The sequence below is a fragment of the Nocardiopsis sp. LDBS1602 genome, assembly GCF_035818715.1.
Taxonomy (GTDB): Bacteria; Actinomycetota; Actinomycetes; order Streptosporangiales; family Streptosporangiaceae; genus Nocardiopsis; species Nocardiopsis alba.
On the sequence record NZ_JAYLVW010000004.1, the window covers coordinates 114,017 to 171,014 of the forward strand.

The 56,998-nt window shown below is 69.9% G+C and carries 51 protein-coding genes and 1 tRNA gene (2 of these 52 cut by a window edge); 10 read left to right on the forward strand and 42 right to left on the reverse strand.

The features are described 5' to 3' along the window. Positions 1 to 17: the 5' end (the start) of an ABC transporter substrate-binding protein gene (locus U9J66_RS15695; RefSeq protein ID WP_326338031.1), read on the reverse strand. It extends 1,288 nt beyond the left edge of the window; the window shows 17 of its 1,305 coding nt (coding positions 1-17); its start codon is at positions 15 to 17; its stop codon lies beyond the left edge, outside the window. A 223-nt stretch (positions 18 to 240) separates the two neighbouring features. Between U9J66_RS15695 and U9J66_RS15700 the strand changes: the two genes are divergently transcribed. Next, complete coding sequence (locus tag U9J66_RS15700) at positions 241 to 1,260, forward strand: LacI family DNA-binding transcriptional regulator (RefSeq protein WP_026124862.1); 1,020 nt, start codon at positions 241 to 243, stop codon at positions 1,258 to 1,260. Positions 1,261 to 1,300: 40 nt separating this feature from the next. Further along, on the forward strand, positions 1,301 to 2,944 hold the full coding sequence (locus U9J66_RS15705) for a glycoside hydrolase family 13 protein (RefSeq protein WP_161110340.1): 1,644 nt from the start codon (positions 1,301 to 1,303) through the stop codon (positions 2,942 to 2,944). Here U9J66_RS15705 and U9J66_RS15710 read toward each other — a convergent pair. After that, positions 2,930 to 3,898, reverse strand: coding sequence for a dimethylarginine dimethylaminohydrolase family protein (locus U9J66_RS15710; protein WP_326338033.1), 969 nt, complete (start codon positions 3,896 to 3,898; stop codon positions 2,930 to 2,932). The two genes, U9J66_RS15705 and U9J66_RS15710, sit on opposite strands and share 15 nt — an antisense overlap. 143 nt (positions 3,899 to 4,041) lie before the next feature. On the opposite strand from U9J66_RS15710, the gene U9J66_RS15715 reads away from it, so the two are divergent. Next, positions 4,042 to 5,220: an epoxide hydrolase family protein gene (locus U9J66_RS15715; protein WP_326338034.1), complete on the forward strand. Its 1,179-nt coding sequence runs from the start codon at positions 4,042 to 4,044 to the stop codon at positions 5,218 to 5,220. Between the two features lie 24 nt (positions 5,221 to 5,244). On the opposite strand, the gene U9J66_RS15720 is transcribed toward U9J66_RS15715, so the two are convergent. The 3 genes from U9J66_RS15720 to U9J66_RS15730 form a co-directional block, all read right to left on the reverse strand. Beyond that, positions 5,245 to 6,120, reverse strand: a complete 876-nt coding sequence (locus tag U9J66_RS15720) for a LysR family transcriptional regulator (protein ID WP_161110343.1) — start codon at positions 6,118 to 6,120, stop codon at positions 5,245 to 5,247. Between the two features lie 30 nt (positions 6,121 to 6,150). Then, positions 6,151 to 6,621, reverse strand: a complete 471-nt coding sequence (locus U9J66_RS15725) for an anthrone oxygenase family protein (protein WP_326338036.1) — start codon at positions 6,619 to 6,621, stop codon at positions 6,151 to 6,153. Between the two features lie 63 nt (positions 6,622 to 6,684). Beyond that, positions 6,685 to 7,260, reverse strand: coding sequence for a dihydrofolate reductase family protein (locus U9J66_RS15730; protein ID WP_161110345.1), 576 nt, complete (start codon positions 7,258 to 7,260; stop codon positions 6,685 to 6,687). Between the two features lie 222 nt (positions 7,261 to 7,482). Here U9J66_RS15730 and U9J66_RS15735 point away from each other — a divergent pair, with 222 nt between their 5' ends. Continuing rightward, the gene (locus tag U9J66_RS15735) at positions 7,483 to 7,998 is read left to right on the forward strand and encodes a GNAT family N-acetyltransferase (RefSeq protein ID WP_161110346.1); all 516 of its coding nucleotides are present in this window, start codon (positions 7,483 to 7,485) and stop codon (positions 7,996 to 7,998) included. A gap of 67 nt (positions 7,999 to 8,065) precedes the next feature. Here U9J66_RS15735 and U9J66_RS15740 read toward each other — a convergent pair. The 4 genes from U9J66_RS15740 to nadD all read right to left on the reverse strand — a co-directional run bounded on the left by U9J66_RS15740 (position 8,066) and on the right by nadD (position 10,011). Beyond that, a tRNA-Ala gene (locus tag U9J66_RS15740) sits at positions 8,066 to 8,138 on the reverse strand. A 78-nt stretch (positions 8,139 to 8,216) separates the two neighbouring features. After that, a complete protein-coding gene (locus U9J66_RS15745; protein ID WP_014913107.1) occupies positions 8,217 to 8,840 on the reverse strand; it encodes a histidine phosphatase family protein in 624 nt (207 codons plus the stop codon). Between the two features lie 42 nt (positions 8,841 to 8,882). Next, positions 8,883 to 9,281 (reverse strand): ribosome silencing factor, encoded by a 399-nt coding sequence (gene rsfS / locus U9J66_RS15750; RefSeq protein WP_026124861.1) that lies wholly within the window; start codon positions 9,279 to 9,281, stop codon positions 8,883 to 8,885. Between the two features lie 76 nt (positions 9,282 to 9,357). Then, entirely contained in the window at positions 9,358 to 10,011 is a 654-nt protein-coding gene (gene nadD / locus U9J66_RS15755; RefSeq protein WP_326338135.1) for a nicotinate-nucleotide adenylyltransferase, read from the reverse strand. Between the two features lie 232 nt (positions 10,012 to 10,243). On the opposite strand from nadD, the gene U9J66_RS15760 reads away from it, so the two are divergent. Further along, positions 10,244 to 11,305 (forward strand): M48 family metallopeptidase, encoded by a 1,062-nt coding sequence (locus tag U9J66_RS15760; protein ID WP_014908890.1) that lies wholly within the window; start codon positions 10,244 to 10,246, stop codon positions 11,303 to 11,305. A gap of 70 nt (positions 11,306 to 11,375) precedes the next feature. On the opposite strand, the gene U9J66_RS15765 is transcribed toward U9J66_RS15760, so the two are convergent. Genes U9J66_RS15765 through U9J66_RS15780 form a run of 4 tightly spaced genes read right to left on the reverse strand, consistent with a single transcriptional unit; the run spans position 11,376 to position 17,321 of the window. Continuing rightward, positions 11,376 to 12,101, reverse strand: a complete 726-nt coding sequence (locus U9J66_RS15765; RefSeq protein WP_161110347.1) for an alpha/beta hydrolase family protein — start codon at positions 12,099 to 12,101, stop codon at positions 11,376 to 11,378. Then, positions 12,082 to 14,496 carry a bifunctional salicylyl-CoA 5-hydroxylase/oxidoreductase gene (locus U9J66_RS15770; RefSeq protein WP_326338136.1) on the reverse strand — a complete coding sequence of 805 codons (2,415 nt, stop codon included), beginning with the start codon at positions 14,494 to 14,496 and terminating at the stop codon, positions 12,082 to 12,084. The genes U9J66_RS15765 and U9J66_RS15770 overlap by 20 nt, the downstream gene beginning before the upstream one ends. Before the next feature lie 44 nt (positions 14,497 to 14,540). Next, positions 14,541 to 16,157: an AMP-binding protein gene (locus tag U9J66_RS15775; protein ID WP_326338038.1), complete on the reverse strand. Its 1,617-nt coding sequence runs from the start codon at positions 16,155 to 16,157 to the stop codon at positions 14,541 to 14,543. Positions 16,158 to 16,196: 39 nt separating this feature from the next. Beyond that, positions 16,197 to 17,321, reverse strand: a complete 1,125-nt coding sequence (locus U9J66_RS15780; protein WP_042284819.1) for an acyl-CoA dehydrogenase family protein — start codon at positions 17,319 to 17,321, stop codon at positions 16,197 to 16,199. Positions 17,322 to 17,487: 166 nt separating this feature from the next. On the opposite strand from U9J66_RS15780, the gene U9J66_RS15785 reads away from it, so the two are divergent. Next, positions 17,488 to 18,372 (forward strand): PaaX family transcriptional regulator, encoded by an 885-nt coding sequence (locus U9J66_RS15785; protein WP_042284817.1) that lies wholly within the window; start codon positions 17,488 to 17,490, stop codon positions 18,370 to 18,372. Here the strand turns inward: U9J66_RS15785 and U9J66_RS15790 are convergent. The 6 genes from U9J66_RS15790 to U9J66_RS15815 form a co-directional block, all read right to left on the reverse strand. Beyond that, a complete protein-coding gene (locus U9J66_RS15790; protein ID WP_017533787.1) occupies positions 18,362 to 18,787 on the reverse strand; it encodes a RidA family protein in 426 nt (141 codons plus the stop codon). The two genes, U9J66_RS15785 and U9J66_RS15790, sit on opposite strands and share 11 nt — an antisense overlap. Next, entirely contained in the window at positions 18,787 to 19,614 is an 828-nt protein-coding gene (locus U9J66_RS15795) for an enoyl-CoA hydratase family protein (RefSeq protein ID WP_017533786.1), read from the reverse strand. The genes U9J66_RS15790 and U9J66_RS15795 overlap by 1 nt, the downstream gene beginning before the upstream one ends. Further along, the gene (locus U9J66_RS15800; RefSeq protein ID WP_326338040.1) at positions 19,611 to 20,375 is read right to left on the reverse strand and encodes an SDR family NAD(P)-dependent oxidoreductase; all 765 of its coding nucleotides are present in this window, start codon (positions 20,373 to 20,375) and stop codon (positions 19,611 to 19,613) included. The genes U9J66_RS15795 and U9J66_RS15800 overlap by 4 nt, the downstream gene beginning before the upstream one ends. A 198-nt stretch (positions 20,376 to 20,573) precedes the next feature. Continuing rightward, the gene (locus U9J66_RS15805) at positions 20,574 to 21,548 is read right to left on the reverse strand and encodes a hypothetical protein (protein WP_326338041.1); all 975 of its coding nucleotides are present in this window, start codon (positions 21,546 to 21,548) and stop codon (positions 20,574 to 20,576) included. Positions 21,549 to 21,855: 307 nt separating this feature from the next. Further along, positions 21,856 to 23,139 (reverse strand): glutamate-5-semialdehyde dehydrogenase, encoded by a 1,284-nt coding sequence (locus U9J66_RS15810; protein ID WP_326338042.1) that lies wholly within the window; start codon positions 23,137 to 23,139, stop codon positions 21,856 to 21,858. Positions 23,140 to 23,304: 165 nt separating this feature from the next. Beyond that, positions 23,305 to 23,751: a type II toxin-antitoxin system PemK/MazF family toxin gene (locus tag U9J66_RS15815; protein ID WP_014910596.1), complete on the reverse strand. Its 447-nt coding sequence runs from the start codon at positions 23,749 to 23,751 to the stop codon at positions 23,305 to 23,307. 152 nt (positions 23,752 to 23,903) lie between these two features. Here U9J66_RS15815 and U9J66_RS15820 point away from each other — a divergent pair, with 152 nt between their 5' ends. Beyond that, positions 23,904 to 24,653: an SDR family oxidoreductase gene (locus U9J66_RS15820; protein ID WP_161110354.1), complete on the forward strand. Its 750-nt coding sequence runs from the start codon at positions 23,904 to 23,906 to the stop codon at positions 24,651 to 24,653. Between the two features lie 7 nt (positions 24,654 to 24,660). Here the strand turns inward: U9J66_RS15820 and U9J66_RS15825 are convergent, their stop codons facing one another. The 16 genes from U9J66_RS15825 to U9J66_RS15900 form a co-directional block, all read right to left on the reverse strand. Beyond that, the gene (locus U9J66_RS15825) at positions 24,661 to 25,548 is read right to left on the reverse strand and encodes an alpha/beta hydrolase fold domain-containing protein (protein WP_326338044.1); all 888 of its coding nucleotides are present in this window, start codon (positions 25,546 to 25,548) and stop codon (positions 24,661 to 24,663) included. 109 nt (positions 25,549 to 25,657) lie between these two features. Further along, complete coding sequence (proB, locus tag U9J66_RS15830) at positions 25,658 to 26,821, reverse strand: glutamate 5-kinase (RefSeq protein ID WP_042284805.1); 1,164 nt, start codon at positions 26,819 to 26,821, stop codon at positions 25,658 to 25,660. A gap of 96 nt (positions 26,822 to 26,917) precedes the next feature. Continuing rightward, positions 26,918 to 28,282, reverse strand: coding sequence for a GTPase ObgE (obgE, locus tag U9J66_RS15835; protein ID WP_042284803.1), 1,365 nt, complete (start codon positions 28,280 to 28,282; stop codon positions 26,918 to 26,920). Positions 28,283 to 28,414: 132 nt separating this feature from the next. Continuing rightward, a complete protein-coding gene (rpmA, locus tag U9J66_RS15840) occupies positions 28,415 to 28,672 on the reverse strand; it encodes a 50S ribosomal protein L27 (protein ID WP_014909492.1) in 258 nt (85 codons plus the stop codon). A gap of 13 nt (positions 28,673 to 28,685) precedes the next feature. Beyond that, a complete protein-coding gene (rplU, locus tag U9J66_RS15845) occupies positions 28,686 to 28,997 on the reverse strand; it encodes a 50S ribosomal protein L21 (protein ID WP_014909257.1) in 312 nt (103 codons plus the stop codon). 270 nt (positions 28,998 to 29,267) lie between these two features. Next, positions 29,268 to 32,378, reverse strand: a complete 3,111-nt coding sequence (locus tag U9J66_RS15850; protein WP_326338047.1) for an Rne/Rng family ribonuclease — start codon at positions 32,376 to 32,378, stop codon at positions 29,268 to 29,270. A gap of 158 nt (positions 32,379 to 32,536) precedes the next feature. Further along, complete coding sequence (locus tag U9J66_RS15855; protein WP_326338048.1) at positions 32,537 to 33,319, reverse strand: TIGR03936 family radical SAM-associated protein; 783 nt, start codon at positions 33,317 to 33,319, stop codon at positions 32,537 to 32,539. A 660-nt stretch (positions 33,320 to 33,979) separates the two neighbouring features. Continuing rightward, a complete protein-coding gene (locus U9J66_RS15860; RefSeq protein ID WP_014911927.1) occupies positions 33,980 to 35,917 on the reverse strand; it encodes a TIGR03960 family B12-binding radical SAM protein in 1,938 nt (645 codons plus the stop codon). 167 nt (positions 35,918 to 36,084) lie between these two features. Next, positions 36,085 to 37,266, reverse strand: coding sequence for a rod shape-determining protein RodA (gene rodA, locus U9J66_RS15865; protein WP_017533778.1), 1,182 nt, complete (start codon positions 37,264 to 37,266; stop codon positions 36,085 to 36,087). Beyond that, complete coding sequence (gene mrdA / locus U9J66_RS15870; protein WP_014912752.1) at positions 37,266 to 39,371, reverse strand: penicillin-binding protein 2; 2,106 nt, start codon at positions 39,369 to 39,371, stop codon at positions 37,266 to 37,268. Before mrdA ends, rodA begins: the two co-directional genes overlap by 1 nt. 4 nt (positions 39,372 to 39,375) lie before the next feature. Continuing rightward, positions 39,376 to 39,936 carry a rod shape-determining protein MreD gene (gene mreD, locus U9J66_RS15875; RefSeq protein ID WP_161110357.1) on the reverse strand — a complete coding sequence of 187 codons (561 nt, stop codon included), beginning with the start codon at positions 39,934 to 39,936 and terminating at the stop codon, positions 39,376 to 39,378. Next, entirely contained in the window at positions 39,933 to 40,832 is a 900-nt protein-coding gene (mreC, locus tag U9J66_RS15880) for a rod shape-determining protein MreC (protein WP_017533776.1), read from the reverse strand. Before mreC ends, mreD begins: the two co-directional genes overlap by 4 nt. A gap of 1 nt (position 40,833) precedes the next feature. Next, positions 40,834 to 41,868: a rod shape-determining protein gene (locus U9J66_RS15885; protein ID WP_014913012.1), complete on the reverse strand. Its 1,035-nt coding sequence runs from the start codon at positions 41,866 to 41,868 to the stop codon at positions 40,834 to 40,836. A 279-nt stretch (positions 41,869 to 42,147) separates the two neighbouring features. Beyond that, positions 42,148 to 42,552, reverse strand: a complete 405-nt coding sequence (ndk, locus tag U9J66_RS15890; protein WP_014910389.1) for a nucleoside-diphosphate kinase — start codon at positions 42,550 to 42,552, stop codon at positions 42,148 to 42,150. A gap of 166 nt (positions 42,553 to 42,718) precedes the next feature. Next, positions 42,719 to 43,105 carry a DUF4233 domain-containing protein gene (locus U9J66_RS15895; RefSeq protein WP_042284799.1) on the reverse strand — a complete coding sequence of 129 codons (387 nt, stop codon included), beginning with the start codon at positions 43,103 to 43,105 and terminating at the stop codon, positions 42,719 to 42,721. Between the two features lie 36 nt (positions 43,106 to 43,141). Next, a complete protein-coding gene (locus U9J66_RS15900; protein WP_026124858.1) occupies positions 43,142 to 44,491 on the reverse strand; it encodes a bifunctional folylpolyglutamate synthase/dihydrofolate synthase in 1,350 nt (449 codons plus the stop codon). A 111-nt stretch (positions 44,492 to 44,602) separates the two neighbouring features. Here U9J66_RS15900 and U9J66_RS15905 point away from each other — a divergent pair, with 111 nt between their 5' ends. Together U9J66_RS15905 and U9J66_RS15910 are read left to right on the forward strand one after the other, a co-directional pair. Further along, entirely contained in the window at positions 44,603 to 45,859 is a 1,257-nt protein-coding gene (locus U9J66_RS15905) for a hypothetical protein (protein WP_326338052.1), read from the forward strand. 155 nt (positions 45,860 to 46,014) lie between these two features. Continuing rightward, the gene (locus tag U9J66_RS15910; RefSeq protein WP_326338053.1) at positions 46,015 to 46,911 is read left to right on the forward strand and encodes a hypothetical protein; all 897 of its coding nucleotides are present in this window, start codon (positions 46,015 to 46,017) and stop codon (positions 46,909 to 46,911) included. 125 nt (positions 46,912 to 47,036) lie between these two features. Here the strand turns inward: U9J66_RS15910 and U9J66_RS15915 are convergent, their stop codons facing one another. The 3 genes from U9J66_RS15915 to U9J66_RS15925 form a co-directional block, all read right to left on the reverse strand. Continuing rightward, positions 47,037 to 48,386 carry an LVIVD repeat-containing protein gene (locus tag U9J66_RS15915; RefSeq protein ID WP_161110360.1) on the reverse strand — a complete coding sequence of 450 codons (1,350 nt, stop codon included), beginning with the start codon at positions 48,384 to 48,386 and terminating at the stop codon, positions 47,037 to 47,039. Positions 48,387 to 48,558: 172 nt separating this feature from the next. Continuing rightward, on the reverse strand, positions 48,559 to 49,965 hold the full coding sequence (locus U9J66_RS15920; protein ID WP_017533770.1) for an LVIVD repeat-containing protein: 1,407 nt from the start codon (positions 49,963 to 49,965) through the stop codon (positions 48,559 to 48,561). Positions 49,966 to 50,084: 119 nt separating this feature from the next. After that, positions 50,085 to 51,494 (reverse strand): LVIVD repeat-containing protein, encoded by a 1,410-nt coding sequence (locus U9J66_RS15925; protein WP_161110362.1) that lies wholly within the window; start codon positions 51,492 to 51,494, stop codon positions 50,085 to 50,087. A 675-nt stretch (positions 51,495 to 52,169) separates the two neighbouring features. Between U9J66_RS15925 and U9J66_RS15930 the strand changes: the two genes are divergently transcribed. Next, complete coding sequence (locus U9J66_RS15930; RefSeq protein WP_017533768.1) at positions 52,170 to 52,880, forward strand: DUF305 domain-containing protein; 711 nt, start codon at positions 52,170 to 52,172, stop codon at positions 52,878 to 52,880. A 71-nt stretch (positions 52,881 to 52,951) separates the two neighbouring features. Here the strand turns inward: U9J66_RS15930 and clpX are convergent, their stop codons facing one another. From clpX to tig, 4 genes are all read right to left on the reverse strand, one after another. After that, positions 52,952 to 54,229: an ATP-dependent Clp protease ATP-binding subunit ClpX gene (clpX, locus tag U9J66_RS15935; protein WP_014912902.1), complete on the reverse strand. Its 1,278-nt coding sequence runs from the start codon at positions 54,227 to 54,229 to the stop codon at positions 52,952 to 52,954. Between the two features lie 293 nt (positions 54,230 to 54,522). Continuing rightward, a complete protein-coding gene (locus U9J66_RS15940) occupies positions 54,523 to 55,179 on the reverse strand; it encodes an ATP-dependent Clp protease proteolytic subunit (RefSeq protein ID WP_014909756.1) in 657 nt (218 codons plus the stop codon). Positions 55,180 to 55,223: 44 nt separating this feature from the next. Beyond that, positions 55,224 to 55,787, reverse strand: a complete 564-nt coding sequence (locus U9J66_RS15945; protein ID WP_042284963.1) for a ClpP family protease — start codon at positions 55,785 to 55,787, stop codon at positions 55,224 to 55,226. 305 nt (positions 55,788 to 56,092) lie between these two features. Continuing rightward, on the reverse strand, positions 56,093 to 56,998 hold the 3' portion of the coding sequence (gene tig / locus U9J66_RS15950) for a trigger factor (RefSeq protein WP_326338054.1). 534 nt of this gene lie beyond the right edge of the window; only the last 906 of its 1,440 coding nucleotides appear in the window; its start codon lies off the right edge, out of view; the stop codon is at positions 56,093 to 56,095.

Sequence of the window (56,998 nt, forward strand, 5' to 3'; positions counted from 1 at the left end):
TGTGGAAAAACTGACATGGCTCTCCTTTCGCGCCCGTACGGGGGAGAGGGCGCGCGTGAGGTTTCGAGGTGTCGGGACCCGATCCCCTCCAATTGACCGAAAACGATGCCATTATGACTGTGATGTAGTCAACATAAAGGGACATCACCAGTCACCGGGGCACTTGAGCGGGGGTGATAGGCCCGGTCCGAAACCCCGAAAACGTTGCCAACCTCTGGCACTCGCTTCTAACGTGAACCCATGTCTCAGCGCCCGCCGAGCATGCGCGACGTCGCCCGGCGCACCGGAGTGTCCCTGTCCACGGTCTCCCGGGTCCTTCGTGACGCCCCGGGGGTCGCCCCTCACGTGCGCGAACGCGTCAGGGCCGCCGCCGAGGAACTGTCCTACGTGGTCTCCCGCAACGCCTCGGGGCTGGTCACCGGCCGCACCGGACGCGTGGCCGCGGTCCTGCCCCGGTTGGGCCCCTGGTACTTCGGCACGGTCCTGTCCGGTCTGGGCGACGTCCTCTCCGAGGCCGGCCTGGACCTGCTCGTCTACCGACTCGGCTCCCAGGAGGCCCGCGACACCTGGCTGCGCGACCTGCCTCCCCGACGCAACGCGGACGCCGTCATCACCCTGTCCATGGACCTCACCGAGGACGAATACCGCAGGATGGACCGGATCGGGGTCCCCTTGGTCTTCACCGGGCAACGGGTCCCCGGACGCTCCTGCGTCCACGTCGACAACCGCGCCGGGACCCTGGGCGCCACCCGCCACCTGCTCAACCTCGGGCACAGCCGCATCGCCTACATCGGTACGCACGGTGAGCACGGGGGCAAGGAGAGTGTGGTGGAACGGCTGTCCGGATACACCGAGGCGATGATCGAATCCGGACACACCCCCTGGCACGTGGCCAAGTCGGCCGGCCACCGGGGAGGCGAGCACGGGATGGGGGAACTCCTCTCGGCGGCCGACCCGCCCACCGCGGTCCTGGCCGAGACCGACGAGATCGCGCTCGGAGCACTGCGCTCCCTGCGCCGGGCCGGGGTGCCGGTACCGGAGGCGATCTCGCTCGTCGGGTTCGACAACCACGAGGCCGCCGCCGTCCTCGACCTGACCACCGTCGACCAGGAACCCCGACGCATCGGCGCGGAGGCCGGGCGGCTGGCCCTGGAGGCGCTGCGCGAGCCCGCGTCGACCGGCACCCACGTGTGCACGCCCACCCAACTACTCCTGCGTCGGTCGACCGCCGCGCCCAGGAGCACCCGCGGTCTGTCCTGACCGCACGCAGAAACACACGAGACGAACCGAGGAGCCCCCCATGCGACAGTGGTGGCGCGACGCCGTGCTCTACCAGGTCTACCCCCGCAGCCTCGCCGACTCCGACGGGGACGGCGTCGGCGACCTGAGGGGGATCACCGAACGGTTGGACCACATCGCCGCCCTGGGGGCGGACGGGATCTGGCTCTCGCCCTTCTACCCCTCGCCCTGGGCCGACGGCGGCTACGACGTCTCCGACTTCCGCGGGGTCGATCCGTCCCTGGGCACCCTCGCCGACTTCGACGCGCTGGTCGCCTCCGCGCACATGAGGGACCTGCGCGTGATGATCGACATCGTGCCCAACCACACCTCCGAGGAGCACGCCTGGTTCCGGGCCGCCCTGGCCTCCCCCGACGCCCCCGAGCGGGACCTGTACGTCTTCCGGGACGGCCGGGGCCCCGACGGATCGGAACCGCCCACCAACTGGCGCTCCACCTTCGGCGGCCCCGCCTGGACCCGGGTCCCCGACGGGCAGTGGTACCTGCACATGTTCGCCCCGGAACAGCCCGACCTGAACTGGGGCCACGAGCGGGTGCGCGAGGAGTTCCGCGACATCCTGCGCTTCTGGAGCGACCGGGGGGTGGACGGTTTCCGGATCGACGTGGCCTACGCCCTGGTCAAGGACCTCGACCCGCTGCGCGACCTGGTGCTCGTGGAGGGCGGCCGTTTCGAGGACATCGCCGCCAACCCCGACCACCCCTTCCTGGACCGCCCCGAGGTGCACGAGGTCTACCGGGACTGGAACCGGGTGCTGTCCGCCTACGATCCGCCGCGCGCCACCGTCGCCGAGGTGTGGCTTCCGGGCGAGCGCCGGGTGCTCTACACCCGCCCGGACGAACTCGACCAGGCGTTCAACTTCGAGTTCCTCCTGACCCCCTGGGACGCCTCCGCCTACCGGGAGGTCATCGCCTCCTCACTGACCGACGCCGAACGGGTGGGCACCGTCCCGACCTGGGTGACCGAGAACCACGACGTGGTGCGCGTGCCCTCCCGGCTGGGGCTGCCCTCGGGGACCGACCTGCGCCGGTGGCTGCTCTCCGACGGGCGCGACCCCGAACCCGACCAGGACCTGGGGCGGGCCAGGGCGCGCGCCCTGGCCCTGCTCACCCTGGCCCTGCCCGGATCGGCCTACGTCTACCAGGGCCAGGAGCTGGGGCTCCCGGAGGTGGCCGACCTGCCCGTCGAGGCGTTGGAGGACCCCCGGTGGCGGGGCGGCGGACACACCGACAAGGGGCGGGACGGCTGCCGGGTCCCCCTCCCCTGGACGCGAGGGGGCGACTCCTTCGGTTTCGGCCCGGCCGGCTCCTGGCTGCCCCAGCCCTCCTGGTGGGGCGAGTACTCGGTCCTGGCCCAGGACGAGGATCCGGGTTCGACCCTGTGGCTGTACCGGAACGCGCTGCGGCTGCGTCGCGGTTTCTCCTCGGACGAGACGCTGGTCTGGGACGAAGAACTGAACCGGGGCCCGGTACTGGCGTTCCACCGCTCCGACGTGCTGGTCGTGGTGAACACCGGGGACGACCCGATACGGCTGCCCCGGGGCGAGGTGCTGCTGTCCAGCGCCGAGCCGGACGGTGAGCTCCCCGGGAACAGCACGGTGTGGATGCGTCCCACCGATCGCCCGACCTCCGGTTCAGGAACGCCGTAGGAGCGGCTGGGTACTGCACCGGAAGGACCCGCCCAACGACCGGGTGATGGAGAAGTCCACGTACTCGACCTCGACCCCGCGGGCCCGGATCCGCTCCCCGACGTCCTCGAACCGGGGGTCGGTGACGTAGGTCCGCGGGTCGATCGGCAGACCGTTGACCGCCAGGGCTGTGGCGCGGTCCAGGTCGACCGGGATCCGCTCCCATTCCCGCAGGACCCGCGGCACCCCGTCGAGCAGGGCCTCCTCGCACACCACCATCAGGCCGTCGCGGACCAGGCCGAGGGCGCAGTCCAGGTGGAGGATCCGTTCGTGCAGACGGACCGGCTCCACCGTGTACCCCAGTGGTTCGAGGTACTTGGCGAGCCACCGCGCTCCCAGGAGGTTCGAGGCGAGCCCGGAGTACCCCACGAAGACGTGGTCGCCGAGCACGAGCACGTCCCCTCCTTCGAGGAAGGGCCCACGCCCGAGGGAGGGATCGTCGGGCTCCGGAATCTCCGGCGCGGGCACGGCGACGTATCCGCAGTCCGCCGGATAGACGTGCTCCATGAGGAGATCGCGCATGGGGAGCACCTCCGTCCGACGGTGCCGGAACCGCATCGAGGCCTCGATCACCCGGTCGCCCACGACGAAGAACGGATCACGGGCGAAGAAGTTCGCGTAGCCGTCGGAACCCGCCGCCGTCTTCTCCGGGCGGGTGAGCGCCCGCGGTCTCAGCACCCGGACGCCATAACGCTCCAGAACCTCGCGGAACCGTTCCCGCTCCCGTTCCCAGGCGGCCTGGCGTTCCGGTGCCCCGTCCCGCATGTCCCGGCCGACCGGGTTGTCCGCCCAGTCGTCGGCGAGGAAACGGGCGTCGGGCGAGTCGGCCGCGGCCTCGGGGATCATCACCTCGCTCCGGGCGAGGACCACGGTTCTCAGTGGGGCGAACTCGTTCTCCACCCGGATCTCGTCCATGTCGGCCTCCTTCACCGGAAACTACCTCCCTGCCATGGGCGAGGTCTCTCATGACACGGCCCCGTCCGGGGAGGACCCACCTGTTCCAGACCGCGGGCGAGTGGAGGACCGTCCCCGACCTCCACGCCTCCTAGCGTGCTCCCATGAACGACGCACAGTGGGATCCGCGTGGAATCCACCCTTTCCGCATCGACATCCCCCAGGGGGAACTGACCGATCTGAACGCACGTCTGGCCGCCACCCGTTGGCCGGCCGGGGCGCCCGGGGCGGGCTGGGAGCGCGGGGTGCCGGTCTCCTATCTGAAGGAGCTCGTCGAGCACTGGCGCACCGGCTACGACTGGCGCGTCCACGAGACGGAGATCAACGCCCACCCCCAGTTCGTCACCGAGGTGGACGGTCAGACCGTGCACTTCCTCCACGTCCGTTCGCCCGAGCCCGACGCCGTGCCGCTGCTCCTACTGCACGGCTGGCCGGGGACGTTCGCCGACTTCCTGGACGTGATCGGGCCGCTGTCCGACCCGCGCTCGCACGGTGGTGACCCCGGCGACGCGTTCCACCTGGTGATCCCCTCCCTGCCGGGGTTCGGCCTCTCCGTCCCCCTGGCCGGCCCCGGCATGGACGTCGCCCGCATGGCCGGGGTGTTCGTGGAGCTGATGGACCGGCTGGGGTACGACCGCTACGGGGTCCAGGGCTACGACACCGGTTCCCTCGTGGCACCGGAGGTGGGGCGTCGGGCGCCCGATCGGGTGATCGGGGCGCACCTCAACGCCCTGCTCGCCTTCCCTTACGGGGACGAGGACACCGAGGGTCTGGAAGGGGCCGACCTGCGCCGTTGGGAGGCGATGCGCGACTTCAACGACGCCTACCTGAGGTGCAACTCCCTGCGTCCCTGGACGGTGGCGTACGGGCTGACCGATTCGCCCGTGGGACAGCTCGCCTGGATGGTGGAGAAGTTCAAGGAGCTCTCCATGCCCGAGGAGGCCCTTCCGGAGGAGAGCATCGACCGCGACCGGATCCTCACCACCGTCTCCCTGTACTGGCTGACCGCCACCGCCGGTTCGTCGGCGCAGATCTACTACGAGGAGATGAGCGCGAACGACTGGAGCGCCGACGAGGGCTCGGACGACTCGTGGGAGACCCCGGCCGGGGCGCCGACCGGGGTACTGCTCTCGGCCCACGACGTGACGGTGCGCCCCTGGGCCGAACGCGATCACGACATCGTGCGCTGGACCGAGGCGGGCCGGGGCGGCCACTTCCTGTCGTTGGAGGAGCCGGAGGTACTCGTCGACGACGTCCGCGCCTTCTTCCGCGCCCTGCGCTGATCCCCGCGCGCGGTCGGACGGGGCTCAGGGAGCGGTGGCCCGGACCGCCTCGGCGAACGCGCGGATCCGCTCGTTCTCGGTCGCCGTGCGCCACACCAGGGCCCATCGCGCCGGCGGCGCGTCGACGATCGGTCGGTACACCAGCGCGGGCAGCGGGAGGTATTCGGCGGCGTGCGCGTGCATGGGCGAGACCGCCTCGCCCGTGGCCAGGATCGGGATCATCTCCTCCGAGGTCGTGACCGTCGGCCCGAGGGGAACGGGTCTGCCGCTCGGAGTACGGCTCGGGACCAGTCCCTCCCGCCAGTACTCCGGGCGCGCGCCTCCCATCACCGGTACCTCGGCGAGATCCTCCAAGGACACCGTCCGGGCCACCGCGAGGGGGTGGGAGGCGGACATGGCGAGCACCACCGGTTCGACGTCGACCACGGGCCCGACGGTGAGGTCGGGCTCCCGGACGGGCAGCCAGAGGACGGCGACGTCGATCTCCCCGGAGCGCAACGGGCCGAACGGATCCGCGAAGGTGATCGATCGAAGGTTCGCCTCCAACCCCGGCATCCGCTCGGAGAGCCGGTCCAGGGCCGGCCCCAGCATCTCGGTCCGCCAACTGATCATGCCGATCCTGAGCGGTTCCGTCGTCCCTCGGGCCGTCAGCCTCGCGCGGTCCAGAACGTCGTGGATCGCGGCGTAGGTCTCGGAGAGTTCGTCCCGCAGCTGTTCTCCCAGCGGTGTCAGGGAGACGCGGCGACTGGTCCGCTCGAACAGTGTGCCGCCGACCCGGCGTTCGGCCTGTTTGACGATCTGGCTGACCCGCGCCGGTGTGAGGCGCAACCTCTCCGCGGTTCGACCGAAGTGCAGTTCCTCCGCGAGGGTCAGGAACACCTCGATGTCGCGCATCTCCATCGGCGGGGTCCCTTCGGATAGGGGGCGGGGTCAGACGACGATCGCGATCGCCAGGGAGGCGGCGGCGCCCACCGAGGTCAGGGTGCGCACGAGATGGGCCGTGTTCCAACGCCTCTCGAACCCTAGCCGTGCCGCGGCGAGGTCCGCCGCGGTGTCGCTCCGCGCGGCTTCGAGGTCCCGGTTCAGGGGGACGTTGACCGCCGCGGTGATCACGAACGTCGCGACGGAGCAGACCGCGCCGACGATGAGCCACGGGGGCTCCGCGCCCTCGGGCCGGAGTACGACCACGAGAACGGCGAGTACGGGCGCCCCCAGGAACACGCTCATGAACAGGCCGTTGAGGATGGCCCGGTTGATCGCGCGGAACGTGGTCACGTACGTGGCGTCGTCGACCCGTCGCAGCCCGGGGACGACGGAACAGGAGAAGGCGAAGAAGGTGCCCGCCAGTAGACCGTTGCACAGGACCGCCGCGATCAGTGCCGTGATGGATATCGGGTTCATGCGAAGCCCTTCGCTCTCATGGGGTCCCACCGCCGTGCCCCGGACGGGACGGGTCGGTGTTCGTCACGCCGCTTCCTCGGGCGCTCGAACATACTCCTCCACGACGACGCCCGAGCCGAAGACGCGGACCCCGACCGGGTCGAACCGGACCGGCCGGTAGGGGGCGTGCCCGAAGAGCGGGATCCCGTCACCGAACGCCAACGGGTTGCGCTTGAGCACCAGGCGATCGATCTCCTCGATCAGTGTCCCCGCCAGGCCGCCACCTCCGCAGAGGTAGATGCCCGCCCCGTCCTCGGCCTTCAACTCACGTACGCGCGCGACCGGGTCGGAGGTCACCTCGATGCCCTCGTGGACCTCACGTTCCCGCGAGGAGGCGACGATCTGCCGCAGGTGCGGATAGGGGTTCGGGTTCGACGGGTCGAGCGTGTAGGTGTCCCACCCCATGATCACCGTGTCGAATCGGGTGAGCGGGGCGCGCACGCCCATCGCGTCCAGGAGCACACCGGGGATCGCGTCGGTGAACTCCTCGGTGAGCTGCGGCGCGTGGTCGCCCTCCATGAGGAAGCGGTCGAAGGCCCCGTCCGGAGCAGCGATGTGCCCATCGATGGAGACGGCGATGTAGTAGACGAGTTCACGCATGTCGGCCCTTCGGGTCGTGTTCGGATCCGGCTCCGACAGGTTCCCGTCACCTTCCGCCCCGGATCAACGGCCGTTCCGGGCACGATCGTCAAGCCCGACTTAACGATCCTGTCGTCATCGTGGATTGATCACCCCACCCCCTCCGAGCACTCTGGACACACGCCCTCCGAGAGGGCCCGGTCGTGCCCGAGCGCCGACCGACCATCGCCACAGGAAGTCCACATGATCGCTCTGACCACCCCTCCCCGACTCGCCCCGCCGACCACGAGGGTGCGCGTCTCCTATCTCACCGGAGAGCAGGCCGACAGCGTCCACCGCGGCCGGGACACGGACTGGCTCGCCGACGCCGCACGGGACTTCGACGGTTTCGTCGCGGACCGTGTCGGTGTGCGAGAACGCTGGGGCGTCCCGTCCGAGGTCTTCTGGTTCACCTCGGACGAGCACTACATCGGTTCCCTGGTCGTGCGCCATGAACCGCCCGAGGACGACCTGGGCGGTCACATCGGCTACCACGTCGTCCGACCGTGGCACCGGCGGGGCCACGCGACGGAGATGCTCCGTCAGGCGACGGTGATCGCCCGCGGCCTCGGCATCGACCGACTCCTTCTCACCGTCGAGGAGGACAACGGGCCTTCCCTGCGGGTCATCGAGAAGAACGGCGGCGTCCACGACGGGAGGAACCCCGACGGTCAACTGCGTCTGTGGATCGACACCGCCTCGGTCCCGTCGGACGGGTGACCCCGGAGAACGCGAAGAACCCCGCCTCGCGTGAGCGTGAGACGGGGTTCTCGATGCCTTATATAAGTGGAGCTATGGGGATTCGAACCCCAGACCTCCTCCATGCCATGGAGGCGCGCTACCAACTGCGCCATAGCCCCTTGTGGGAGTCTTCCGGGCCCGTGCCCTTCCGACTCCCTGAACCTTAGCGGATATCGGCCCGTTCGTCGAAACGACGATCAGGCGTCGTCGCTGAGGACGACCGGCTCCGGCAGGCTGGCCGCGTTGTGCTCCATGAGTCGCCATTCCGGACCGCGACGCTGTAGGACCGACCAACAGCAGTTGCTGAGCGGGCCGAGGAGCTCACGGCGCTCGTCGGGGATGCCCAGCATGCGGGAGATCCCGACCCTGACCGCGGCGCCGTGGCTCACGATGACCAGCAGACCGCCGGCCGGGGTCTTGGCGATACCGCGTTCGACGGCGGCCGTCATCCGGTCGCCGACCTCGGAGATGTTCTCTCCGTCCGGGATGTCCATACGGGCGTGCTCGACCGGCCAACGCCGGGAGAGCTCGTCGGCGGTGAGCCCCTCCCAGGAGCCGCCGAACCGCTCGCGCAGACCCTTGTCGTACTCCACCGCGAGCCCCGAGGCACGCGAGAGGTACCCGGCGGTGTCGGCGGCGCGCTTGAGATCGGACGCGACGATGACGTCGGGGCCGAGGGTGGCCAACAGCCGACCGGCCCGTTCGGCCTGCGCGTGGCCGACCGGGTCGAGGTCGATGTCGGTCTGTCCCTGGAAGCGTTTCTCGACGTTCCAGGTGGTGCGTCCGTGCCGCCAGAACAGCACACGAGGGGCGTCGCTCACGTGGTGTGTCCTTCTCCTCCGGCGGCCCAGGGCCGCGATCTCCTACTGCTCGTCCAGAGGGGTGCGCTCGGCGCCCCGGGACTTCTCGGGAAGGTCGATCTCGGGGCAGTCCTTCCAGAGGCGCTCGAGGCCGTAGACCCCGCGCTCCTCCTCGTGCTGGACGTGCACGACGATCTCGCTGTAGTCCAGCAGGACCCAGCGCCCGTCGCGCTCTCCCTCGCGGCGGAGCGGCTTGGCGCCCGCCTTGATGCGCAGCTGATCCTCGACCTCGTCGACGATGGCGCGGACCTGGCGGTCGTTGGGCGCCGAGCACAGGACGAAGGCATCGGTGATGACGAGCTGTTCGCTGACGTCGTAGGCGATGACCTCCTGCGCGAGTTTGTCGGCGGCGGCCTCTGCGGCGACCTGGACGAGTTCCACTGCCCTGTCGGTGGCTGTCACGTTGTGCTTGCTGCCTTACTTGATCGGGTGTCGACCGGCGGCGATCCGTGAACCCGTCGGGTCCGCGGTCCGCGGCTCAGGACTCCAGGTAGAGCCCGGTCTTGTTGATGTATCGGACGATGCCGTCGGGTACCAGGTACCAGATGGGTTCGCCCTTGCGAACGCGTTCGCGACACTCTGTGGAGGAGATGGCGAGCGCGGGGACCTCCACCAGGGAGACCTTGCCCTTGGGCAGGCCAGGGTCGCTGAGATGGTGTCCGGGCCGGTTACAGCCTACGAAATGCGCGAGCTCGAAGAGTTCGTCGACGTTGTGCCAACTGAGGATGGCGCCGAGCGCGTCCGCCCCGGTGATGAAGTACAGCTCCACGTCGGGACCGTAGGAGGCCCTCATCTGTCGGAGGGTGTCCAGGGTGTAGGTGGGCCCCGAACGGTCGATCTCGGCCCGGTCGACCCTGAACTGGGGGTTCTCCGCCGTCGCGATGACCGTCATGAGGTAGCGGTCCTCGGAGGGCGTGACCTTGTCCAGGTCCTTCTGCCAGGGCTGGCCCGTGGGCACGAAGACCACCTCGTCGAGCCCGAAGAGGTGGGCGACCTCACTCGCCGCCACGAGGTGCCCGTGGTGGATGGGGTCGAAGGTGCCGCCCATGATGCCGACCTTGGTCGGAGAGGAGCCGCCCCGACGCGCGAGGGAACCCCCCTCGGGGTGGGCACCCGTGGCCTGGTCCGTCACTGTGCGCTCCGTTTCGCCGTGGTCGCTGCCGTGGTTTCCGGTTTCGGCCAACCGAGATTAGCCGACGCGGAACACCCGAGGAGGTGGACTTTTCGCGAAGCCTCCCGCAACCGCTCGAACAAGGAGTCCGCCGGCTTCCTTCCCCGGTCTCCGAGCGGGCACACACGAACGCGTCATATCTCGTTGGGCGTAAACCGTGGCCAAGCCGCATCGTGACGCATAGCATGCCGATATGGCCAACTCACCAGATCGCGTCCGTGTCCGGCTCTCAGAGATCTCGCCGCGTGCCTACGAGCACCCCGCCGACCGTGGCGCGCTGGTCGCTCTGCGGTCCCTCACGGGCTTCGACACCCTCGTCAAGTCCCTTTTCGGTCGGATCAACGAGCGCACCCTACGCCTCATGTTCCTCTCCAGCGCCGTGCGGGTGAGCCCCACCCAGTTCCCGGAGCTGCACGACTACCTCAGGGACGCCGCCTACGTCCTGGACCTCGACGAGGTGCCCGAGCTCTACGTCAAGATGGACCCCCAGCCCAACGCCATGGCGATCGGGCGCAAGAAGCCGTTCATCGTCATGACGACCGGGCTGTTCGACCTCTTCGACGCCGAGGAGAAGCGGTTCGTCATCGGCCACGAGGTCGGCCACGTCCTCAGCGGTCACTCCCTCTACCGCACCCTCCTGCTCCTGCTGGTGTGGCTGTCCACCAAGATCATGTGGATCCCGCTCGGCGCCATCGCCATCCAGGCGATCCTGTCCGGGCTGCGGGAATGGCAGCGCAAGTCCGAGCTCTCCAGCGACCGGGCCGGTCTGCTCACCTGCCAGAACCCGGACGCGGCCAAGCGGGCCCTGATGAAGCTCGCCGGCGGCTCCAACCTGTCCCAGATGAACCCCGACGCGTTCATGGAGCAGGCGCGCGAGTACGAGGGCGGCGGCGACGCCGTCGACAGCGTCCTCAAGCTGATGACCACCCTGCCCGCCAGCCACCCGTTCGCGGTGGTCCGCGTGGCGGAGCTGCACCGCTGGGTCGAGAAGGGCGACTACCAGAGGATCATCGACGGCGACTACCCGCGCCGTTCCTCCGACCGCGACACCAAGGTCACCGAGGAGGCCGGTCACGCGGCCCGTTCCTACCGGGAGGAGTGGAACCGCACCAGCGACCCGCTGGTCACCACCCTGCGCGGGGTGGCCGACGGCGCCGGGCGCGCGGGCGGCCGACTCTTCGACTCGGTGGCCGACCGCTGGCGCAACGGCGGCGGCCAGAACGGCTCGACCCAGGGCGGCGGGGAGAGCAACTGACGGCGACCTCGGGGGCCACCGTGCACCGATCGGGGCGGGACGGTCCGGGGGGATCGCCCGCCCCTTCGCGTCAGCGGCCCCCGACGGGCCCCAGGACCTCGCGTACGGTGCGCCAGGCGACGCTCGTGGGATCGACGACGGCGAAGTGGTCCTCGCCGGGGATCTCCCGATAGTCGACCGGGTCGCCCGCCAGGCGGGCCGCGTCGACGTAGTCGCGGCTGTGCTCGACCGGGACGCGCTGGTCGGCGTCCCCGTGCACGATCAGTTGAGGGATTCCGAGGGGCAGCCGGTGCAGGGGCGAGGACTCGGCGTACTCCTCGGGTGAGGGGTCGGCCCCGAGGAAGGGCTCGACGGCCCCCTCCCCCAGGCCCGCCTCGGCGCAGCGGCGCAGGTCGGTGATGGGGGCCAGCGCCACCACGGAGGCGACCGGCGAGTCCGCCGCGGTCAGCAGGGCCAGATGGCCGCCCGCGGAATGTCCGACGGCCACCACCCGGGAGAGGTCCAGCCCCTCCTCCCGTTCGGCCGTCTCCGCCAGGAGGTCCAGGGCCCGGGCGACGTCGTCGACGCTCTGCGGCCAGCCCCCTCCGTCCGCTCCGGTCCGGCGGTACTCGACGTTCCACACCGCCCACCCGGCGGCGGCCAGGTCCCGGGCCAGGGGGTCCATGAGACGGGCGTCGTGGAGGTCGCGCCACCAGCCCCCGTGGAGCAGGACCGCGACCGGGGCCGGCCCGGAGGAGGCCTCGGGGTCCCGGCGGTGGACGATCTGACTGGAGTGCTCACCGTAGGCGGTCGCCATCGCGTTCTTCCTCGCTCCCTCGGGGTTCCGGGGCGCTTCGCACGGTGTCCGGTCGCCATCGCCGGTGCCGGGCGGCGTCGTCCCTGTCGGAGGAACGTAGCAGTTCCAGCCGGGGGCGGGGGGAGTCGGTGCGGCCGGTGGGGGGTCTGCGGCTCCCCGCCCGGAACGGGGTCGGCCAGGTCGCCCCGGGACCCGAGTAGTCCCGTTCGGCGGCGGCGTGCAGGGTCCAGTGCGGGTCGTACAGATGGGGCCGGCCCAGGGCGCACAGGTCGGCGCGGCCGGCCAGGATCGTGGAGTTGACGTCGTCGTGGGAGGAGATGGCGCCGACCGCGATGACGGGGACCCCGAGTTCCCGGCGGATCCTCTCGGCGAAGGGCACCTGATAGCTGCGCCCGAACGCCGGACTTTCGTCGGGGGTGACCTGTCCTGTGGAGACGTCGATGACGTCGGCCCCCGCCGCGACCAGGGCGCGGGAGATCTCCACGGCGTCCTCGGCGGTGGTGCCGTCCTCGACCCAGTCGGTCGCCGAGATGCGCACGGAGAGGGGCTTGTGCTCGGGCCAGGCCTCCCTGATCGCGGACAGGACCTCCACCGGGTAGCGGAGCCGCCCGGTGAGATCGCCCCCGTAGGCGTCGTCCCGATGGTTGGTGATCGGGGACAGGAAGGAGGAGAGCAGGTAGCCGTGGGCGCAGTGGAGTTCGAGCAGATCGAAACCGGCCCGGTCGGCGGCCCGGGCGGCGGCGACGAAGTCGTCGCGGATCCCGTCCATGGCGGCCCGGTCCAACGCGCGCGGCACCTGGTTGACGCCCTCCCGGTAGGGCAGGGGCGAGGGGGCCACCAGGGGCCAGCCGCCCTCGGGCAGGGGCCGGTCGATGCCCTCCCACATCAGACGCGTCGCTCCCTTGCGTCCGGCGTGGCCGAGCTGGACACCGATCCGGGCCCGGCTGTGGGTGTGCGCGAAGTCGGTGACGCGACGCCAGGCCGCCTCGTGTTCGGGCCGGTACATGCCCGCGCATCCGGGTGTGATGCGGGCCTCCGGGGAGACGCACACCATCTCGGTCATCACCAGCCCGGCCCCGCCGAGCGCCTTCCCGCCCAGGTGGACGAGGTGGAAGTCGCCCGGGGTGCCGTCGATGGACGAGTACATGTCCATGGCCGAGACCACGACCCGGTTGTCCAGCTCCAGCCCGCCCAGGCGGAAGGGGTGGAACATCGGCGGGCGCGGCGTGGGGTCGGCGGGGTTCGCCTCGCGGGCGAAGATCTCGTCGACGCGGGCGACGAACCCCGGATCGCGCATCCGCAGGTTGTCGTAGGTGACCCGGCGGCTGCGGGTGAGCAGGTCGAAGGCGAACGCGTGCGGGTCGGCGTCGACGTGCCGGTGGATGCCCTCGAACCATTCCAGGCTGGCCTGGGCCGCGCGCTGGACGCCGGCCACGACGGGGCGGCGTTCGTCCTCGTAGGCGGCGAGCGCGGTCTCGACGGTGGGGTTCTCGCGTAGGCAGGCGGTGAGGGCGAGGGCGTCCTCCATGGCCAGTTTGGTCCCCGAGCCGATGGAGAAGTGCGCGGTGTGGGCGGCGTCGCCCAGGAGCACGATGTTGCCGTGGCGCCAGGTGCGGTTGCGCACGGTGGTGAAACGCTGCCAGTGGGAGTTGTTGGGCAGCAGTCGGTGCCCGCCCAGGACGTCGGCGAAGAGCTCCTCGCAGCGCGCGATCGAGTCGAGGTCGCTCCGCCCCGGGGCCGTGCGCGGATCGGTGAACCCGGCGGCCTCCCAGACCGACTCCGCCATCTCCACGATGAACGTACTGCGCTCCCGCGAGTAGGGGTAGCCGTGCGCCTGCACGATCCCGTACGGGGTGCGCAGGACGTGGAAGTTGAAGGCGTCCAGGACCAGGTCCGTGCCGAGCCACATGAACCGGTTGTGGCGCTGTTCGAGGGTGGTCCCGAAATGGTCCGCGTAGGTGCTCCGGGTGAGGCTGTTGACCCCGTCGGCGGCCACCACGAGGTCGTACTCGGCCGCCAGTTCCGCCGCGGGCGGGGCCTCGGTTCGGGTGAGGATCCGTACGCCGAGTTCGGCGCAACGGGCGCGCAGGATCCGGAGGAGCCGTTGCCGGCCGATCGCGGCGAAACCGTGTCCCCCCGACGTGGTGACGGTGCCGTCGATGTGGACGTCGATGTCGTCCCAGCGCGCGAACTCCCCGGCCATCTCCCGGTAGATCCGAGGGTCGGCGTGCTCGATCCCGCCGAGGGTCTCGTCGGAGAGCACCACGCCGAACCCGAAGGTGTCGTCGGGGGCGTTGCGTTCGTAGACGGTGATCTCGTGGCCCACGCCGAGCCGCCGGGCCAGGGCCGCGAAGTACAGTCCGGCGGGACCTCCGCCGATACACGCGACGCGCATCGCTCCGCCCTCCCGATCGTCGATGTTCCCTCGGAGGTCCTCGGTCACGGGGTCTCCTCCCGCAGCCGGAAGCGCTGGAGCTTGCCGGTGGCGGTCCTCGGCAGGGCGGGCACGAAGACCACCGAGCGCGGCGCCTTGTAGGGGGAGATCCGGGACCGTACGTGCTCGCGCAGACGTTCGGCCGTCCCGTCGTCGGCCTCGATCCCCGGTTCCAGGACCACGTAGGCGCGCACGATCGGCCCGCGTTCGGGGCCCTCCACCCCGACCACCGCGGCCTCCACCACCTCGGGCGAGGAGAGCAGCGCCTCCTCGACCTCGGCGGGGGCGATGTTGTAGCCGGCCGAGACGATCATGTCGTCACTGCGCGCCCGGTACCAGAAGTAGCCGTCCTCGTCGCGGACGTAGGTGTCCCCCGTGTGGTTCCATCCGTGGCGGACGTACTCGGTCTGCCGGTCGTCGTCCAGGTAGCGGCAGCCGACGGGGCCCCGGACCGCCAGGTGTCCGGGTTCGCCGTCGGGGACCGGCGTCCCCTCGTCGTCCAGGACCGCGGCGGTGTAGCCGGGGACCGGGCGGCCGGTGGAGCCCGGACGCATGTGCGCGTCGTCGGAGGAGAGGAAGATGTGCAGCATCTCGGTGGCGCCGATGCCGTCGAGCAGCCGTACCCCCGTCGCCTCGTACCAGGCGTGCCAGGTGGCGGCCGGCAGGTGTTCGCCCGCCGACACGCAGCGGCGCAGGGAGGAGAGGTCGCGTCCGGCGCGCCCGGCCAGCATGGTCCGGTAGGCCGTGGGGGCGGTGAACAGCACCGTGACGCCGTGGTCGACGACCGCGTCCATCAACGCCTCGGGGCGGGGGCGCTCCAACAGGACGGTGGCGGCCCCGGCGCGTAACGGGAAGATCAGGAGCCCGCCCAGGCCGAAGGTGAAGGCGAAGGGCGGACTCCCGGCGAACAGGTCGTCGGGGGTGGGTCGGAGCACCCGGGCCGAGTAGGTGTCGGCGATGGTGAGCACGTCGCGGTGGAAGTGCACGCAGCCCTTGGGCGTCCCGGTGGTGCCGGAGGTGTAGGCGATCATGCAGGCGTCGTCGGCCGCGGTGGGAACGGCTGCGAACCGTCCCGGACGTCCCGCGACCCTCACGGTCAGGTCCTCGTCGCCCTCACCGCCGTAGACGAGGGTGGCGGGGGCGTCCGCGCCCAGCGAGCGCGCGGCCTCGTCGAGGTCGTCCCGGCAGCCCGCGTCGCACAGGGCGTGGGCGACCCGGGCCGCGCGCAGGATGGTGGTGAGCTCCCCGGCCCTCAGGACCGGCAGGACGGTGACGACCACTCCCCCGGCCTTGAGCACCGCCAGCCAACAGGCGGCGAGCCAGGGCGAGTTGGGGCCGCGGAGCAGCACCCTCTCCCCCGGCCTCACCCCCTGTTCGGCGACCAGTACGTGGGCGATACGGTCCACCCGGTCCCGCAGCCCGCCGTAGGTGAGCTCCTCGTCCGCACCGACCACACAGCGCCGATCCGCGCCGTACCGCCCGATGGTGCCGTCCAGCAGCTCCTCCGCGCAGTTGATCCGCTCCGGGTACTCCAGGGGTTCGATGACCGGCCACCGCTCCGGAGGCGGCAGGTGGTCGCGGGTGAAGGTGTCCTCGTGCGCGGTCACGGGCGGGTTCGACATGGCTGGACCTCCGGGCTCGGGGTGCGACAGCGGGGCGGGCTACATGTGACGGGCGATGATCTGGCGCTGGACCTCCGAGGCGCCCTCGTAGATCCGAGGGGCGCGGACCTCCCGGTAGAGGTGCTCGAGCAGGTGGCCCCGGCGCAGGGCACGGGCCCCGTGGAGTTGGACGGCGGAGTCGACCACGTACTGGGCGGTCTCCGTGGCGAAGAGCTTGGCCATGGCCGCCTTGAGCGTGACCTCCGGACCGTCGGCGTCGTACTCCGCGGCCGCCGCGTAGACCAGTAGGCGGGCGGCCTCGGTGCGGGTGGCCATCTCCGCCAGGGTGTGGGCGACCGTCTGGAGGCCGGAGAGCGGGCCGCCGAAGGCCCGACGGTCCCCCGTGTGCTCCCGGGCCGCTTCCAAGGCGGCCCGGGCCATGCCGACGGCGAAGGCGCCGACACTGGGCCGGAACAGGTCCAGGGTGCGCATGGCCACGGCGAACCCCTGCCCCGGGACACCGATCACGTCCTCGGGGCCGACCTCGACCCCGTCGAAGACCAGATGGCCCAGGGCGTGCGGGGAGAGCATCTCCAACGGGGTGCCGTGGAGGCCGGGACGGTCGGCGGGGACGCAGTAGGCGGTGACGCCCCGCGACCGGGTACCGGGGGTGGTGCGGGCGAAGACGGTGTAGAAGTCGGCGTCGGGGGCATTGGAGATCCACGTCTTCTCGCCGTACAGGCGACGGCCGTCGCCGAACGGTTCGGCCCGCAGCGCCAAGGCGGCCGCGTCGGAGCCCGCGTCGGGTTCGGTCAGGGCGAAGGCGGCCACCGCGCGACCGGCCGCCGCCTCGGGCACCCAACGTCGACGCTGCCGTTCGGTGCCGGATTGGAGGAGCGGATAGGTGCCCAGCCCCTGGAGGGCCAGGGCGGTCTCGGCGTGGGTGTCGACCCGGGCCAGGTGTTCCCGCAGCAGGCACAGCCGGGTGGCCGGGGCCTCACGAAGCGGTCCGCCGTCGGCCGTACCGGGAAAGAGCGCGGGGAGCAGACCGGACGCGCCGAGACGCCGGAGCAGGTCCCGGTCGACGCGGCCGGGTTCTCGTGGGGGGACGGTGTCGAGTCCGGCGGCGCGCTCCGCGACCCACCGTGCGAACTCGTGGTCGTCGTCGTTCGGTGGGAGCCCCATGGGCGACCTCGACTCTCTCGGGTTCCTGTTCCCCCTCCTCGACGATGCATCCTCGACGTGACGATCGTCAAGAGAGCTATATGAAGTTCCCGTCCGGCTTCTCCCTGGAAACGGTCGAAGCCAGGTGGAAAGGGGGCTTCTCCGCACGAGTGGATATCGTGTCCTCATGATCCCCAACAGCGAACGGGAAGAGGCGGTGTCCGGATCCTCCGACACCGACCGGGTCCTACGAGGGCCGCGCTCCCTGATCGTGTCGTTCTTCGGCACTTACGCCCGCGACGTGGGCGGATGGGTGGGGGTGGCCGACCTCATCGCGTTGATGGCCGATCTGGACGTCGACGGACCCTCGGTACGCTCCGCGGTCTCCCGCCTCAAACGGCGTGGCCTGCTGGTGTCCGAACGCCTGGGCGGGGCCGCCGGCTACCGGTTGTCGGAGGAGGGCCGGCGCATCCTCGCCGAGGGCGATCGCCGCATCTTCGGGCATCGGGTCGCCCGGGTCGAGGACGGTTGGGTCCTCGTGGTGTTCTCGGTGCCCGAGTCCGAGCGGAGCCGCCGGCACGCGTTGCGCTCACGGTTGACCCGGTCGGGGTTCGGGACCACGGCCGCCGGGGTGTGGGTGGCCCCGGCGCACGCCACCGACCAGGCCCGGGCCACCCTGCGCGAGCTGGACATGGAGGGGTACGCCGAGCTCTTCCACGCCGACCACCTGGGCTTTCGCGATCTGTCGGAGGCCGTGGCCCGTTGGTGGGACCTGCCCGCGCTCCAGGCCATGCACGAGGGTTTCCTGACCGAGCACGAGCCGGTGTTGACCGCCTGGCGTCGTCGGAGCCTCCGGGGCGAAGAGGGTCCGCGCAGGCGGAGGGCGGCCTTCGCCGATCATCTGCGCGCGGTGGACTCCTGGCGCCGCTCGCCCTTCCTCGATCCGGGTCTGCCCCCCGAACTGCTCCCCGACGATTGGGCCGGGGGCCGCGCCGCCCGGGTCTTCTCCGACCTGCACACCCTGCTCCGCGCCCCCGCCCTGGACCACGTGAGATCCACCCTCACCCCTTGAGCACCCCCACCCCGACCAGTTCTACGAGGGCGCCCGGTTCGAACAGGTCGGCGGCGCCCACGAGCGCCATGGCGGGATAGTGCCGTCCCATGTGGGCGCGGTAGGCGCGACCGATCTCGGTCTTGACCCGCCGGTATTCGGGGACGTCGGTGGTGTAGATGGTGAGGGAGACCAGGTGTTCGGGCGCTCCCCCGCAGGCTCGGAGGGCGGTGAGGAGGTTGGCCAGGGCCAGGTCGAACTGGTCGGCGAGGGATTCGGCGGCCAGACGCCCGTCGGGTCCGGAGGCGATCTGACCGGCCAGGTGGACGGTGCTCCCCGGCGCGGCCACCACGGCCTGGGCGAACCCCGGGTTGGGGCCGAGTTCGGGTGGTGAGACGAGGGTGTGCGGTGTGGACGATGGTCGAACGGATCCCATCAGCGTCCCTTCCATCGGGGTTCGCGCCGACCGGTGAAGGCGGCGTGGAACTCGGCGTAGTCCTCGCTTCGCATGAGGAGCGCCTGGGTCATGGCCTCCAGTTCGATCGCCCCGGACAGGCTCATGTCCAGCTCCCTGGAGAGCAGCGCCTTGGTCTGGGCGTAGGCGAAGGCGGGGCCCTCCGCCAGACGTCGGGCCAGACGGTCCACGGCCGCGTCGAGTTCGTCGTCCTCGACCGGAGGGTCGATCAGTCCGACCCGTTCGGCCTCGGCGGAGTCGACGGTGTCGCCGAGCATGAGGATCCGGGTGGCGTGGCCCAGACCCACCACGCGGGGCAGCAGGTAGGCGGCGCCCATGTCCGCTCCGGCCAGGCCCACCTTGGTGAACAGGAAGGCGAACCGGGCCGAGCGCGAGGCCACCCGGAAGTCGGCGGCCAGGGCGAGGACGGCCCCGGCGCCCGCGGCGGTCCCTTGGATCCCGGCGATGATCGGGACGGGGCACTCTCGCATCGCCCGGATGACCTCGCCGGTCATGCGGGTGAAGGCGAGGAGCTCGTCGGGGGCCATCTCCAGGGTGCGGCCGATGATCTCGTCGACGTCCCCGCCCGAGCAGAACCCCCGGCCTCTACCGCGCAGGACCAGCGCGCGGGTGTCGTCGCGGTGGGGCAGTTCGAGGAGCAGGTCCCGCAGGTCCGCGTAGGCCTCGAAGGTGAGGGCGTTGAGCCGTTCGGGGCGGTTCAGGGTGACGGTGGCGACGCCGCCCTCCCGTTCCAGGTCGAAGTGGTCCCACTGTTCGGTGAAGGGCGCGGAGGCCCGGTGTCCGCTCATCGTTGTGTGTCTCCTCCGTCGATGGTGAGGGTCTGGCCGTTGACGGCCCCGGCCAGAGGGCTCGCCAGGTAGGCGACGGCGGCCGCGACCTCCTCCGGTTCGATGAGACGCCCCAGGGGTGTGGAGGCGGCCAGGGCGCGTTCGGCCCGTTCGAGGTCGCGGCCGGTGCGTTCGGCGATACGGGAGATCGAGCGTTCGGTCAGGGGCGTACGGACGAAGGAGGGGCACACGGTGTTGGCGGTGACCCCGCCGCCGGCGACCTCGGCCGCGACGGATCGGGCCAGCCCCAGGACGGCGTGTTTGGCGGCGGTGTAGGCGGCGGTGTAGCGGGAGCCGGTGTGCGCGGCGGTGGAGGCCACGAAGACGATCCGCCCCCGGTCGCGGCGGAGCATGCCGGGCAACAGCGCCCGGGTGAGTAGGAAGGCGGAGGTGGCGTTGGCGTCGAGGTGATGCCGCCACAGGTCGAGGTCGGTGTCGGCCAGAGAGGCGCTGTGGGCGTCTCCGGCGTTGTTGACCAGGACGGAGACGGGGCCGAGGGTCTCGGCCAGGGATTCGACGGTCGCCGGATCGGTGAGGTCGCCGACGCGGGTGGCGACGTGGAAGCCCCGCTCGCGGGCGGTATCGGCCAGGTCCGCGAGCCGTTCGGGGGATCGCCCCAGGGCGACCACCTCGTCCCCCGCCTCGGCGAGGGAGAGCACGACGGCCCTCCCGATACCTCCGGAGCCGCCCGAGACCACGGCGAGACGTCGCGTGTCAGCCATGCGGCGAACCTATCACTCGAACATGACCGTCGTCACGGGTTCGATATACGTCCGGAGCCCCTGAGGGAGGGGGGACGGATGAGGCGTCCGGGACGCCCAGGCCCGGCCCGGAGACGACGAAAGCGCCGACGTCCCAGGGGGCGTCGGCGCTTCGGTGAGAGGCGGGGTCGACGGTCGACCCCGGAGCCTCCGTCGTGACTAGAAGGCGGGGCCAGCCTCCATGGCCTCCTCGATGGTCTTGGCGCGGGCCTCCTCGACCTGGTCCTCCAGCTCGGCCTCGTGGGCCTCGAAGTCGGCGGTCACCTCGGCGGCGAGGGCGCGCATGGCGACCTCCTGGGTGATGACGGAACCGCGAACGCGGTTGTTGTCGCCGATCTGGGCGGTCGGGGTGTTGTTCTCGGCCACCAGGTCGCCACCGACGATGTTGTCGTCGATGTAGGCGCCGCCGGAGATACCGGTGACGGACAGATCGCCGTCGATGTAGTTGAGGGAGGCGCAGTAGGTGTCGTTGTCACCGGCGCCGACCGCGACCGGACCGGAGGCGTCGCGGTAGGTGGCGTCGCCCAGGACCTCGCTGTCGCACAGGATGCCGCCCTGCTCGGTGCCGGCGACGGTCAGGGCGCCGCGGACGACGCTGTCGTAGATGTCGGCGTAGACGGCGCCGTCGGCGTTGACCGGACCGGCGACGCGGGAGCCGTTGATGTAGAGCTCACCGGCGGTGGCGTCCACGGAGGCGGCGGAGGAGTCGACCACGAAGGTGAAGCCGTCGTTCGCGGCCCCCTCGGCGGCCTGAGCGCGCAGCGCCGAGACCGAGGTGCCGTCCTCCAGGTAGGTTCCGTAGGCTCCGTCGCTGACCACGTCGCCGTCGACGACGCTGTCGGAGGCGTCGAAGTAGGCGTCGTCGGCGACGGACACCTCACCTTCGATGGAGCCGCCGATGATGTGGAGGTTGGCTCCTCCCTCCACGGTGACGTCGCCCTTGATCGAGGTGCCGTCCAGGAAGCAGCTCGCTCCGGCCGGGACCTTCAGGTCCGTGGGCAGGGTGACCGCGCCGCCGTGTCCGGAGCACAGGGTGACCAGGCCGGCCTGGGCCGGGGTCGCCATCAGGGTGAGGCCTCCGAGGGCCAGGGCCGCCGTGGCGGTGGACGCCGCGATCTTATTCCCGAGCTTCATTCGGGGGATTTCCTTTCGTCGTGACCGGGGGAGGGCGCTCCTGAATCGAGTGCGGGAAGAGCACCGTTTGACACCACAGTGAAAGTACCGAGCTATGCCCGCTTTGGGAATACTTGGTCAGAGAAGATTCGCTGCTGTCCAGGTTTCCACCAGGAGAACGATTGTCGTGACACGCGTGACCTGCGTTACCTCTGTTGTGTAAGAGATCCTCGAAGGAGGCCCGTCTCGACGGGGAAAGGCGGAGGGGCCGCCCGATTCATCGGACGACCCCTCGTTATCGGAACCGTCACGGCCCCGATTCCCTTGTTCACCTCACGTGACCGTCCCCGGTGACCACGTACTTGGTCGACGTCATTTCGGTGAGACCCATCGGGCCCCTGGCGTGCAGTTTCTGGGTGGAGATACCGATTTCCGCCCCGAATCCGAACTCGCCTCCGTCGGTGAAGCGGGTGGAGGCGTTCACCATCACCGCCGCCGAATCCACGCGGGCCACGAAGTAGCGCGACGTGCTCAGTGAATCGGTGACGATCGCCTCGGTGTGCCGGGTGGAGTAGGTCCGGATGTGGGCCAGTGCCTCGTCGACGTCGGACACCACCCGCACGGCCAGATCCATGGACAGGTACTCGGTGGCCCAGTCCTCCTCGTCGGCCTCGACCACCGTCGCCCCCGTCGGGTGCGTCTCGGCGATCTCCAGGACCCGCCGGTCACCGTGGACGGTGACCTCGGCCTCGGCCAGCGCGGCCAGGACCTTCGGCAGGAAGGCCTCGGCGATCGCGTCGTGCACCAGGAGCGTCTCGGCGGAGTTGCACACCGAGCAGCGCTGCGCCTTGGCGTTGACCGCGATGGCCACCGCCTTGTCCAGGTCGGCGTCGACGTCCACGTACACGTGGCACAACCCCTCGCCGGTCTCGATGACCGGGACCGTGGAGTCGCGGACCACCGCCTGGATGAGGGAGCGACCCCCGCGCGGGATGAGGACGTCCACCAGCCCCCGCGCCCGCATCAGCGCGGTCGAGGACTCCCGGGTACGTCCCGGGACCATCTGGATCGCGTCGACCGGGACCCCGGTCCCCTCCAGCGCGTCCCGCAGCACCCCCACGATGGCGGTGTTGGAGGCATAGGCGGAGGAGGAACCGCGCAACAGGGCCGCGTTCCCGCTCTTGAGACACAGGGCGGCCGCGTCCACGGTGACGTTGGGGCGTCCCTCGTAGATGATCCCGATGACCCCCAGCGGGACGCGGATCTGCCGCAGGTCCAGACCGTTGGGGAGCACACCGCCGCGGACCGACTCGCCCACCGGGTCGGGCAGCTCGACGATCTCCCGGACCGCGTCGGCGATGGCCTCGATCCGCGCCGGGGTGAGGGTGAGACGGTCGATCATGGCCGGGCTCGTGCCGTCCCGCCGTGCGCGCTCGACGTCCTCGGCGTTGGCCGCCGTGATCTCGTCGGCCCGCTTGACCAGGGCGTCGGCGATCGCCGCCAGGGCGGTGTCCTTCACCGAACGGCTGAGCGTGGCGAGGTCGACCGCCGCGTTCCCGGCGCGCTCGGCCACCGCGTGGACCTCGCGCTCGATGTCGCTGTTGACTGTCATCTACCCGTTTTCCTAGTTCAGGTCCGCTGTGAACGGCGTCGCCCGCCACGTCGAAGGGACACCGGATCGAGGATCATCCCAGCGTATAGCGGACTCCCGGAGAACACACGGGATCGTCCACGGAGTGGGACGGCTCTCCCCCGTCGGGAAGGGCCGCCCCCACGGTCAGCGCCAGCCGTAGCGGTCGCGCAGGACGGCGGCGATCCGCCAGAACAGCTCCTCGTCCATCACGGCGGCCTCCCGACGGATGGCGGCCTCGTCGAACTCGAAGAGGCGGTCCATACGGACGTAGGAGTCGCGTCCCTCCCGGTCCCAGGGGCCGGAGCCGATCGGCAGCCAGTCCTGGCGCTCGTGGTCGTCCGGGCGCTGGGTGGAGAACATGAGGCCGTGCAGGCGCCGGCCCTTGCGGCCGATCACGAGCAGAGGACGGTCCTTGCCCTGACCGGCGTCCTCCTCGTAGGGCACCCAGGTCCACACGATCTCGCCCGCGTCGGCGAGTCCGTCCTTCTCCGGCGCGTAGACGAGCTTGGTGGCGTTGCGTCCGGTGGGCACCTCACGGACGTCGCCCTCGTTCGGATGGGGGTCGCTTTGCTGTGTCGTCTGTTGGCTCACGGTCGCATCCTAGGTCGTTTCCGGGGGCGGTCGGGGCGTTCCCGTCTCCCACGTCGTCCGAGGCCGGGAGGGGTCGGGGCGCGCGCCTCGGGGACCGCCCCGTACGATGCGCCGAACGACGCTCTACCGGACCGACCGCTCGGAGGACGCCCATGGGCAGGGGAACGATCATCATCACCGGAGCCTCCTCGGGCCTGGGCGCGGAGATGGCCCGTGGTTTCGCCGCGCTCGGATACGACCTGGGGTTGTGCGCGCGCCGCGTGGAACGTCTGGAAGGGCTGCGGTCGGAGATCTCCTCGGCCCACCCCGAGCGGCGGGTGGTGATCGAGGCGCTGGACGTCGACGACCACGAGGCGGTCTTCCGGGTCTTCGGAACGCTCGCCGAGGAGCTCGGGGGCGTGGACCGGGTGATCGTCAACGCCGGGCTCGGCAAGGGGGCGGCGCTCGGGACGGGGCGTTTCGACGCCAACCTGCGGACCGCCACGACCAACTTCGTGGGCGCGCTCGCCCAGACCGAGGCGGCCCTGGAGATCTTCCGCGCTCAAGGGCGGGGCCACCTGGTGATGATCTCCTCGATGTCGGCGTTGCGCGGCATGCGCAAGGCCATGACGGTCTACTCGGCGACCAAGGCCGGGGTGTCGTCCCTGGCCGAGGGGGTCCGCTCGGAGCGGATCCCCGGGGTCGACGTGTCCGTGATCCACCCCGGCTACATCCGCTCGGAGATGAACGAGCACGTGCGGCAGCGGACCCGTTTCATGGTGGACACCGAGGTGGGCGTGCGTTCGATGATCTCCGCCATCGAGAGGCGCCGGGCCAAGGCCTACGTTCCGGCCTGGCCGTGGGTGCCGATCGGGTTCGCGATGCGGGTCCTGCCCCTGTCGGTGGTCCGCAGACTCACCTGAGCGCCGGTCACAGCCCCCGCAGCCGCCTCAGGATCCGGTCGCGCGCCCGCCGTCCCTCCGGACACGGGACCAGCGGATAGACGTGGAAGAGCCCCTCGGCCTCCTCCAGATCCACCCGGACCCCGGCCCGACGCATCCGTTCGCAGGCCAGTCGCACGTCCGGAAGGAACAGGTCGTGCGTGCCCACGTAGACGTCGGTGGGCGGCAGCCCCTCCATCGAACCGTGGAGGGGGCTGAGCTCGGGCACGGACGGGTCGTCCCCTCCCGCCCAGGCCTCGGCGCTGATCCGTAGCCCGATCGAGGCCAACCAGGGGTCCCGCGGCTCGATCTCGGCGATCTCCGGGTTGGTCATGGTGGCGTCCACCCACGGGGAGACGAGGATCGACCGTCCCGGAGTGGGGAGCCCCGCACCGATCGCCCGCTGCGCCAGGGCGAGGGCCAGACCGCCACCGGCCGAGTCCCCGGCGAGGGCGACCCTCCGCGCGGGCACCGCGTCGATCAGTTCCCGGTACACCCTCTCCAGGAACGGGAGGGCCTCCCGGTGGGTGTGCTCGGGGGCCAGACCGTACAGGGCGACCTCGACCCGCGTCCCCTGGTCGGCCATCCGTCCCGCCAGCCACCAGTGCCACGGGGTGATCGGGCCGACGTAGGCGCCTCCGTGCAGGTAGAGCACGGCCCGTTCCGGAACCCCGCCCCTCTTCGGCAGGACCGTGTAGACCGACCGCCCGGCCACCTCGCGCCGTCGCACGACGTGTCCCGGAAGGAGGAGTCCCGGCGGGATCGCGACCCCCTCGGACCCGGCCAGGCGCGCGCGGGCGGCGCGTTCGGTGGCCATCCTCGGCTTGCGGGTGGCGCGCAGGAGCAGGTTCAGGGCTCGGACGGACGGGCTCGGCACGGGGGATCGTTCTCCTTCGGGCGGTGCTGACGACAGCCTCACACGGCCCGGGACGACCCGCCCCGCGGCCCCTCCCCCGTCCCGGGGAGGGGCGGCGGCGATGTTCGGTTCAGAGGACGACGAGGTCGTCGCGGTGGACGAGCTCACGCTCGTAGGACGGACCCATCTCCCGGGCCAGCCAACGCGTGGAGCGTCCCATCAGGTCGGGGACCTCGGCCGCGTCGTAGTTGACCAGCCCTCGGGCGACCACCGCACCCGACTCGTCGCGCAGGTCGACGGGGTCTCCGGCGCTGAACTCGCCCCACACCTTCACCACTCCGGCGGGCAGCAGCGACGCCTTCTCCCGGACCACGGCCTCGACCGCGCCCGGGTCCAGGACGAGACTGCCCCGACCCGCCGTGGCGTGGGCCAGCCACAACTGCCGGGCGGAGGGGCGACGGCCGTCGGCCGGGGCGAAGAAGGTGCCCACCCGCTCTCCGGCCAGCGCGGCGCGGGCGTTGGCCGCGGAGGTCAGCACGGTGGGCACCCCCGCCTCGGTGGCGATGCGCGCGGAGTCGACCTTGGTGACCATCCCACCGGTCCCCACCCCGCGCTTGCCGCTGCCGCCGATGTCGATGCCGTCGAGGTCGGAGCGGTCGCGCACCAGACGCACCACCGAGGTGCCCTCTTCGGAAGGGTTCCCGTCGTAGAGGGCGTCCACGTCCGAGAGCAGCACCAGGGCGTCGGCCCGCATCAGGTGCGCCACCAGGGCCGCCAGACGGTCGTTGTCGCCGAAGCGGATCTCGTGGGTGGCCACGGTGTCGTTCTCGTTGACGATCGGCAGGGCACCGATGTCGAGCAGCCGCCGCAGCGTCCGCTGGGCGTTACGGTGCTGGACCCGTCGCATCATGTCCTCGACGGTGAGCAGGACCTGGGCCGCGGTGAGACCGTGCGCCGCCAGCTCGGCGGTGTAGGCCGCCACCAGCAGCCCCTGGCCGACGCTGGCCGCGGCCTGCTGCGCGGCCAGGTCCCGGGGGCGGCGGGCCATCCCCAACGGGCTCATCCCGGCCGCGACCGCGCCGGAGGAGACCAGGATCACCTCCTGTCCCAGTTCGCGCCGGGCCGCCAGGTCCGCGACCAGGTCGCGGATCCGTCCGGCGTCGATCAGACCGTCCGGGGTGGTCAGTGAGGACGATCCCACCTTGACCACGACCCTCCGGGCCTCGGCCACGGCCCGGCGACCGTCCGCTTCCAGAGGATCGACGTACTGCTGTCGGGTGTCTGCGCTGTGCACCGCGAGGAGCTTTCCATCCGTGGCACGCGCCCGGCCCGGGCGCGTGCGCTACCTGTGTGGATCCGGCTGGTGTGGAGCGGTCGGTCCCCGCGCGGGTCAGCCCAGCCGGGCGTCGGTTCCGCGCGGGCCGGACGGGACGGCCTCGGCGTCGAGCGAGTTGTCCCAGTCGAAGACCACCGAGTCCTCCTCGGTGCCGATGTGCACCTCGGCGCCCTGGGTGGCGCCGGCCTTGGCCAGGGCCTCCTCGATACCGAGACGGTTGAGACGCTCGGCGAGGTAGCCCACGGCCTCGTCGTTGGAGAAGTCGGTCTGACGCACCCAACGGGTGGGCTTGTCGCCGCGCACCTGGAAGGCGTTGCCGCCCAGGGCGACCACCTCGAAGGGGGTGTCGCCGATCATCTTGGGTCGCAGCACGATCCGGGTGGGCTCGGCCACGGGGGCGGCGCCGCGCGCTGCGGCCACCTGCTCGCCCAGGGCGAAGGAGAGTTCGCGCAGACCCTCACGGGAGGCCGCGGAGACCTCCATGACCTTGTAGCCGCGCTCCTCCAGCATGGGACGGACCAGCTCGGCGAGGTCGCGGGCCTCGGGGACGTCCACCTTGTTCAGCGCGACGACGCGCGGGCGGTCGGACAGGTCCACACCGGTCCGCTCACCGTAGGCGACCAGTTCGGCCTCCAGGGCCTCCAGGTCGCTGACCGGGTCACGGCCTCCCTCATAGGTGGCGCAGTCCAGGACGTGCAGCAGGGTCGAGCAGCGTTCGATGTGCCGCAGGAACTCCAGACCCAGGCCCTTGCCGTCGCTGGCGCCGGGGATCAGACCGGGCACGTCGGCGATCACGTACTGGGTGGTCCCGGCCTCCACCACGCCCAGGTTCGGGACGAGGGTGGTGAACGGGTAGTCGGCGATCTTGGGGCGCGCGGCCGACATCGAGGCGATCAGGGAGGACTTGCCGGCGCTGGGGAAGCCCACCAGGCCCACGTCGGCGATGGTCTTCATCTCCAGGCGCACGTCGACGGCCTCGCCCTCCTCGCCCTTGAGGGCGAAGCCGGGGGCCTTGCGCTTCTTGGAGGACAGCGCCGCGTTGCCCAGGCCGCCGTGGCCGCCCTGGGCCAGGACCAGACGGGTGCCGTGACCCACCAGGTCGGCGACGAACTCACCGGCCTGCGTGGTGACCACGGTGCCGTCGGGCACGGTCAGGATCAGGTCCTCGCCGTTGGCCCCGGCGCGGTTGCCGCCCTGACCGGGGGTGCCGTTCTGGGCCGTGCGGTGGGGCCTGCGCTGGTAGTCGAGGAGGGTCGCGGCCTGCGCGTCCACCTCCAGGACGATGTCGCCGCCACGGCCGCCGTTGCCGCCGTCCGGACCGCCCAGCGGCTTGAACTTCTCACGATGCACGGAGGCGCAGCCATGCCCGCCGTTCCCGGCCTTGACGTGCAAGACCGCCTCGTCGACGAAGTCAGGCATTGTTCTCCCCGTTGATCGTCGGCCACCGTCTCCTGACGGGGCCGGTACAGCACACGTGTCACCTGGTGACAACAACGAGGGCGGGCCAGTGTTCCCTGGCCCGCCCCCGAAGAAATCGCCGTCCGGCGCGACCTAGACCGCGGCCGGGACGATGTTGACGGCCTTGCGGCCGCGGAAGTTACCGAACTTGACCTCGCCGTCGACCAGGGCGAACAGCGTGTCGTCGCCACCGCGGCCCACGTTCGCACCGGGGTGGAACTTGGTTCCACGCTGACGGATGAGGATCTCGCCGGCCGAGACGGTCTGACCGCCGAAGCGCTTCACGCCGAGGCGCTTGGCGTTCGAGTCACGACCGTTCTTGGTGGAAGAAGCGCCCTTCTTGCTTGCCATGTGTCCAGGCCTCCTACTTCGCCGCGATGCCGGTGACGCGCACCTGGGTGTGCTTCTGGCGGTGCCCCTGGCGCTTCTTGTAACCGGTCTTGTTCTTGTACTTCATGATGTTGATCTTGGGGCCCTTGGTCTCGCCGAGGACCTCGGCGGTGACCGTGTAACCGCTCAGCTTGTCCGCCTCGCTGATGACGTTGTCACCATCGACCACCAGGATCGGCTGCCACGTGATGGTGGCACCGGTCTCGTCGGAGACCTTGTCGATGTTCAGGACGTCATCGACAGACACCTTTTCCTGTCGGCCGCCCGCTCGCACGATCGCGTACACCGGTGAACTCTCTTCCTGCTCGCTCAACGAATAATGCGCTCACTCAGGACCGTGATGCCACGATCCACAAATCGCCTGTAGCGGGGCGCGGGGATCTGAGGGAAACAAACCCACCTTGATGGAGAGCACTGCGGTCTCGGGGCGCGCGAACATTCGAGGCGCGCCGACGCACCGTCCATCAGATTACCATCGCCCCGACACAGGCCCGCACAGATGCTCTGGTCCGGACCGGTTCGTCACCGATCCGGACCAGATGTCGTCCCGCCCGTATCAGCCCGCGTCGACCGTGGTCTCGCCCGAGGGCGAGGACACCGCGGTCCTGGTCCGCCGCGTACGGCGGCGCTTGGGCCGTTCGGTGGCGCTCTCGGCGTCACCGTCGGCGGTCGTCCGTGTGGTGGAGGCGTCCGAGTCGTCCTCCACCGTCGCCCGCTCACCCTCACCGGCGTCGACCTTGGCGGTCTTGCGGGTGGTGGTGCGCCGGCGGGTCCTCTTGACCGGGGCCTCCTCCTCGGAGGGGGCCTCGGCGGCCTCCTTCTCCTCGGTGGGCTCCGTCACGGCCTCGGTGGGCTCGTGGGAGGTCGCCTCGGTCTTCTTCGCCCTGGAGGCGCGCTTACGGGTCTTCTTGGCGGGGGCCTCCGCCGCGACCTCGGTGTCGTCCGTTCCCTCGGGAGCGGCCGTCTCCGCGGTCTCCTCGACCCGCTCGGCGTCCTTGTCGGACTTGTCGGCCTTCTCGGCGGCCTTACGGCTCCGGGTGCGCTTGGCGGGCTTGTCGGCCTTCTCCGAGCGTCCCTCGTCCGCGGCGGGCGCCTCGTCGGTCTCCACGGCGACGGCCATGTCCTCGACGGGCTCCTCGACCTTCTCGGTCCTGTCCGTCTTCTCGGCCTTGTCGGAGGCCTGGTCGGCCTCGCCCTTGCCCTTCTTCTTCTTGCGACCGCCGTTGCCGCCGCCCTTGTTCTCCACCGGTTCGGTGGAGAGCAGCAGGCCTCGACCGTTGCAGTGGTCACAGGTGTGCGAGAAGGCCTCCAGCAGCCCCTGTCCGACCCGCTTACGGGTCATCTGGACCAGGCCCAACGAGGTGACCTCGGCCACCTGGTGCTTGGTCCGGTCCCGGGACAGGCACTCCAACATCCGGCGCAGCACCAGGTCGCGGTTGGACTCCAGCACCATGTCGATGAAGTCGATGACGATGATGCCGCCGATGTCGCGCAACCGGAGCTGACGGACGATCTCCTCGGCCGCCTCCAGGTTGTTCTTGGTGACCGTCTCCTCCAGGTTGCCGCCCTGGCCGGTGAACTTACCGGTGTTGACGTCGACCACGGTCATGGCCTCGGTGCGGTCGATGATCAGCGAACCACCGCTGGGCAGCCACACCTTGCGCTCGAGCGCCTTGTTGATCTGCTCGTCGATCCGGTAGGCCGCGAAGACGTCACGGTCCTCGGTCCAGTGCGACAGCCGCTCGGAGAGGTTGGGCGCCACGTAGTCGACGTACTCGTGGACGGTGGTCCAGGCCTCGTCACCGGAGACGACCAGGCTGGAGAAGTCCTCGTTGAAGACGTCGCGGACGACACGGACGGTCAGGTCGGGCTCGCTGTTGAGCAGGGACGGGGCGCCGGCCGACTTGGACTTGCGCTTGATGGAGTCCCACTGCTTGGCCAGACGCGTGATGTCGCGCTCCAGCTCCTCCTCGCTGGCGCCCTCGGCCGCGGTCCGCACGATCACGCCGGCGCCGGAGGGCATCACCTTCTTGAGGATCTGCTTGAGGCGGGCGCGCTCCTTGTCGGGGAGCTTACGGCTGATCCCGGTCATCGAACCGCCGGGCACGTACACCAGGTAGCGGCCGGGCAGGCTGATCTGGCTGGTCAGACGGGCGCCCTTGTGGCCGATCGGGTCCTTGGTGACCTGCACCAGGACGGACTGACCGGACTTGAGCACCGACTCGATGCGCTTGGGCTGGCCCTCCAGACCGAAGGAGTCCCAGTTGACCTCGCCGGCGTACAGCACGGCGTTACGGCCCTTGCCGATGTCGACGAAGGCGGCCTCCATCGACGGCAGCACGTTCTGCACGCGACCCAGGTACACGTTGCCCACGTAGGAACGGTGGGTGGCCCGGTCGACGTAGTGCTCGACGAGGACGTCGTCCTCCAGGACCGCGATCTGGGTACGGTCGCCGGTCCGACGGACCACCAGGTCGCGCTTGACCGCCTCGCGGCGGGCCAGGAACTCCGACTCGGTCACGATCGGGGCGCGACGGCGTCCCTGCTCACGCCCCTCGCGGCGGCGCTGCTTCTTGGCCTCCAGACGGGTGGAGCCGCGGACCGCCTGGACCTCGTCCTCGATGGGACGCTCCTGGCGCGGCTCGCGCACCTTGACCACGGTGTTGGGCGGGTCGTCCACGGCGGTCTCGCCACCGGAGCCGGAACGTCGCCGCCGACGACGGCGGCGACGGCTGCTACCGCGCTCCGAACCGTCCTCGGAGGTGTCCTCGGAGTCCTCGGAACCCTCGTCGTCGGCCGTGTCGGTCTCGGAGGCGGACCGGTCGTCCTTGTCACGGCCTTTGGCCGTGTCGGTCTCGCCGGAGGCGTCGCCGCGCTCCTCGTCCTCGGTGCTCTCCTCGGCGCCGCGCGAACGGCCGCGTCCACGACCGCCCCGACGGCGCCGACGACGCCCGGGACGCTCCTCGGCGCCGGTCTCCTCGGCGGCGGAGGCCCGCTCGGTCTCCTCGGGCTCCTCCACCTGCTCGGGTTCGGGCTCGACCTCCTTGCGGGGTCGGGTCGGAGCGCTCTCCTGCGCCACGGGGGGCTGGAAGAGCATGCCTCCGGGAGGGGTGAAGAGCGCGCCCGCCGCCTCGGCGGTGGGGGTGGTCTCGTCCTCCTCGGCCTCGACCGGCTCGGGCGCGGGGGTCTCCACGCTCTTGGTCGCACGGGTGCGCGTCCTGGAACGAGAGCGGCTCCGGCCGCTGTTCTCCTTCTCCTCGGTCGCCTCGACCCGGGTCTTGCGCGACCCTTCGTCGGGCTCGGCGGCGCGCGAGTCGACGCGTCCCTTCTCCCGGGACGCGCGGCCTCCCGCCGCCGCCTCGGAGATCTCCTCGGGGCGACCCGCGGCGCGCACGGTGCGCTTACGCGAGGTGGAGGTCCGGACCGAGGTCTTGACCGTACCCACCTCACCGGAGCCGGCGAGGGTGGTCACCGGGGCGGCCGGCGGGGTGAAGACCTCGTCCGGTTCCGGGGGCGGTCCCGCCGCGCGGCGAGCGCCCTTGGCGGGCGCGGGTGTGGTGACCCGGACCCCGCCGTCCCCCTTGGAGGGCGTCGCCGCCTTCTTCTCGGTTGTTTCAGTTGTACCCACGGCGCCTTCGGCACCGTTGTTGGGCTCGTTGTCGAGCATCCGGGCGGTCTCCCGTCAGAGCCCTCGGGCACACCGCGACCTTACGGCCCGCGGCGCGGCTCACGAGAGCTGTCGTCGCTGTGTCAGCGCCGACGGCACCTGGGTGCCGCCGGGGCAGAGTCCTGTGGTTCCGCCCATGTCCCCCGCCGTAAGACCACTCATCGGCGTGGGCCCGTCATGGGCGGTGACGGCCGTGGTGCGCGGGTGCGTCGATCGTTCGTCTCATCGTTCGCGGACCCGGTGCTCTCGTTGGTGGGAGCCTCGGTCCGGTCCGCGTCGAACGGGTCGGCGATCGCACCTGTCACCTCGTCCAGTGGCCCCTGCGCCAGCCGGGTCATCATGGGAGATGACGGCGGCGCGAGGTCGGCCAGTCGACGAAGGCCGGTCAGCACGTCGTCCGGTCGCACAGCAGGTGTCGTGTGCCGTACGACCATTCGAAGTATGGCATATGTCGCGTGTCGCTCCCCTGGGACGCGCCCAGAGGTCCCACCGCTCACGTCGATGTCGAGAACGGCCGGGCGGGTGTCGAACCGGCGTCGACCCTTCTTCGTCACCCGTTCCACTTCGACACTGTCGGTGGCCAGGTAGGCGTCCACCGCTCGGGTGGCCTCGTCGGGGTCGACACCGTCCATCCTCACCTGCCACAGGGAGGCCTGGAGGCGATCGGCCAGACCCGGGATACGGGCCTCGACGACCTCGACGACGTCGATGCCCTCGGGCATGGCCGCGTCGATCGCGTCCCTGACCTGTTCGGGTCGGCGGCCCTCGGCGAGGGTGAGCTCAAGATACTCCGCCTCGCTGGCGACCCCTGTGGGGGCCGCACCGGTGTAGGAGATCTTGGGGTGCGGTGAGAAGCCGGCGGAGAACGCCACGGGTACGGAGGCCCTGCGCAGGGCTCTCTCCAGTGCCCGGGCGATGTCACGATGGCTCGCGAAACGCATGCGTCCGCGTTTGGCGTAGCGGACGCGAAGCCGTTGGCCGGGTTTGGTGTTGGAGGGTGAGGTGGTGCCCTCGTTTACGGGGGGCAGCTCAACTCCTTTCCTCGTGTCCCCCTGCGTATGGGCCGGTGGTCGGCGACCCGAAGGGGCTGTTCCTCGTCCTGTTCAGCGTACGGTGCGCCGTGGTGCACCCGCGCCGGCAGGACCGCGCTTACCGATATCTCCCCCGCCGACCCCCGATCGAAAAGTCCCGACCGGGTCCAAGAGGGGCTCGGAGCGGTGTTCACCACCAGAACACGGGGGTCGCGGAAAAAAATCCAAAGAAAATCCGCAACCCATGGCAACCGCCCACCGCACCCGCGAGTCTTACTTCACGTACGGCCCGGCGCGAGCGGGGCGCCGGGCCGTACACCTTCTCCCCGGGCGGCTCCCCCATGAGAGCGAAGAGCACCCGGCGCGCGCATTTTACTCCTTTTTCTCCCAGGGCACCCGAGGCCCGGATCTCGTCATGTCCGGCCCCTCGTCCCACACCCCCACTCGGACCCTCCCCATCGAGGAACGCCCGAGCGTCGCCCCGTACCCCTCCGCCTCTCCCCCACGCCCCTCGGACACACCACGGGCGCGCGGAGAGGCTCTCCACGCGCCCGTGGGCGATCGAACGGGTCAGATCACGGACAGGGGGAGCATCGGCCGTCCCCCGGCGTCGTCGTTGATCTGGATCTCTGTCCCCATGGTGGGGCAGACACCGCAGTCATAGCAGGGGTTCCAGCGGCAGTCGTCGATCTCCAACGACTCCTCGCCGTGCAGAGAGTCCTGCCAGTCCTGCCACAGCCAGGAGCGGTCGAGACCGGCGTCCAGGTGGTCCCAGGGCAGGACCTCCTCCTCGGAACGCTCGCGGGTGGTGTACCAGTCCACGTCCACTCCGGTTCCCGCCAGCCCCTCCTCGGCCGCCTTCATCCAGCGGTCGTAGGAGAAGTGCTCGCTCCAGCCGTCGAAGCGACCGCCCGCGTTCCAGGCCTCCTCCACGACCCGGGAGACCCGACGGTCCCCTCGGGACAGCAGTCCCTCGATGATGGAGGGGCGCCCCTCGTGGTAGCGCAGACCGATGGACTTCCCGTACTTGCGGTCCCCGCGCAGACGGTCCCGGAGCTTGCGCAGCCGGGCGTCGACGTCCTCGTGCGAGGTCTGTCCGGCCCACTGGAACGGGGTCTGCGGCTTGGGGACGAACCCGCCGATCGAGACGGTGCAGCGGATGTCCTTGCGACCGGTCACCTCACGGCCGGTGCGGATGACCTCGGTGGCCAGGTCGGCGATGGCCAGGACGTCCTCGTCCTCCTCCGTGGGCAGGCCGCACATGAAGTACAGCTTCACCTGCCGCCACCCCGCCGCGTAGGCGGCGGTGACGGTACGGATGAGGTCCTCCTCGGTGACCATCTTGTTGATCACCCGACGCATCCGCTCGCTGCCGCCCTCGGGCGCGAAGGTCAGACCGGAGCGGCGACCGTTACGGGTCAGCTCGTTGGCGAGGTCGATGTTGAAGGCGTCGACCCGGGTCGAGGGCAGCGACAGACCGGTGTTGGTCCCCTCGTAGGTGTCGGCGAGGTTCTTGGCGATATCGCCGATCTCGCTGTGGTCCGCGCTGGAGAGCGAGAGCAGCCCGACCTCCTGGAAGCCGGAGTTGCGCACGCCCTCCTCCACCATCTTCTGCACGGTCTCCTGGTTGCGCTCGCGGACCGGGCGGGTGATCATCCCGGCCTGGCAGAAGCGGCAGCCGCGGGTGCAGCCGCGGAAGATCTCCACGCTGTAGCGTTCGTGCACGGACTCGGCCGTCGGGACGATCGGGCTCTTGGGGTAGGGCCACTGATCCAGGTCCATGACGGTGTGCTTCTGGACCGTGTTCGGCACCCCGTCGCGGTTGGGGACGTAGGCGGCGATCCGCCCGTCCTCGTGGTAGGAGACGTCGTAGAAACGGGGGATGTACACCCCGCCGGTGGCGGCCAGGCGCAGGAGCAGCCCGTCACGGCCCCCGGGCTCGCCCTCCTCCTTGAACTCGCGGATGATCTCGGTGATGGCGATGGAGATCTCCTCGCCGTCCCCCAGGACGACGGCGTCCAGGAAGTCGGCGATGGGCTCGGGGTTGAAGGCCGAGTGGCCGCCCGCGAGCACGATCGGATCCTCCTCGGTCCGGTCGGCCGAGCGACGAGGGATGCCCGCCAGGTCCAGCGCGGTGAGCATGTTGGTGTAGCCCATCTCGCTGGCGAAGCTCAGACCCAGCACGTCGAAGGCGCGGATCGGCCGGTGGGCGTCCACCGTGAAGTGCGGGACGCCGTGCTCGCGCATCAACCGCTCCAGGTCCGGCCAGACGGCGTAGGTCCGCTCGGCCAGAACGCCCTCGCGTTCGTTGAGGACCTCGTAGAGGATCTGCACCCCCTGGTTGGGCACGCCCACCTCGTAGGCGTCGGGGTACATGAGCGCCCAGCGCACCGTCGCCTCGTCCCAGTCCTTGACCACGGAGTTGAGCTCACCGCCCACGTACTGGATCGGCTTTCCCACCTGGGTCAACAGGGGTTCGAGGCGCGGGAAGAGACTTTCGACGGACATGGTGTGGGCCTTCGATCGGCGGACAACGTGTCTGGCCGGGGCTGACGCCCGAGCGGTGCGTTCCGGGCCGGGTGCACGGGCGCACGATGTCACCAGGCTAACCGCTCTCGAAGGACCACTCCCCTGGACCGCGTGCTCCGGGGCTCGTTCGGGCCCCGGAGCCGACCTCACTCGAAGCCGCGGTCCCGGGAGTCGACCCCCAGCACCAGCCCCAGGGCGAGCATGTTGGCGAGGATGGCGGTACCGCCGTAGGAGACGAACGGCAGCGGCAGACCGGTCACCGGGAGGATCCCCAGGCCCATCCCGATGTTGATGAAGGCCTGGAAGCCGAACCAGGTGGCCACCCCCACGCACAGCAGGCGCGGATAGGGCGTGTCGCACTCCCGGGCCACCCGCAGGATCCGCCAGATCACCACGGCGAAGAGGACGATGATCGCCCCGGCCCCGACGAAGCCGAGTTCCTCTCCGGCCACCGTGAAGATGAAGTCGGTGTGCTGCTCGGGCACGAACCGGCCGTGGGTCTGCTCCCCCTGGAACAGCCCGGTGCCGTCGAAGCCGCCCGACCCCACCGCGATGAGCGCCTGGGCCGAGTTGTACCCCGCGCCCTGCGGGTCGGCCGCGGGGTCCATCAGGGTGGCGATGCGGTCCACCTGGTAGGGCTCCAACAGGTCGAGCCACCACACCATGAACGCCCCGAAGGCCCCGGTGGCCAGCATGCCGGCCACCCACACCACCGGGGCGCCGGACAGGGTGAGCATGCCCAGGAAGATCGCGCACAGCACCAGGGTGGTGCCCAGGTCGGGCTGGAGCATGACGAGCCCGAGCGGGACCGCCACGGCCAGCAGGCACAGGAGCACGTCGCGGGTCATCGGCCGCGTCTCGCCGTCTCGGGGTTCCCCCAGCAGTGTGGCCAGGAGCAGGATCAAGCCCACCTTGGCCAGCTCACTGGGCTGGAACTGGAAGCCGGCGATCACGATCCATCCGCGCGATCCGTTGATGACCGCGCCCAAGGGCGTGAGCACCAGGATCAGGCAGACGACCGTCACCCCGTAGACGATCGGGGCGTAGGCGCGGACCGTCCGATAGTCGAGGCTCGCCACCACCAGGCACACCACCGAGGCCACGCCCAGGTGCGCCAGGTGGCGGATGAGCGCGTCGATCGTGTCCCTGGGGTCGCCGCCGTCCCCCGGCAGGGTCGCCGACCAGACCAGGAGCGCCCCGATACAGCCCAGGACGAGCACCGAGACGATCAGGATCCAATCCAGGCGCCGGACGCTGCCCGCCGCGGTGGCCGCGGTGCGCCCGAACCCGGAGCCCTGGTTCCGGGGCATGCCCATGTGGATGTTCATCATCGCTCCAGGGGATCGATGGAACCGTCCGTGCGGACGGTGGGCAGGTCGGAGTACGGCTTACCGCCGGGCAGCAGCTCCTTACCGCCCCCGAGCCCATAGATGGCCTTGTAGATGTTGCTGGCGATGGGCGCGGCCGTCTCACCACCGGTACCACCCTGCGAGACCAGCACGACGACCGCGTACCGCGGATCGTCGGCGGGCGCGTAGGAGGCGAACCAGGACGAGACCTGTCGCTGCTCGGCGTCGGCGCTACCGGTCTTGCCGGCGACGGCCACCTGGTCCTGCGGGAAGTCGCCGAAGGCGCCGCCACCGGTACCGGAGCGGGTCACCTCGGTCAGGGCCTCCTGGAGGTAACGGATGGTCTCGTCGCTGACCGGGACCTCCTGCTTGACGGTCGGCTCGATGGGTTCGACCCGCGAACCGTCCGCGGAGACCAGGGCCTTGGCCACGCGGGGCTCGTACAGGGTGCCGCCGTTGGCGATGGCCGCGTAGGCGGAGGCCAACTGCAACGGACTGACCAGCACGTCGCCCTGGCCGATCGCGAAGTTGACGGCCTCGTTCGCCCGCCACTCGAAGCCCTCCACACAGTGCTCGTGCGCGAGCTGTTTGAGGTAGGCCGCGTGGGACGGGTTGCTCTCGGCGATGTCCGGATAGCCGTCCTCGGCGCGGGCGCAGTTGGCCTCCCGGGTCTCCTCCCAGAAGGTGCGCTTCCACTCACGGTCGGGGATGCGCCCCCCGGTCTCGTAGGGCAGGTCCACGCCGGTCGGCGAACCGAAGCCGTAACCGCGGGCCATCTCGGCCATGGCCTCGTCCGGGTCTCCGTCGGGGTGCAGGCCGCCGTCCTTGAGCCACATCTGGTAACCGAAGTTGTAGAAGACGGTGTTACAGGAGGCGACGATGGCCTGCTTGAGGGTGATGCTGCCCTGCCCCGCGCCCGCGTAGTTCTCGTAGCTCTGGCCGGCCAGGGTGACCGACCCGGGACAGGCGTAGGTGCTGCGCAGGGAGTACCCGTTCTCGACCGCGGCCGACAGCGACGACACCTTGAAGGTGGAGCCGGGCGGGTAGGTGCCCTGGACCGCTCGAGAGAGCAGGGGCTCGCCGGCCTCCTCGCTGAGCATCTCGTCGAAGGTCTTCTGGTCGATGCCGCCCTGCCAGATGCTCGGATCGTAGGTGGGCATGCTCGCCATGGCGACCACGCCGCCGTTGGTGACGTCCAGGACGACGGCCGCGCCCGAGTCCGCCTTGTACTTGGGGCGGGCTCCGGCCATACCCTCGGCGAGCGCCTTCTCCGCGGCCTTCTGCACCTCGATGTCCATGTGGGTGATGAGGTGGCGACCGGCCACGGGGAGCTCCTCGGAGATCACGTCCATGACCTCGCCGTGGTTGTTCACCCCCAGCGTGCGCAGACCCGGGGTACCGCGCAGCTCCTTGTCGTAGACGGCCTCCAGACCGTCACGACCCACCTGGTCGACCCCGGTGAAGCCGGTGCGCAGCTCCTCCCTGGCGTCCAGCTCCTCCTGGGTCACCGGTTGGAGGTAGCCGAGCATCTGGCCCGCGTGCTCGCCCTGGGGGTACTCGCGCACGGCGTGCGCCTGCGCGGTGATCCCCGGGAAGTCGTCGGACTTCTCCATGATCTGGAGCGCGAGGGGCCCCTCGACGTCCTCGGCGAGGGTGACGGGCTGATAGGGCGATCCGGGCCAGCAGGGACGCTCCACCTCGGGGCCGCACAGCCGCATACGCTGCTGGAGTTTCTCCAGGGGGATGTCGAGCACCTCGGAGAGGTCGCTCAGGACCTTCTCCCCGCCGTCGTCCATCCTCTGCAACTCGTGGTAGTCGGCCGAGACGATGAGCTCGGTGCGGTTGTTGACCAGGGGGCGTCCGGCCGCGTCCAGGATCTGGCCGCGGGTGGCGGGGACGACCAACTCCTGGTGATGGTTGGCCACGGCCAGCTCACGGTAGTGGTCGGCCATGGGCACCTGGAGATACCACAGCCGACCGATCAGGACCGCGAACAGGGACAGGACCAGGAACTGGGCGAGGATCAGACCGAGCCGACCGAGCCTGCGGCGCGGTACGGCGGGGTCGACCGGCAGTCTTCGCATGAGGTCACCACCCGCCCACGGAGGTCGGACCCTGGATCGTGGCGTACTCGTCCTCCGCCAGGAGCGTGCGCGCCCACAGGATCGGCAACAGGACCAGCGGCCCGAACAGGGTGGTCAGCAGCGTGCCGATACCGACGTTGGAGGCCACCGCGGACACCGTGATGTGCGCGTCCCCCATGATCATCCCGACGAGGGCGTACCCCAGGCCCACGCCCACGGAGGCGACGGCGGTGACGCCGACGGCCGCCCAGCGCGAGACCCGGGCCCCGCTCCCCCCGCCCAGACCGGCGTTGGAGTGCAGCAGCGAGATCAGGTAGGCCGCCACGCAGAGCACCAGGGTGTAACGCCCCATGGGGTGCTCGGCCGGCGGCAGGACGTCCATGGCCAGACCCGCCGCGAAACCGCACGCGGCGGCCGCGGCGGGCCCGGTGGTCAGGGCGACCGCGACCACGGCCGCCAGGACCAGGTCGGGGCCGGGCCCCCACTCGAAGGGGAGCCGATTGACGACCGTGGCCTGGACGAGCACCGTGACGGTCACCAGGAACAGCGTTACCAGAGCCCTCACTGGTCCCCCTTCGGGTCGGGCTTGGGCGGCAGGACGGAGTCGCGCGGGTCCTCCGCCGGTCCCTTGACGACCACGCCCACCATGTCCAGCGCGGCGAAGTCCACCGCGGGGGTGATCCGGGCGATCCGGCTGAGCGCTCCGGGCGCCACCTGGACGTCGTCCACGGTCCCGATCGGGACCCCGGGAACGAAGGGCGCCCCCTCGTGCGAGCCGAGGGTGACCACCCGGTCCCCCTTCTCGATCGGGGCCTCCATGTCGAAGAGCTCCAGGGTCATGTCGGCCTCCGGACCGCCGAGGACGCTGCCGCCGGTGATCGAGCCGATCTTGCGGGTCCCCTCCAGCCGGGCTCCGACCGAGGAGTTCACGTCGGTGGCGAGCTTGACGGTGGAGGTGCGCGGCCCCGCCTCGACGATCCGACCGACCAGACCGGAGCCGTTGAGCACGGTCATGTCCTTGCGGATACCGGATTCGGTTCCGGCGTCCAGGGTCGCGGTGTGGGCGTAGCCGTGGGCGGTGGTGCGGGTGACGGACTGGGCCGGAACGATCTCGTAGCCCCCGAGGCCCGACAGGTGCAGCAGCTCGTCGAGCTGCTCGGAGCGGTGTTCGTCGATCCGGGTGGAGTCGAGCTCGGCCCGCAGTTCGGCGTTGGCCGTCTCCAGCTCGGCGATGCGCGCGGCGCTCTCGTGGCTCTTGCGCAGCCCGTCGTAGAAACGGCCGGCGGGCTCGGCGAACACGCCCACCCCGGCCGAGGCCGGCACGAAGGCGATTTCTCCGCCGGCCCTGGCCAGCGAGGTCACCGCGTCGTTCCCCGGTCGGGAGTCCAGGACCATGAGGACCAGGGCCGCCGCGACCAGCACGGCGAACAGCACGCGGGACCGTGAGGAGTCGCGGAGCATGTCAACGCCGCCGTTCCGGAACGAGGACCTGGTGGAGACGCTCGTAGTTCTCCACGCACGTCCCGGAGCCGACGGCGACCGAGTCGAGCGCGTTCTCGGCGACGTGGATGGGCATCCCGGTCTCGTGCAGGAGACGCTCGTCGAGTCCGCGCAGCAGGGCCCCGCCGCCGGTGACGGCGACCCCCCGGTCCATGATGTCCCCGGACAGTTCGGGCGGGCACTTGTCGAGGCTGGTGCGGACCGCGTCGATGATCGCGGTGACCGGCTCCTCGATGGCCTGGCGCACGTCCGATTCGGACATGACGATGGTCTTGGGCAGACCGCTGATGAGGTCGCGGCCGCGCACCTCGGCGTGGAGCTCCTCCGCCCCCGTGGGGTAGGCGGATCCGATGGCCACCTTGATCTCCTCGGCGGTGCGCTCCCCGATCATCAGGGAGTACTCCTTCTTGATGAAGGTCATGATCGCCTGGTCGAGTTCGTCCCCGCCCACCCGGATGGACTGCGAGGTGACGATGCCGCCCATGGAGATGACGGCCACCTCGGTGGTGCCGCCGCCGATGTCGACGACCATGTTGCCGGTGGGTTCGTGGACGGGCAGCCCGGCGCCGATCGCGGCGGCCATGGGCTCCTCGATGATGTAGACCCGGCGGGCCCCGGCCTGGTAGCCGGCCTCCTTGACGGCGCGGTGCTCGACGGAGGTGATGCCGCTGGGCACCGCGACGATGATCCGGGGTTTGGCGAAGTGCCGACGCCGGTGGATCTTCTGGATGAAGTAGCGGAGCATCCGCTCGGTGACCTCGAAGTCGGCGATGACGCCGTCCTTCAGTGGGCGGATCGCGGTGATGTTGGTGGGTGTGCGCCCGATCATCTGCTTGGCATCGATACCCACCGCCACGATCTTGCCGGTCGAGGTGTTGAGCGCGACCACTGACGGCTCGTTCAGGACGATCCCGCGGCCGCGCACGTACACCAGTGTGTTGGCGGTACCAAGGTCGACGGCCATGTCCCGGCCGAGAAATGCAAGGTTGTTCGGCATGTCACGTCCTCAGAGGCGCCGTGGCGGGCGTGTGCGCGCGGAGCGACCTCGGGTAGCCGTTCCGACACGGTATGTATCCAGTCCTCCGTATCGTAACGGTCCGCACTTAGTCCGCTACGCAAACACACCGAATCGTTGCCTCACCACCGGACGGACACCGTGGAGAAGGTCGCGGAAACGACGAACGCGCCCCCGAAGGGACGCGTCGTACGGGATCGGAGCCGATGTTCGACACGGGCGCGGGCGCCCCGATCACCGGCTCCGGCGATCTTCCACGGTCTACAGGTCCGGGAAGAACAGCTTGATCTCACGCTCGGCCGAGTAGGTGGAGTCCGAACCGTGCACGATGTTCTGCTGGACCTCCAGGGCGAAGTCGCCGCGGATGGTGCCCGGGGCCGCGGTCACCGGGTCGGTGGCGCCGGCCAGGGCGCGGAAGGCCTCGATGGAGCGGTCGCCCTCGACCACCATGGCCACCAGCGGACCACCGGTGATGAACTCCACCAGCGAGTCGAAGAACGGACGCGAGGCGTGCTCCTCGTAGTGCGTCTTCGCGGTGTCGGTGTCGAGCGTGCGCAGCTCCATCGCGACCAGCTTCAGGCCCTTGCGCTCGATGCGCGAGATGACCTCGCCGATGATGTTGCGGCGGACACCGTCCGGCTTGATGAGAACGAGAGTGCGCTCCACGTGCGTTTCAACTCCTCACTGCCCCCGCACGGCGCACGGGGGCACGAGGCCCGCGGCGTGGCCGCACGCGGTGGAATGTACGGGTGTGCGTCCGGGACCAGGGGGTGGGAGGGAGACGATCCGCCTGTCGCGGACCCGAGGCCCGCCCGCCCGGACGTGCGTCACACTATCGCGTTTGGGAACCGGGCGCGGTGACCGCGCCCTCCTCGTCCTCGGCCGCCTCGGCGTGCGCGGCGTGGACCGCCCGGATCTCGTCGACCCGACGCCCCATGATCACGCCGATGACCCACAGCGACCCGAAGATGATCGCGACCAGCAGCGCCCCGCTGATCATGAAGGACGTGAAGAGGAAGGCCGCCTGAAGCGCCCAGGCCGCGTAGTGCGCCCAGGTCCGCTTCTGGAGTCCGGCCAGGAGCAGGGCGGCCACGGCCATACCGCCCCAGACGCCGCCGGCCACGGCCGGGTCGACGCCCTCAAGCTGGATGGCGATGGGGATCGCCAGGCCGATCACGATGGCCTCGAACACGAGGACTACGGCACAGACTGTGCGCACGTCGGTCTTCCCTTCGTAGGTGGGTCTCCCCGCCCTCTACTCTCCCGAGCCGCGCATCAGGTGCACGGCGTCGCCGGAGGTCACCACGGAACCGGTGACCAGCACGCCGACCCCGCCGAACTCTCCGCCCTCCTCGGCCAGGCCCACGGCCCGGTCGATGGCGTCGTCGAGTCGGGGGGCCACATGCACGCGATCCTCACCGAAGATCCCCTCCGCGAGCGCGGCGAGGTTCTCCGGGTCGAGGGAGCGGGGAGAGGAGTTACGGGTGACGACGATCTCGTCGAGCAGCGGTTCGAGGGGGTCCAGGATCCCCTCGACGTCCTTGTCGGCCATGACGGCCACCACACCGATCAGGCGGGAGAAGGTGAAGGCCTCCTCTACCGCGGCGGCCGTGGCGATCATCCCGGCCGGGTTGTGCGCCGCGTCGGCGATGACGGTCGGGCTGGTGCGCACGACCTCCATACGCCCCGGCGACTCCAGACCGGCCAACGCCTCGGCGACGATCACCGGATCGAGACCGATGGCGTCCTCGGAGGCGGAGAAGGCCTCCACCGCGGCGATGGCCACGGCGGCGTTGGATGCCTGGTGTTCTCCGAACAGCGGGAGAAAGAGGTTCTCGTAGTTCCCGGTGAGGCCCTTGACGGCGATCTGCTGACCGCCGACGGCCACCTCACGGGAGACCACCCCGAACTCCAGCCCCTCGCGGGCCACCGTCGATCCGACCTCGGCGGCGCGCCGGACCAGGACCTCGGCGGCGGGGACGGGCTGTTGCGCCAGCACGGTGACCGAGTCCGGCTTGATGATGCCCGACTTCTCCTCCGCGATGCCGTCCAGGGTGTCGGGCAGGTACTCGGTGTGGTCGATACCGATCGGTGTGACCACCGCGACGTCCCCGTCCACCACGTTGGTGGCGTCCCACGTCCCGCCCATGCCGACCTCCACCACAGCGACGTCCACGGGGGCGTCGGCGAAGACGGCGTAGGCCATGACGGTGAGGATCTCGAAGAACGACAGCGGGGCGTCGTTCATCGAGTCGGCCATCTCGATGTAGGGACGGATGTCGTCGTAGGCCTCGACGAACCGCTCCTGGGAGATGGGCTCACCGTCGACGACGATGCGTTCGCGCACCGTCCTCAGGTGCGGGCTGGTGTAGCGGCCCACGCGCAGACCGCGACCGCGCACCAGGGCGTCGATCATCCGCGCCGTGGACGTCTTGCCGTTGGTCCCGGTGATGTGGACGACCCGGAAGTTGCGCTGAGGGTCGCCCAACAGGTCCAGAAGCGTACGGACGCGGTCCAGGCGGGGATCGATGTCGGTCTCGGGCGCGCGGGAGAGGATCTGCGCGGTGACCTCGGCGTAGCGCTCATGGGCGCCCGCGCCGCTCACGGCGTCTCGATGGTCGGGGTGTACACCCGCGCCAGTGTACGCGGCCTCGCCCGGCGTCCGGATCCGGACCGGCCGTGCGAGGCCGGATGTCATGGAGACCATACTTGGGATATGCCGAACCCTGACTCCTTCTTCTTCTCCGAATGGGCCCAGCGCCGCCCCGGACGCACCCGGAGCCTGGACCGGGCCGCCGCCCTCCTCAGGGAGCTGGACCTGGACACCGAACGGACACCGGTGCTGGGGGTCGTGGGTTCCAAGGGCAAGGGGAGCACGGCCACCGTGGCCGCGGCGTCGTCGGCCGCCGCGGGCCTGCGGACCGTTCTGGTGACCGGGCCGAGCTTCCGCGGCTACCGGGAGCGGGTCAGGGTGGACGGTGTCTCCGTGACCGACGCCGAACTGGAGGCCCTCGGGGCGGAGATGGACGTGGCCCGCCGCCGTCTGCCCACGGTGGAGGAGAGCGGCGGCCACCTCGCCCCGAGCGGTCTGTTCCTGATGGCCGGTCTGCTCAAGGCCCGCGAGATCAGCGCCGACGTGTGCGTCCTGGAGGCGGGCATCGGCGGCCACCGTGACGAGCTGCGTCTGATCGGCCCCGAGGTGGTGGCCCTCGGGAAGGTCTTCGCCGAGCACGTGGGGCTCCTCGGCGACACCGTCCCCGAGATCGCGCGGGAGAAGACCCGGGTGGCCGGCGAACGCACCCGCGCCCTGGTGAGTCTTCCCCAGAGCGCCGAGGTGACCCCGGTCGTCGAGCGGGCCCTGGCCGAGGCGACCGAAGGACGGGTCCTCCCCCACGTCGTGGATCCCGAGGCTCCCGGTATCGAACCCCCGCTCGAACTGCGCCCGCCGGGCCTGTCCGCCGCCTCGGGCGTCCTCGGCGTGGCCGCCGCCGAGCACATGCTGGAGGTCCTGGACCGCGGTCCCCTGCCCACCGAGCGGCTGCACCGTGTCCTGGAGACCCTCCACCTGCCCACCCGACTCTCCGAACACCCGGTGCCCGGAAGCGCGACCGCACGCGTGCTGGTGGACTCGGCTATCGAGCGGGTCGGGGCCGGGATCGCCCTCGACCGCGCCCGCTCCCTGTGGGGCGGGGTCGACCACGTGCTCCTGTGCCTGCCCGACCACAAGGACGTGCCCGGCGCGGTGGACCTGTTGAGGGATCTTCCGGTGACCGCGGTCCGCCTCCCCGAGGCCCACCTGCGCTTCGAATACGAGCTGCCCGAACACTGGGGTCGTATCGACGCCGAGGACCTCTCCCCCGAGCTCATCGCCTCGCTCGGCGATCGGATCCTGGCCATGGGCACCGTCTACTTCACCGGCCGTATGGCCGAGGCGCTGGACGTGCCCACCGACCGCCTCTTCACCCCGCTCTGACCTCGAGCGACGTTCCGGCCGGGTCACATACCCCCCGGATCTCGAAAAGCACCACCACCCGGACGAAGAGCCCGGCATGCTCGTTTCCACCCGTTCCCGTCGGTCGGCACCCCTTAGAGGGCGTTCTCGACCGTCATCGGACCCCAGGAAGCCGTATGCCCACACGAGAGCACGAGATCCCCCTCCGGTTGGTGCAGAACCGACCCGACATGGCCCCGGCCCTGCTGGAATCCCTCGGCATCGAGGTTCCACGCCACACCGAGGCGCTCAACACCAGTTCGGTCCTGACCAACTGCGACCCCAAGGAGTTCAACAGCGACGGAGCCGTGGTGCTCCGCGAGGGCACCGAGAACGTCATGGCCGTGGTGATCGAACGCCAACACGGCCACGACCAGGGAAAACGGCGCAGCTGGCCCGCCTACCTGGTCACCCTCCACGTCCGGCTGAGGTGCCCGACGGTGCTTCTGGTCCTGTGTCCGACCGACGCCGTCGCGGCGTGGTGCGCCCGACCGATCCGGACCGGCCACCCGGGCTTCGACCTGGCGCCCCTGACCATCGGCCCGGGCAGGACCCCCAAGGTCACGGGGGTCGAGAGGGCACGAGCCCTCCCGGAACTGGCCGTATTGTCCGCCCGTGCTCACGGCGACGACGATCCGGAGGCGCTGAAGGCGATGGTGGAGGCGCTGAATTCCACGGCCGAAGAGAATCGGACGTTCTATTATGACTACGTTCTGGCAGGTCTCAACGAGGCCGCCCGGAAGGAACTGGAGGGCTTGATGAGCGTGGGCACCTACGAGTGGCAGAGCGACTTCGCCCGCAAATACGTCGGCATCGGACGCGAAGAAGGGCGAGAGGAAGGCCGGGAAGAGGGCCGCGAAGAGGGGCGAGCCTACGAAGCGGCCCGAAGCGTCATCACCATCCTCGAATCCCGAGGACTCACCCTCACCCCCCACACCCGCCGACGCATCGAAACCTGCACCGACCTCCACACCCTCGAACAATGGATCCCCAAGGCCATCGAGGCCGACACACCCGAAGACCTCTTCACCTGACCACCCACGACCGGCCCATCTCTCATGGTCCGACGTGAGGGCGACGGCCCGGACGGTTCGAGGCCGTCCGGGCCGTCGTCGTTCGTCACCGCGGCTCGGGAGGTTCCGAGGGGCGGTGGGTCCGGTCAGCGACCGGGCCGGTAGACCGGTTGGGTCTGCGGGTTGAACTCGTCGTAGGTGACGCGCTCGGCCGGACGCAGACGCGGGTCGGTCAGCTTCAGGACGTCGAGGCCCCGGTCGATGTCGGAGGAGTAGACGTAGCCGTTGTAGTAGTACGCCGACCAGGTGTCGTTGTCCTGGACCTCGCCGTCGACACGGGAGTCGGCGTCGAAGTAGCCGATCTCGCGGGGGTTCTTCGGGTCGTTGAAGTCGATGACCGACACGCCACCCTGGTACCAGGACTGCACGAAGAAGTTCTGGCCCGGGACCGGGATCAGGGAACCGTTGTGCGCCACGCACACCTGGTCGCCCTGGTGGCGGTCGATCTTGAAGTAGCTCTGGAAGGTCAGGGAACCGTCGCGCTCCAGCTTGTAGATGGCGTTGGCTCCGCGCTCCGGACCGATCTCCTCGGTGCAGGTCGGGGCCCCGCCACCACCGAGCTCGTCGGTGAAGATCACCGTGCTCGCGTCATTGGTGAAGGTGGCCGAGTGCCAGAAGGCGAAGTTGGTGTCCTGGACGACCTCGGTGACCACGGGAGCCGCCGGGTCGGAGATGTCCATCAGGATGCCGTCGCCCATGCAGGCGCCCGCGGCCAGGTCCTTGGCCGGGTAGACGGTGATGTCGTGGCAGCCGGTGGTGGTGCGGTGCCCGCCGTCCGGGAAGAGCACCGGGGCGTCGACGACCTCGGCGGACGCGGGGTCCTCGAGGGGGACCTCGATGATGGAGATCTTGTCGTGCGGCGGCTGACAGTTCGGGAAGGACGCCGACGGCGAGTACGAGGAGACGTACACGTACTCGCGCTCGTCGTCACCGGGGACCAGGGTCAGGGTGTGGGAGCCGCAGTCGGTGGCCACGGCCGACACGTACTCCGGGGCGCTCTTGTCGGAGATGTCGAAGATCCGGACGCCTTCGAAGCCGTTCGGGTCGGTGGTGGGCACGGCCGGAGCGCCGCAATCCTCTCCGGCGCGCGGGTAGTCGACCGCGAAGTAGAGCAGGTCGCCGCTGACCGACACGTCTCCCTGTCCGCCGGGGCAGACCACTTCGGAGACGATCCGCGGGTCCTCGGGTTCGGAGATGTCGTAGATGACGAAACCGTCGTAGTTGCCGCCGATGGCGTAGTCACCGGTGAAGGCCAGGTCCGAGTTGGTGTTGCTCACCGCCTCGGGCTTGGGGACGTTGGCGACGAGTTCGACGTTGTCGCTGGAGACCTCGTCGACGGGAGGGGTGTCGGCGTAGGCCGACGTGGGGCTCGTCAGGCCCACCAGCAGGGCCAGGGCCGCGAACGGCACGGCCGCGCGGCGCGCGAGGGTGCGCATGGATCTCTCTTCCTGTGCGGGGATGCTCCGCGGCCCGGTCCGGGACGGGGGTGGGGGCGGAGACGAGAGGTGGGTGGAGGGTGTGGAGGCGCGTCGGGGTGCCGCGCACGATGGGCGCGACACCCCTGGGCGTCACCGTTCGTGGTGGTCGCCTACCGGTTCGGTACGGCGATCACCGGCCGGGCCGGTAGACCGGTTGGGTCTGCGGGTTGAACTCGTCGTAGGTGACGCGCTCGGCCGGACGCAGACGCGGGTCGGTCAGCTTCAGGACGTCCAGTCCTCGACGCATGTCGGAGGAGTAGACGTGGCCGTTGTAGTAGTACGCCGACCAGGTGCTGCCGTTCTGGATGTCCGGGTCGATCCGGTCATCGGGGTCGAAATAGCCGATCTCGCGGGGGTTCGTCGGGTCGTTGAAGTCGATGACCGACACCCCGCCCTGGTACCAGGACTGCACGAAGAAGTTCTGACCCGGGACCGGGATCAGGGAACCGTTGTGCGCGACGCAGGCCTGCTGGTCGCCCTGGTGGCGGTCGATCTTGTAGTAGGAGGCGAACTCCAGGGTGGAGTCGGCACCCTCACCGTCGAGCGTGTAGATGGCGTTGGCGCCGCGCTCCGGACCGATCTCCTCGGTGCAGGTCGGGGCCCCACCGCCGCCGAGCTCATCGGTGAAGATCACCGCGCTCGCGTCATTGGTGAAGGTGGCCGAGTGCCAGAACGCGAAGTTGGTGTCCTGGACGACCTCGGTCACGATCGGCTCGACGGGGTCGGAGATGTCCATCAGGATTCCGTCGCCCATGCAGGCGCCCGCGGCCAGGTCCTTGGACGGGTAGACGGTGATGTCGTGGCACCCCTCGGTGGGACGCAGCAGACCGTCCTGGTCGTGGTTGCCGCCGTCCGGGAAGAGGACCGGCTCGTTGACGATGGCGGCCGACGCGGGGTCGTCCAGCGGCACGTCGATGATCGCGATCTTGTCGTGCGGCGGCTGGCAGTTCGGGAACTCCTCGGCGGGCGCGTAGGAGGAGACGTACACGTACTCGCGCTCGTCGTCGCCCGGAACGAGGGTCAGGGTGTGCGAACCGCAGTCGGTGCGGACCGCGGCCACGTACTCGGGGGAGGTCTTGTCGGAGATATCGAAGATCCGGACGCCTTCGAAGCCGTCCGGGTCGGTCACCGGGGTCTCGGGGGCGCCGCACTCCTCGCCGGCGCGCGGATAGTCGACCGCGAAGTAGAGCAGGTCGCCACTGACCGACACGTCGCCCTGACCACCGGGGCACAGGACCTCGGAGACGATCCGCGGGTCCTCCGGCTCGGAGACGTCGTAGATGACGAAACCGTCGTAGTTGCCACCGATCACGTAGTCGCCGGTGAAGGCCAGGTCCGAGTTGGTGCTGTTGACCGCCTCGGGCTTGGGGACGTTCGCGATGTGCTCGACGTTATCGCTGGTCACGCTGTCGGAGGGAGGGGTGTCTGCGTAGGCCGACGCCGGCCCGAGGAGGCCGGTGAACAGGGCCGCCGCCGCGGTGAGCGCGAACGCGGCCGAGCGTCGGAGGCCTCTCCCTGCCGGGGGAGCTGCGGACATTCTGTTCTCCTGTAGGTCGCATAGAGAGCGGGACGGTATGCGCGGGGGCCGCGGTCGAGGCCGCGGCCCCGCTCCTCCCGTCCTCGGAGGGGACGACGGGAGGAGGTCGTGGGGGCGGCTCAGCGACCCGGTCGGTAGGACGGCTGGGACTGCGGGTTGAACTCGTCGTAGGTGACGCGCTCGGCCGAGCGCAGGCGCGGGTCGGTGAGCTTCAGGACGTCGAGGCCTCGGGTGATGTCGGAGGAGTAGACGTGACCGTTGTAGTAGTACGCCGACCAGGAGCCGCCGAGGACGAGCCGGTCGTCGTCGATCGGTTCACGGTCGAAGTAGCCGATCTCGCGGGGGTTCTTCGGGTCGTTGAAGTCGATGACCGATACGCCGCCCTGGTACCAGGACTGCACGAAGAAGTCCTGCCCCGGCACGGGGATCAGGGAACCGTTGTGCGCGACGCAGTTCTCGGTACCGGTCTGCGTGCGCGGGATCTTGTAGTAGCTCTCGAAGACCAGTTCGGGGTCGTCGTCGGTGCCGTCGATCGTGTAGATGGCGTTGGCTCCGCGCTCGGGGCCGTAGTCCTCCGTGCAGATGGCTCCGCCGCCACCGCCGAGTTCGTCGGTGAAGATCACCGTGCTCGCGTCGTTGGTGAAGGTGGCCGAGTGCCAGAACGCGAAGTTGGTGTCCTGGACGACGTCGGTGACGACGGGGGCGGCCGGGTCGGAGATGTCCATCAGGATGCCGTCGCCCATGCAGGCCCCGGCGGCCAGGTCGATCTCGGGGTAGGCGGTGATGTCGTGGCAGCCGGTGGTGCTGCGGTTGCCGCCGTCCGGGAAGAGCACCGGCTCGTCGACGATGGCGGCCGAGGCCGGGTCGTCGATCGGGATCTCGATGATGGAGATCTTGTCGTGCGGCGGCTGACAGTTCGGGAAGGACGCCGACGGCGAGTACGAGGAGACGTACACGTAGTCGTTCTCCCCGTCCTTGCCCGGCACCAGGGTGTTGGTGTGGGAACCGCAGTCGGTGGCCACGGCGGCGACGTACTCCGGGGCGCTCTTGTCGGAGATGTCGAAGATCCGGATGCCCTCGAAGCCGTTCGGGTCGGTGGTGGGCACGGCCGGAGCGCCGCACTCCTCACCGGCGCGCGGGTAGTCGACGGAGAAGTACAGCAGGTCGCCGCTGACCGACACGTCTCCCTGTCCGCCGGGGCACAGGACCTCGGAGACGACCCGCGGGTCCTCGGGCTCGGAGATGTCGTAGACGACGAAGCCGTTGTAGTTGCCGCCGATGGCGTAGTCGCCGGTGAAGGCCAGGTCCGTGTTGTAGTCGTCCATGACGTCCGGCTTCGGGACGTTGGTCACATGGGTGACGTTGGCGCTGGTCTCGGCGTCGCTTTCGAAGGGCGTCTCGTCCGCGACCGCGGTCGTGGGGGCGAGGAGGGCCGCGATCAGGGCGGTCGCGCTCGCGAGGATCGTCGTGGATCGGGCTCCGCGGAACGGCGTGCGCCGGGAACGGGGGCGGACGGGGGATGACGCCATACGTACTCCTGATTCCGAATGGAGCGAAACAGGGAGAACGTACACAGTTCAACATCTACATGTACAGAGGGCAATAAAAGAAATATGGTTGTTAACACGCTCCGGAGTCGTCCGAGAACAGCCGAACATGGCGCCTGAAAAGGCGCTCACCTGCGCTTCGACCACTCACCTCTTTCCGAGGCGCACCCCCGCCCGGCGCCCCGAAGGTACGGGCGGGCGGGAACCCCTCCCCTCTTCCGGCGGGCGTCCGACCTCCCCGAAGACGGCTCCTCGCCCCGCCCCTCTCGAGGTTCCGGAACCCCCGGGCGACCGTTGAGACCTCGAGCCGGCCATGCCGAGAACCTCACGGCGGGCTCGTCCCGGAGTCCTCTCCGACTCCACGACTCCCCCTTCCGGTCCCCCGGAAGGCTCATTTCAGACATTGCGCTAATGAGAGGGCCCACGCCCCCCGAAAAGGGCCCTCTCGAATCGCCACGTCGCCCCCGTGTTCGGGCCCTACCTCCCCCGAATCACCCGCCGTCCACGCGAGAGAACGGACATCCCGGGACGATGATCCGCACTCCGTACTGGACAGGACCCCCACCGAGTGAGTAGAAAACCCGCAGGATGTCGCTTTCCCCTTTCGACACCCGGCGGTCCGTCCGGCCCGCCCACCCCACCCCTGGAGGAGACCTCGTGCGCCGCCTGGCACTCGCCGCCGGAACCGCCCTCGTACTGCTCGGAGTCTCCGCCTGTGGCGACTCCGACGACGGACGGGAGTCCGCCAACGTCATCGCCCCGGGCGCCCCGGGCGAGTCCTCCAGCCCGGCCACCGCCGATCAGATCGCCGCACTGGCCGAGGAGCAAGGCCACAACGAGGCCGACGTCACCTACCTGGTGATGATGATCGAACACCACTCCCAGGCGCTGGAGATGACCGACCTGGTCGAGGAACGCTACGAACGCGACGGCATCGAACGCATAGCCGACCGCATCGCCGCCGCCCAGGGCCCGGAGATCACCGCCATGGAGAGCTGGCTGGAGGAGAACGTCTTCGGCCCCGCCCGGGAGAACCCGGCCCACCAGAACTTCTGCGGCCTGGAGGGGGACGGGAGCCACCACTCGGGTGACGACGACATCCCCGAGTGCGATCTGGAGGTCGACCACGACGAGATGCAGGGCATGGTCTCCGACGAGGACATGGAGCGCCTGGCCGACGCCGAGGGAGACGACTTCGACCAGCTCTTCGTGGAGCTCATGACCGCCCACCACGAGGGCGCCGTCTCCATGGCCGTGGACGTGCTGTCCGAGGGCAAGGACCAGACCGTCATGCGGATGGCCAACGACCTCATCGCCGAGCAGAACACCGAGATCGCCCGGATGGAGGCGGTCCTGGAGGACTCCTGACCCCCTGAGCGGACGCGAGAGGGGCGCCTCGCCGGTCGGCGGGGCGCCCCTCGGGTTCTCTTACCGGCGGGTCAGGCGGATTTCTCCTGGCGGCCGTCCTCGTCCAGCTGGGCGCGCGGCACGATCGTCGGGTTGACGTGCTGCTCGACCGACTCCCGGGTGATGATCACCTGGGCGACGTCCTCCCGGCTGGGCACCTCGTACATCACCGAGAGCAGGACCTCCTCGATGATGGCGCGCAGGCCGCGCGCTCCGGTCCCGCGGATGATGCCCTGCTCGGCGATGGCCTCCAACGCGTCCTGGGTGAACTCCAGCTCCACGTTGTCCAGCTCGAACAGGCGCTGGTACTGCTTGACCAGGGCGTTGCGCGGCTCGGTGAGGATCTGGATCAGCGCGGCCTTGTCCAGGTTGTGCACGCTGGTGATCACCGGCAGTCGACCGATGAACTCCGGGATCATCCCGAACTTGAGCAGGTCCTCGGGCATGACCTCGCCGAACAGCGCGGTCCCGGACGTCTCGCTCTTGGGACGCAGGACGGCGTTGAAGCCCATGCCCTGCTGCCCCGTGCGGGACTCGATGATCTGCTCCAGCCCCGCGAAAGCGCCACCACAGATGAACAGCACGTTGGTGGTGTCGATCTGGATGAACTCCTGATGCGGGTGCTTACGGCCGCCCTGCGGCGGCACGCTCGCCGTGGTGCCCTCCAGGATCTTCAGCAGGGCCTGCTGTACGCCCTCGCCGGACACGTCCCGGGTGATCGACGGGTTCTCGCTCTTGCGGGCGACCTTGTCGACCTCATCGATGTAGATGATCCCGGTCTCGGCCTTCTTGACGTCGTAGTCGGCGGCCTGGATCAGCTTCAGAAGGATGTTCTCGACGTCCTCGCCCACGTACCCCGCCTCGGTCAGCGCCGTGGCGTCGGCGATCGCGAAGGGGACGTTCAGGATCCTGGCGAGGGTCTGCGCGAGCAGGGTCTTGCCCGACCCGGTCGGCCCCAGCAGGAGGATGTTGGACTTGGCGATCTCGACGTCCTCGTCACCGGGACGATCGCTCTCCGAACGGACCCTCTTGTAGTGGTTGTACACCGCCACCGAAAGGGCCTTCTTCGCCTGTTCCTGACCGATCACGTACGAGTCGAGGAAGTCGAAGATCTCGCGAGGCTTGGGAAGCGAATCCCACGTGAGTTCCGTGGCGTCGGCGAGTTCCTCTTCGATGATCTCGTTGCACAGATCGATGCACTCATCGCAGATGTACACGCCGGGGCCGGCGATGAGCTTCTTCACCTGCTTTTGGCTCTTGTTGCAGAATGAGCACTTCAGCAGGTCCCCGCCGTCGCCGATGCGTGCCACCCAGCCACTCCTCAAAACTAAGGCCGCCCCGTTCACGACACTCCTGTGGTGCCGAACGGACGGAAGCTCGACTTCCGTGCACCCGCTCACGACCGACCGGTCACGAACGGGGCGATCTGTGTGTCGCTCTCCGCCAGACTAAGCGAAAAACCGGACCGGCTTCACCACCGGGTCGTACCTGGCGGGTCACGAACCGGTCCGGCGCGTACTTCCGAGGCCGGAATTCCCCTTCCGTGAACCGTTGCACACGTATGTGAACTTTCCCGGGAAGAGGACTTCCGGCCGGGGCCCTACTACTTCAACGAGGCCTTGCGGTAAGGCAGCACGAAGTCGATCAGGCCGTACTCGACGGCCTCCTCCGCGGTCAGGATCTTGTCCCGCTCGATGTCCTTGGACACCTGCTCGGGGCTGCGACCCGTGTGCCGGGAGAGGGTGGTCTCCAGCTGCTGACGGATCCGGGTGATCTCGTTGGCCTGGATCTCGATGTCGCTCGCCTGACCGTGCATGCCCTCGGTGGCCGGCTGGTGGATCATCATGCGGGCGTTGGGAAGCGCGCCGCGCTTGCCCTTGGTGCCGCCCGCCAGCAGGATCGCCGCGGCCGACGCGGCCTGTCCGATGCACACCGTCTGGATGTCCGGGCGCACGAACTGCATCGTGTCGTAGATCGCCATGAGGGAGGTGAAGGACCCGCCCGGCGAGTTGATGTACATCTGGATGTCCCGCTCGGAGTCGAGCTGCTCAAGGGTGATGAGCTGGGCCATCAGGTCGTTGGCCGAAGTGTCGTCGATCTGGACGCCGACGAAGATGATCCGCTCTTCGAAGAGCTTGTTGTACGGATTCATCTCCTTGACGCCGTACGACGTACGCTCCACGTAGGACGGCAGGACGTAGCGGCTCTGGGGAGCCATCGAGGCCGCGCCGCCGATGAGACTGGGGTTGAACTCGGTCATTTCACGCCTTCCACGCACTGCGCCGATCCATGGACTGGGCCAGGTCAGCTCTGGTTACGGTCACTGGTCACGTCGAGGGTGCCCTCGAGCACCTCGTCGATGAAGCCGTACTCCAGCGACTCCTGGGCCGTGAACCAACGGTCACGGTCGGCGTCCTTCTCGATCTGCTCGACCGTCTGCCCGGTGTGCTCGGAGATCTTCTCGATGAACATCTTCTTCACGTAGAGCAGCTGGTCGGCCAGGATCCGGATGTCGGAGGCGGTGCCTCCGATGCCACCGGAGGGCTGGTGCATCATGACGCGGGTGTGCGGCAGCGCGTAACGCTTACCGGGCGCACCGGCGCACAGGAGCATCTGCCCCATGGACGCGGCCATACCGATACCCACGGTGCGCACATCGTTGGGGATGTACTGCATGACGTCATAGATCGCCATGCCCGCGGTAACGGAACCACCCGGCGAGTTGATGTACATGGTGATGTCCCGCTGCCGGTCCTCGGCGGACAGCAGCAGAAGTTCACCGACAAGGCGGTTGGCGATGTCGTCGTCGACCTGCTGGCCGAGGAACACGATTCGCTGGCGCAACAGGCGCTGAGGCGTCTGCTCAATAAAAGGGGAAAGCTGCGGGTCCGACGTACGAGCGTCGAATCGCGGGGACTCATCAAAGGTCGGCGGCACTCTCGTCACCTGCTCCGGAATCGAAACGGTTGCGATACAGCGACACTAACGCCGACGAGCGCCGGGCTCGTCCGGATAACGTCCCTGTTCGCTTTGAGCGCAGGGTGGGACCCCCTGCGAGACACACATATTCCTCTGCGGGCGAACAAAGGAGAACACCACGGGCCCCATCGATCGCGGTGGATCGATGGGGCCCGTGAGAGGGCTCGACGGCGACCCGACGCCGCCGAACGCGACTACTTGGAGTCGTCGGCCTTGGCGGCGTCCTCGTCCTTGTCGTCCTTCGCCTCGTCCTCGGAGACCTCGGCGGCGGCAGCAGCGGCGGCGGCCTTGGCGGCCTCCTCCACGGCGTCCTCGTCAGAGGCCTCGACGACCTCCTGCTCGATGACGTTGCCGTCCTCGTCGGTCACCTTGGCGCCGGCCAGGACCACGTCCATGGCCTTGCCGCGGACGACCTCGGTGAAGGCCACACGGATCTGGTTCGACTCGACCAGGTGCTGGGCGAGCTGGTCCGGGCTGACACCCATGCGCTGGGCCTGCTCGAACACGTACTGGCTGAGCTCGCCCTGGTCGGCGCTCAGGTCCTCCTGGAGGGCCAGCTGGTCGAGGATGAACCCGGCCTTGACCGCCGAGTTGGCGCCGGTCTTCAGCTCCTCCTCGAACTCCTCCTCGGTCTTCTCCTGCGACTCGAGGTAGGCCTCCTTGGTCAGACCGCTCTGCGCGAGCTGCTGCTCCAGGCTCTGGCGACGACGGTCGATCTCCTCGTCGACGACCGCGTCGGGCAGCGGGATGTCGACCGACTCGATCAGCTTCTCCAGCGCCTTGTCACGGGCGGCGGAGAGCTGCTGCATACGACGCACGTCGGCCATGCGCTTGCGCACGTCCTCACGCAGCTCGTCGATGGTGTCGAACTCCGAGGCCAGCTGGGCGAACTCGTCGTCCAGCTCGGGCAGCTCCTTCACCTTGACCGACTGCACGGTCACGGTGACGTCCGCCTCCTTGCCACCGTGCTCGCCACCGACCAGGGTGGTCTTGAAGGTGGCCTCGCCACCGGCCTCCATGCCGCGCAGGGTCTCGTCGAGGCCCTCCAGCATGGTGTTGGTGCCCACCTCGTAGGAGTAGCCGCTCACGGCCACGTCCTC

Coding starts and splice junctions, on each gene's coding strand:
- U9J66_RS15730 (WP_161110345.1), bottom strand. CDS start 7,260: ATGCGTGAACTCGTCTACTACATCGCCGTCTCCATCGATGGGCACATC.
- U9J66_RS15940 (WP_014909756.1), bottom strand. CDS start 55,179: ATGACCGAGTTCAACCCCAGTCTCATCGGCGGCGCGGCCTCGATGGCT.
- U9J66_RS15720 (WP_161110343.1), bottom strand. CDS start 6,120: ATGGAGATGCGCGACATCGAGGTGTTCCTGACCCTCGCGGAGGAACTG.
- U9J66_RS15710 (WP_326338033.1), bottom strand. CDS start 3,898: ATGGACGAGATCCGGGTGGAGAACGAGTTCGCCCCACTGAGAACCGTG.
- mreC (WP_017533776.1), bottom strand. CDS start 40,832: ATGCTCCGCGACTCCTCACGGTCCCGCGTGCTGTTCGCCGTGCTGGTC.
- rpmA (WP_014909492.1), bottom strand. CDS start 28,672: ATGGCAAGCAAGAAGGGCGCTTCTTCCACCAAGAACGGTCGTGACTCG.
- U9J66_RS15770 (WP_326338136.1), bottom strand. CDS start 14,496: ATGCGCGTCGCGTGTATCGGCGGAGGTCCCGCCGGACTGTACTTCGCG.
- U9J66_RS15790 (WP_017533787.1), bottom strand. CDS start 18,787: ATGGGATCCGTTCGACCATCGTCCACACCGCACACCCTCGTCTCACCA.
- U9J66_RS15920 (WP_017533770.1), bottom strand. CDS start 49,965: ATGTCCGCAGCTCCCCCGGCAGGGAGAGGCCTCCGACGCTCGGCCGCG.
- U9J66_RS15805 (WP_326338041.1), bottom strand. CDS start 21,548: ATGAAGCTCGGGAATAAGATCGCGGCGTCCACCGCCACGGCGGCCCTG.
- U9J66_RS15765 (WP_161110347.1), bottom strand. CDS start 12,101: ATGGCGACCGCCTACGGTGAGCACTCCAGTCAGATCGTCCACCGCCGG.
- U9J66_RS15820 (WP_161110354.1), top strand. CDS start 23,904: ATGGGCAGGGGAACGATCATCATCACCGGAGCCTCCTCGGGCCTGGGC.
- obgE (WP_042284803.1), bottom strand. CDS start 28,282: ATGCCTGACTTCGTCGACGAGGCGGTCTTGCACGTCAAGGCCGGGAAC.
- U9J66_RS15735 (WP_161110346.1), top strand. CDS start 7,483: ATGATCGCTCTGACCACCCCTCCCCGACTCGCCCCGCCGACCACGAGG.
- U9J66_RS15855 (WP_326338048.1), bottom strand. CDS start 33,319: ATGCGTTTCGCGAGCCATCGTGACATCGCCCGGGCACTGGAGAGAGCC.
- U9J66_RS15850 (WP_326338047.1), bottom strand. CDS start 32,378: ATGCTCGACAACGAGCCCAACAACGGTGCCGAAGGCGCCGTGGGTACA.
- U9J66_RS15775 (WP_326338038.1), bottom strand. CDS start 16,157: ATGTCGAACCCGCCCGTGACCGCGCACGAGGACACCTTCACCCGCGAC.
- mrdA (WP_014912752.1), bottom strand. CDS start 39,371: ATGCGAAGACTGCCGGTCGACCCCGCCGTACCGCGCCGCAGGCTCGGT.
- U9J66_RS15795 (WP_017533786.1), bottom strand. CDS start 19,614: ATGAGCGGACACCGGGCCTCCGCGCCCTTCACCGAACAGTGGGACCAC.
- U9J66_RS15715 (WP_326338034.1), top strand. CDS start 4,042: ATGAACGACGCACAGTGGGATCCGCGTGGAATCCACCCTTTCCGCATC.
- U9J66_RS15925 (WP_161110362.1), bottom strand. CDS start 51,494: ATGGCGTCATCCCCCGTCCGCCCCCGTTCCCGGCGCACGCCGTTCCGC.
- rodA (WP_017533778.1), bottom strand. CDS start 37,266: ATGAACATCCACATGGGCATGCCCCGGAACCAGGGCTCCGGGTTCGGG.
- U9J66_RS15860 (WP_014911927.1), bottom strand. CDS start 35,917: ATGTCCGTCGAAAGTCTCTTCCCGCGCCTCGAACCCCTGTTGACCCAG.
- U9J66_RS15760 (WP_014908890.1), top strand. CDS start 10,244: ATGGCCAACTCACCAGATCGCGTCCGTGTCCGGCTCTCAGAGATCTCG.
- U9J66_RS15810 (WP_326338042.1), bottom strand. CDS start 23,139: ATGACAGTCAACAGCGACATCGAGCGCGAGGTCCACGCGGTGGCCGAG.
- U9J66_RS15780 (WP_042284819.1), bottom strand. CDS start 17,321: ATGGGGCTCCCACCGAACGACGACGACCACGAGTTCGCACGGTGGGTC.
- U9J66_RS15910 (WP_326338053.1), top strand. CDS start 46,015: ATGCCCACACGAGAGCACGAGATCCCCCTCCGGTTGGTGCAGAACCGA.
- U9J66_RS15885 (WP_014913012.1), bottom strand. CDS start 41,868: ATGCCGAACAACCTTGCATTTCTCGGCCGGGACATGGCCGTCGACCTT.
- U9J66_RS15700 (WP_026124862.1), top strand. CDS start 241: ATGTCTCAGCGCCCGCCGAGCATGCGCGACGTCGCCCGGCGCACCGGA.
- U9J66_RS15905 (WP_326338052.1), top strand. CDS start 44,603: ATGCCGAACCCTGACTCCTTCTTCTTCTCCGAATGGGCCCAGCGCCGC.
- U9J66_RS15705 (WP_161110340.1), top strand. CDS start 1,301: ATGCGACAGTGGTGGCGCGACGCCGTGCTCTACCAGGTCTACCCCCGC.
- U9J66_RS15915 (WP_161110360.1), bottom strand. CDS start 48,386: ATGCGCACCCTCGCGCGCCGCGCGGCCGTGCCGTTCGCGGCCCTGGCC.
- U9J66_RS15785 (WP_042284817.1), top strand. CDS start 17,488: ATGATCCCCAACAGCGAACGGGAAGAGGCGGTGTCCGGATCCTCCGAC.
- U9J66_RS15725 (WP_326338036.1), bottom strand. CDS start 6,621: ATGAACCCGATATCCATCACGGCACTGATCGCGGCGGTCCTGTGCAAC.
- U9J66_RS15800 (WP_326338040.1), bottom strand. CDS start 20,375: ATGGCTGACACGCGACGTCTCGCCGTGGTCTCGGGCGGCTCCGGAGGT.